This window comes from Mucilaginibacter sp. L3T2-6, from assembly GCF_030519355.1.
Classification (GTDB): domain Bacteria; phylum Bacteroidota; class Bacteroidia; order Sphingobacteriales; family Sphingobacteriaceae; genus Mucilaginibacter.
The window spans coordinates 55,467-113,137 of sequence record NZ_JAUMKC010000001.1 but is presented as its reverse complement, the minus strand read 5'-3'; the positions used below and the strand labels follow the sequence as shown (position 1 = coordinate 113,137).

The window sequence follows — 57,671 nt, the reverse complement described above, 5'->3', positions numbered from 1 at the left end:
CGAATGTATAAGAGAATGCCCCGACTGCAAACTGCCAGCTCTTAACTGCCAACTACAATTTCCCTTTCGCTGCCTGCATGAATTTGCTGGCGAACACGAATTCATTCAGTTCCTTATTATCAGTTTTAGCGATTTCCTTATTCGATCCCTCCCACCATTTCCGTCCATTGTGAAGGAATACAATATGGTCGCCTATGCCCATAACCGAATTCATATCGTGTGTTACAACAACCGTAGTAATATCATACTCTTCGGTAAGCTCGCTGATCAGTTCGTCTATAAGGATCGATGTTTTAGGGTCGAGGCCCGAGTTGGGCTCATCCACGAACAGGTATTTAGGCTGCATGGAAATCGCCCTGGCAATGCCCACACGCTTTTTCATGCCGCCGGACAGTTCAGAAGGATAAAGCTTGTTCTTCCCTTTCAGGTTAACCCTTTCAAGGCAGAAATTTGCACGGTCAAGCTTCTCGGCTTTTGATTGCGTGGTAAAAAGGTTGAGCGGAAACATTACGTTCTCTTCAACTGTCATTGAATCAAACAGCGCCGAGTTTTGAAATAGCATGCCAATTTGGGTACGTATAGGCACGCGCTGCTCAAAATTCATCTCGGTGAAGTTCTCGTCATTAAAAAAAACCTCGCCCTTAGTAGGCTCATGCAAACCCACTATACATTTTAGCAATGTAGTTTTACCGGAACCTGAGCCGCCGATAATTAAGTTATTTTTACCGGCTGCAAACTTTGCGCTGATACCTTTCAGTACTTCGTTTTCCCCGAAAGTCTTGTTGATTTCCTTAACCTCAATCATAGCATCAAACGTGTTATAACAAGGTCGGCAAATAATATCATTACACAGCTGTAAACTACGCCCTTCGTGGCCGATTGGCCCACCTCAAGTGCGCCGCCCGAAGTGTAAAAGCCCTGGTAAGCGCAAATAGAAGCAATTAAGAATCCGAAAACTATCGCTTTAACCATGGCCACCCTTACTGTCAAACCGTTAAAACCGCCCTGTACGCCAGCTATATAATCAGATGGGCTTATATCCCCCGAAAGGCCGCAGGCGATCCAGCCGCCGGTTATACCGAGAGCGATAGAAGTAATAACTAGCAAGGGCACCATGCTCATACCGGCAATAATTTTCGGTGCAATGAGGTAACCAGGTGCATTAACCCCCATAATTTCAAGGGCATCTATCTGTTCTGTAACGCGCATTGTTCCAATTTGCGATGCAATACTTGACCCTACGCGGCCGGCAAGTACCAGCGAAGATATGGTTGGGCTGAATTCAAGAATTGTTGAGTCGCGGGCGATACTGCCAGCGATACTGTTTGGCACCAGGGGACTTGAAAGCTGGAAAGCAACCTGTATGGTAGTTGCAGCCCCGATAAATATCGATATGATACTGATAATACCGAGAGAGCCAATGCCCACCGATACCATTTCGCGCATCACTTCGGCCCAATAAACCGAGAATTTTTCCGGCTTTCTAAAACTTAAACGAAGTAAGAGTATATATTTTCCGAAGCTGTAAATCATTTGGTAAATAAAATCCGGTTAAAAATACAGTTTTAAGCGATAATTGTGTTAAGTACTGTGTTGTTAATTAATATTATACGCCTTAGGGCGCATAAACCGCTCAATTGTATAATTGTTATTACAACTAAATTACAAACAGTTAGTTTTTGTTATTATTACATTTGTGCCGCTTTTAAAAACGCGTCTTTTAAATGAGAACCATCCATAATACGTTGCGCCACGCCATCTTAACGGTTATTGATTATTTTTACGCCCCCTTTAAAAGGTTTCTTCCATTGCAAACCTTCCGCTATGCGGCTGCGGGAGGGGCGAACACTGTGTTTGATATTACTTTATTTTCTTTCGCGTATAACTTTGTTTTTAAAAAGCATAACCTCGACCTTGGCATCACCACTTTAAGCCCCCATATAGCCTCGCTGGCATTTGCATTCTGTTTCAGTTTGCCTTCAGGGTTTTATCTAAACCGGTATGTGGTGTTCCAGGATGCAGGCCTTAAGAGGCGTACGCAGGCATCCCGGTATCTGCTGGTGGTATTTATCTGCATCATCTTTAATTATTTATTGATGAAGCTATTCGTTGATTACTGGGGATGGTACCCTACTCCATCAAAGGTTCTGACTACCGCGCTGGTAATTATTTTCAGCTATAGCAGTCAAACGTATTATTTCTTTAAGACAAAAGAACCGAAGAAGAGCTAAGATTAGACCAGGATTTACCGGATTGTAAGGTTACAGAAGCACTCCTGCATAAGGCGCGGTAGTTTTGCCGGTACACGCCCTTTATTCTCTAATTTTTCACCGCCCTTTTTGCCCCGTTTACCGAAAATCTGCCATGCTTTGCCAAATGCCTGTAAGCGACAGCTTATTAATGAAGTAGATTTGGTATATCAATTAAAACATTAAGATTTTTAATATTATTGTTTGACAGTATATATAGCAAACACTAAAAATAAAAAATCATGAAAAACGCACTCATTACAGCATCAACAAAAGGCATGGGCCGGGCAACAGCAATAGCTTTAGCAAAAGAGGGGATCAGCCTCGCCCTCTGCTCACGCAACGGCAACGATCTTGATGCTTTTAAAAATGAGTTGTTAAGCATCAACCCCGGTATAAAAGTATTTACCTCCGTTAGCGACGTAAGCGATAAACAGCAATTAATCGCCTTTGCAAAAGGAGCCGAAAATGCGCTTGGCCCAATCAGCATAATCGTTAACAATGCCGGCATGTACGAGCACCAAAGCATTTTTGACGATAACGATGGCACATTACAAAAACAAATTAATACCAACCTGGCCCCGGCTTACGAATTGTACCGCTACTTCGGTAAAAAAATGAAAGACGCACGTGAGGGCCATATTTTTACCATCTGCTCCGTGGCCTCGTTAAACCCTATTGCTGAGGCCGGTACCTATAGCGTAACAAAATATGCGCTGTTAGGTCTTAACAAAGTAATGCGTACCGAAATGCAGCCTTACGGCGTAAAGGTAACCGCTATTATTCCGGGTTCCACCTTAACCGATTCATGGAAGGGAATGGAAGTTGATAAAGACAAAATGGTGCTGCCAGAAGATATTTCATCGGCTATCGTAAACATTTATAAAATGAGCGCGGGCGCCAATGTGGACGAAATAATCATAAAACCGGCTTACGGCCAAATATAAAATCAACTCAAAAACAATAATACAATGAACAAAAAACTATATCGCAACGAATATCACAAAGTGTTAGGTGGTGTTTGTTCGGGCCTGGCAGAGTACTTCGATATGGACGTAACCATCGTGCGCCTGCTGTTTGCCTTTACGTTCTTCGTGATGGGTGTAGGCCTCGGCACTTATATTATCCTATGGATAGTACTGCCCCGCAAAGGGTATCCTTATAACTATAACAACCAAACGGTTGATTATACCGTGCCTCCGCAACAGCCGGACAACCGCTATGCCACTCCTCCGCCACCTGCGGGTAACCCATTTGCCGGAAACACATACGGCGATAACCCTTTTGCAGGCACACCGGGCAGTAACCCGTTCGAGGGCAATTCTGTAAACACTATTCCGCCTAAACAAAAATCCCATGCGGGTGTAATCGTGGGTTTTGTGCTGATCATGATCGGCGCCGCAATTTTAGTAGATGAGTACGATCTGATCCCCGATTTTGATTTTGAAACATACTGGCCGCTTATCCTGGTGGTTATTGGCGGGGCGCTTATAGTGTCGGGCCAAATTACTAAGCAACCATGGGAGAAAAAAGACTGGCAGGCCGATAATAAAACGGAAACTACAGCAACAGAAGAACCATCATCAACCACAGACAGCGAACCAACAGTATAAACATAAACCGGCCCCGTAACCCGGGCCAACTAAATAGAATCAAGATGAAAAACGATAAAATAGTTCCGGGCATTATTTTAGTGCTTATTGGCGCGGCCATTTTGCTGGCCAACTTCGGATACCTGCATTTTCAATGGTATAATATCTTTCACCTGTGGCCAATATTTTTAGTGATTGGCGGTGTAAACCTGGTTTTAGCCAACAATAAAACCCTGTGGGCAAGTGCTGTTAAAATATCTGTACTGGTTATTGGTTTAGGCCTTTTATTTTTTGGCGATTTTGGCGACAGGTACAGCTTTTGGCCGCGCCACTTCAGCTTTCACAATAATCATCGTTATTATAACAACGATGACAATGATGGCAACGATGACGAAGGAGATAATTACGACAATGGACAAGCGGGCAGCCATGTATTTAACCAGCCATATACAAATAATGTAAAATTCGCCAAGCTCAATATCAATGGCGGGGCAACAGCTTTCTATCTTTCAGATACCACTAACCAGTTGTTCAGCGCCAATACCAATGACAATAAGGACAGGTACGACTTTTCCGGCAGCATGGTTGACTCAGCTTATGTGGTGAATTTTAAAATGAAGGATCACCGCGGTTTTCACTGGGATTCGCATGACGACAACAGGGTAAACCTGTTGCTGAATCCGAACCCTATATGGTCGGTGGACCTTGATGCAGGTGCAGCAAAAGTTGATTTTGACTTCTCTAAATTTAAGGTCAAAGCCCTTAACGTACGGGGGGGCGCAGCTGCATTCGATATAAAGATGGGTGAACCATTAGCATCTACAACTGTTGAAGTGAATACCGGCGTTTCCGGGGTTAATATCAAAATACCTGAAAACGCAGCATGCAGCATCGAATCGAACTCAGGCTTATCTGGCAATGATTTTGATGGTTTTACCAAAACCAGCGACAATCACTACGAAACTCCGAATTTTGCAGCAGCCAAAAATAAAATGTACATCCACATTAGCGGCGGCTTATCGGGCTTTGATGTAAGCAGATATTAGCGGCTGTTAAAAAGTTATATAGTTGAAAGGTTGTAATGTTGTTTAGCGTTACAACCTTTTAATTTTTATGGTCTTTATAATTTACCTTTGTTTTTCAACTTTCAATCCTCCGGCATTGCAACCTTCTAACAATTTATATTTCCTCGTAATCAACGGCAAGCCGGAGGGCCCATTCAGCATTGAGCAGTTGAAAGGGCATAAAATAAAGCCGGGCGATTTTTTAAAAACGCCGGACATGATTGATTACAAGGAAGCTCACGAAATAGCGGAAATACGCGAGCTGCTGGGATTTACTAAACAAGCCCTCATTCCCCAATATTTCGGCAGTTTCGACCAGCGCCTTCTGGCCGCCGCGCTCGATTGGTTCTTCACGGCAGGCGCATGTATCATCGTCGTATTTATAATTTCGCTGTTCATCGGCGATAAGGTGGCCCGGATAACTTTGTCGCTTAGCCTGTTGGTATTAATTCCGGTCATAAATTTTGTTTACCATGTTATCATGGAACGATCTGCTAAGCAAGGCACTTATGGAAAACAAATCCTTAAAATAAAAGTATGCGACATGCAGGGTGAGCGTATCGGTCCGGGACGTGCTATCGGCAGAAACGCCGCTAAACTATTTTCGGTAATGACTTTTTTTGTTGGATACCTGTTCGCTTTCTTTACCAAACAACAGCAATGCCTTCATGATATGATGGCCGGCACCCTTGTGATCAAAGATCGATTGATATAAGTTGTAAGAAGCGACGGACATCGGCAGCCATTTTGCCGGCTAATATTTTGTATACAGGCTGCCTGCTGCTGCAACTAACCCCTGCTGCTATTTTTCCGCCTTCGCACTACATATACCTTCACAAACTCGTCGTGCCAGGCCTGACGGTGTTCGTCCCACAGTACACGCAGAAAACCCAGGTAGAAAAACAAACGCGACAATATTTTATAAAGATTTCTTTTGAATGCCCTAAAAAAGCCAATGCCCGAACCATCAATATCGACAACTACCAGCCGGCATATCCTTTTACCAATACTTCCCTTCATCGGCGTTATCTCGCAAATAGTATTATAAAGGATAATTACACCCTGAAAAATTACCAGCGCCAACAATAGGCCCTTGGGCGAATTGGGGTCAATTACCCCGCTCCTTGCCAACTGGTCGAGCACAAAATAGGTACTTACCTCTATTATAAAAAAATCAATGATGTAAGCAAGCAGCCGCCACCAGAATGAAGCCAGGTTGCTTTTTGTCGGAAAATATATACCCAGCGATTCAAAATACGACGAAAGTTCGGGCACATCGCAGGCATCTTCCCAGTTGGCGGCCATAGGCGACCGTACCCTGGTATTAATTTCAAGGTGAAGGCGTATCAGTTCGTTAAAGGTATAGGGCCCTTTTTCCTGCCCGTCTTTTATAATGTAATACGCATAACTCATCCCGGTAAGTGAATTACTGCTACAATTTCACCACGTACGTTTTGGCGAAAATATCGTGCCAGGCTTGCTTATGTTCGTTCCAGATTATATTAAGGAAACCGATGCCAAAAATAGTGCTTGATACTATTTTGCCTAAGTTGCGCAGGAATGCATTCACAAAGCTGAGGCGCTGCCCATCGATATCCACCACCACGAGCTTGCACAGTTTTTTTCCGAGGCTGCCCTGTAACGGCGACGATTCCCAGGCAGCATGGTAAAGTATCATTATCAAATTGATGATCAGCATCAGTGTAAATATGTCATGCATCGACATAAGATCCGTTATGGGCGCTTTGGCCAGCTGATCCATAGTGGGTAATTTAAAAGTGAAGCCGGCCGCAGCTAAAGCAGTAAATACAAAGTTATTAACGAACGAGAGAATGATATAATCAATAACCCAGGCCATCAGGCGCCATCCAAACGAAGCAAGGTTGTCGCCGGTAGGTAAATAAATCCCCCGCGACTCAAAATAAGGATAGAATTCAGGAAGATCGCAGGCATCCTGCAAGGTATTTTCCAGGGGCGAAAGTATCCTGGTATGAATATCCAGGTCCATCTGTGTTAACTCGTTAAAAGTAAACGGGCCGCGTTGTTCGCTGCCATCTAAAATATAATATTCGTGAGCCATTAATGCTAAAGTAGCGTTTGAAGATTAAAATAAGGGCCAGATTCTGCTTTTTTATTGCCAGGCAACAATAAACACAACCAGCGGTTGTAAAGTTACCCGAATAAAAACAAACCTGTAAATTTTAATATTTTTTATGATGGTTTATCTACTACAACGATAGTTTCGATTAGATAAAATGTTTATTTTTATCAGCATGAATAACTTACCCCAATTGTGTTAACTCACAATTTGAGTTATCAAGCCCTCTATGAAAACACTTTTGCCTGTCCCTGAAAACGAGCAGGAGCGCCTTAGGGCCCTGCGAAATTATGAGATTTTAGATTCGCTTGAAGAAACCGAATTTGACCGTCTTACCAAATTAGCATCCATTATATGCGAAACTCCCATATCAGCAGTTTCGCTGATTGATATCGACAGACAGTGGTTTAAATCGTCCGTCGGCCTTAGCAGCAAACAAACGCCCAGGGAGCAGGCTTTTTGTGCACACACGATAATAGATGAAAGCATCCTGGAGGTGAAAGACGCAACCGCTGATAACCGTTTTAAAAACAATCCGCTGGTTACCGGCAGCCCGGATATCCGTTTTTATGCCGGCGCGCCGCTGATCGATCCGCAGGGTTATGCACTTGGCTCGCTATGTGTAATCGATACCAAGCCTAAGGCATTAACAGACAAACAAAAGCAGGTGCTATCCCTTTTGGCAGATGAAGCCATTGCGCTGATTGTGGAGCGCAGGCAGCGGGAAGAGCTGCGCAATTTTGAAAAAGTATTTAACCTGTCGAACGACCTTGTTTTTATCGGAGGTATCGATGGCTACTTTAAAAAAATAAACCCGGCTTTTACCAGGCTCTTCGGCTGGAGTGAAGATGAAATCTTAAACACTTCAAGCTTCGAATTCTATCATCCTGATGATATACACAAAACTGCAGAGGAATTGCAAAAGCTGGCTGACGGGAAAAATACCATTAACTTTTTACAGCGATTTAAAACCAAAAGCGGCGACTATAAAACTATTGAATGGACCTCATCGCCAGAGCCGGGAACAGGCAATATCTTCGGTATAGGCCGCGATGTTTCGGAACTGGTGCTTAAAGACCAGCAACTGGCAGCCAGCGAGGAACGCCTGCGTGTATTTTTCCAAAATTCACTGGGAATGATGTTCACCCACGATCTGGAAGGGGGCATACTCTCTATAAACAATGCCGGGGCAGCTGTTCTGGGCTATTCCCGCGAAGAGCTGCTTGGAATGACGCTTTATGACATAAGTATAACCGAGCGCCGCAGCGCTGTAGATGAATATCTGCAAAAAATAAAAGAAGAAGGACATATGCAGGGGCAGACCTCTACCCGGCATAAAGACGGCTCCGTGCGCATCTGGATGTATAACAATGTGCTGGAAAACAGCACCACCGGCGAACCCTATGTGATTGTTAACGGCATGGATATTACTAACCGTTATAATTTGGAAAGAGACCTTAAGCGTACCACCCGTATGCTGGAGCAAACCAATAAAGTTGCACGGGTAGGCGGATGGGAATATGATATTGAGAAACAAACCATTTATTGGTCGTCGGTAACTAAAGAAATACATGGCGTGCCGCCGGATTATAAGCCTGACCTGGAAAGCGGGTTAAAATTTTATGACAGAGAACAAGACCGGCGCCGGATAAAAGAGGCGCTTGCGGCGGCTATGACGAACGGAACCCCGTGGGACCAGGAGCGGCAGTTAACAACTGTTAGCGGCGAAAAGATATGGGTAAGGTCAATTGGGAATGCTGAGTTTGAAAACGGGATATGTAAGCGGCTTTTCGGTACATTCCAGGATATCAACGATTTTAAATCGGCCGAGTTTGCATTACAGCGGTCATTAGAAGCCCAGGAAAAGCTGAATGCCGTTATGCTTGAACACATAGAGCTGATTGAGCAACAGGATAAAACCATCGAAAAAATACAGGAGTTTAAATTCCTTGCGGATTCTATCCCGCAAATGATCTGGACAGCCGGGCCCGACGGCACTTTTGATTATTATAACCAGCATTGGTTTAATTATACCGGGATGTCGTTTAATGAAACTCTCGCAAAAGGCTGGCAACCCGTATTAAATGCAGAAGGCTTTGCAAAGTACGAAAAAGCCTGGGCTGAATCATTAAGTACAGGCAAGCCTTTACAAATGGAGTTACGCTTCCGGCGGGCAACAGACGGCGCCTATAAGTGGCACCTTTGCCGCGCCTTGCCCATGAAGGACGACCGCGGCAAAATTACTAAGTGGTTTGGGTCCTGTACCGATATTGATGAATACAAACGTGCATTAGACCTGGAGAACCGCATCAGCCAGTTTGAGGATTTTAACCGCATTGTAGCACATAACCTGCGCGGTCCCGCTGGCAGTATAGATATGATATTGGGCATGATGGCGGAAGCTGATTCGGAAGAGGAGAAATCCGACTACCTGACCATGCTGAAACAATCAAGCACAAAGCTGATCGATACACTGAATGAATTGATGAAAGTATTAGAGGTTCGCAATAACCAAAACCTCCCGTATGACGATTGCGACTTCGGCGAACTGACTACCAGCATTGAACAGATGCTGAAAGGACAGATACTTTCAAAAAATGCTGTCATCAACACCAACTTTGAAGTCAAAAGTATGAAGTTCCCGAAAATGTACCTGGAAAGTATATTTTACAATATGATAAGCAACGCCCTTAAATACAGCAAAGCTGATGTTGCGCCGGTAATAGATATACATTCAAAGGCAATTGACGATAAGATCATACTAACCTTTAGCGACAATGGTCTTGGCATTGATATGAAGCGGCACGCCAACAATATTTTCAAGTTGAACCACACTTTTCATACTGGTTTTGATAGTAAAGGGATAGGCTTATTTATGACAAAAACGCAAATAGAAACTTTCGGCGGAAAAATAAGTGTAGAAAGTGAGCCCAACGTTGGCACGACCTTCACTATTGTATTTTAAGCTGATGCGACGCAAAGCCCTGCGCCGAAACTTTGACTTATTAGCCGCCTAGGAAACAAAGATTTAAATCAATTTTATACCAGAATACATCTTTCCTCCGTTAAACTGATTTAAACTTAAATCGTCATGAAAAAATTCATCCTCCCTGGCATCATCATAGCCTGTGCTGGTCAGCTTAAAGCACAGCAACAGCTCAAGGCTTTATACGATAGCGCAAAAACCTTGCAAAATATCGGTAAATTTCATTCGGATGCATTGGACGCCATTTATGCAAAGCCGAAAACATCGGAATTGCTTGCATTTAACAGCAAGCCCGGCCTGGCTGTAAAAACCGGCGTATTTAAAGCTTTCCCGGACAACATGCCGGTTGCCGTGTTACCCGGAAATTCAAAAATGCCCGTCGCAAAACTAAAGGGTAACGATAACATGCCAATAGCAAAGCTCGAAGATAAGGATGACGCAATCACCAGCATCAAACCATCAACTAAGCTTCCGGCAACACTTTTTCCCGGGCCTCAAAAGTAACAGGCTCCCCGGCTTCTGTTTTTAAGGATTGGCGGATAAGTTTGCCTTGCTCCCGCTGACCGACCACTTTATCGTAGCTGTCTTCATACGTGGCATGGTTGGTATGCATTACCCTGTCCCAAAAATTAAAGTACAAGCCATAGTTGCAGCGCGTAAGCCTATGATGCATATTGTGGTGAGTGGAAGTATTATGCCATTTAAAAAAACGATGACTGGCAAAACCTTTAGGAAACAATTCATACCCCAAATGCCCCATTACATTCATCAGGAGTGAGTATAAACCGAAAATTACAATTGTTGTGGCATGATGCGGAATGATGAATGCTATGAGCGGGATAATCCCCACTTCTATCACCGCCTCAACAGGATGAAATGCATAAGCCGCAAATGGCGTAGGATTTACTGATAAGTGATGTACCCTGTGCACCCATTTAAACAAGGGTTTCCAGTGCATCAGGCGGTGTGTCCAGTAAAAATAGGTATCGTGCATTAAGATCATCAGTAAGATACTGAAGAAATAATAAAACCATCCATATTTATCGGCCGGGGCATATACGGGAGTCAGCCCTTTCATACCGGCAATCACCGTAAGCATAATTATCACCCCGAATATCAATACGGTGAAGAACGAGTAGGTAACTTCGCGGATAATATGCTTCTTGTCCGGGTATCGCTGCTGAATCTTGGCGTACCAATAACGCTTTTTACGCCATACGTAAAAAAGAAGGTAGAACGAACCTGTAAATACAAGGTAACGGCTGCTGATATTCAGCAATAACTTTAAAGTATCGTATGAAAGAAGGTTTTCCATCCTGTTCTTTGTCAGTTAACCCGGGCTTTCCCTGTGGCAAAGCACATTATCGTATTATAACGCCCGAAATCAAAAATCCTTATTCAGCAATTTTTCCAGTTCGGCAAAGCTGATGTTCATTTTTACGCGCCCCTGCTTGGCGTAGGATATTTCCCCCGTTTCTTCAGATACGATGATGGCGGTGGCATCATTAGTTTCCGTAACACCTATACCGGCCCTGTGCCTTAAACCGAATTGCGTAGGCAAATCCGTTTTCTCCGTGAGCGGTAAAATACAACTGGCAGACTTGATCTTATTCTCAGAAATAACCACTGCTCCATCATGCAGCGGGCTGTTTTTTTGAAATATACTTTCGATAAGCCTTTTTGATATTTTAGCTTCTATTATTTCGCAGCTGTTCTGGTAAAACTGTTCATCGTAATATTTAGCAAAAACTATGAGGGCGCCTGTACGGGTTTGTTTTAAGCTTTTGCAGGCATCGATAATAGGTTTGATGCGTGCATAATTATCTTTTTCGCGTTCAGCCTTACCAAAGAAATATTGCCACCAGGCTTTGTTGCGCTGCAGGGAGGCGTTCTTACCTACCAGCAGCAAAAATCGCCGTATTTCCTGCTGAAAAAGTACAATAACCGCAATAATGCCTACGTCCGCAACCTTCTTCAATATCCCTGCCAGCAAGGGCATCTTCGATTCGGGAACTATGAAGTAAAGCACATAAATGAGCGCCAGCCCAAGGAAAATATTGGCCGCAATTGTACCCCTGATCAGATTATACAACTGGTAAATGATAATAGCCAGCAGCACGATATCCAATATGGAAAACGGCGTTATTCTGAAAAGCTTAAAATCAATCCATTGCATAAAAGCGAAGGTAAGTATTTAGTCGGGAAGTCCGATACGTCAGTAAAGTCCGGAAGAGAATTAGCTGATATTTTCATCCGCACATCAGCAATCTGCATGTCACCCTAAAAACGGCCCTCCTGGTACGCCCCAGCCCCATTCGGGCATTGGTACATTAGGGTCTTCGGATATATCGCCGGCGTTGGAGTTGATGACGGCAATGCGCGTGCCCCATTCCAGGTAAGCCACAAAAGCAGAGCGAAACTCAGGGTCATCAGGCAGGGATAGTTCATCAGCGGTTTCGAGGAGCAGTTCTATCCAGCGTTTGCGGTGTGCTTCGGTTAGATGCCGCTCCAAATGCTTTTGGATCATTTTAAAATGACTGCCCTCGTTTTCACTGTAAGTTTTTGGTCCGCCTAAAACTTCCGCAACAAAATGAGCAACGTGTAACCTATGCCGGAGCGACATGTGCCTGAAAACAGGCTCCAGCGTATCATCATTCAAAACCTTGTCGTAAAACTTATCGAACAGTTCTATAAAGACGGGCATTCCTCCCGCCCATTCATATAAGGAGGGTATTGGGGTATTTTTGTTTCCCATGGGAATAGATGTTTGAATGATGTAAAGTTGAAAAGTTGCAATGTTATTTGCAATACCCGCCGGGTCAATTTCTCAGCTAATCTCTGATCTCGGCCTTTTCCTTTCTCGGGAATACCAGGGATGCAGCAATGCTTACCGCTAAAATTCCGAGTATTATCAACAATGACACACTGGTCGTCAGTCCAATTTCCTCTGCATAGTTAGCGCCGAGCATTTTTAGCCCGATAAACGCCAGCAGTATAGCCAAACCCACTTTAAGGTAATGGAATTTGTCGATGATGTTCACCAGTAAAAAGAACATCGATCTTAAACCTAAAATGGCAAATATATTAGAGAAAAAAACGATGTAAGGGTCTTTGGTGATGGAAAATATTGCCGGGATGGAATCGACCGCGAAAACCAGATCGGTCACCTCGATAACCAGCAGAACAAGAAAAAGCGGCGTGATCAGTTTTTTCCCATCAATTTTTATAAAAAACTTCCCCCCCTCAAATCGTGGGTGCACCGCAAAGTACCTGGAAGCAAACCTCACTATTCTATGGTTTTCGGTATCGATCTTCTCTTCCTGGTTACGATTAATGAACATGCTTACGCCGGTATATACCAAGAAAGCGCCGAAAATATAGAGTATCCAGTGGAAATGCGTAATCAACGTAGCACCCACAAAAATAAACGTAAAGCGCATCAGCACTGCCCCGATTATACCCCAGAATAGCACCTTGTGATACAGGCGTGAGCTAACGCCGAAGGCTGTAAATATCAGTACAATAACAAAGATATTGTCGACAGATAAAGCATATTCAACCACGTAACCGGTCAGGAATTCAAGCCCCAGGTTTTTGCGGTAAAGCTCAAGGCCGCCGGCAAAATCGTTAGGGTTTAGTTTGAGGTGGTGAAGATGCTTTGCGTTTACCTCCTGCAACGTGGCAAAATTGTCCACATGGTGCAGCAGGTGGCCGTAATTCAGGATCAGTACATAAAAGCCAAGCGCCATTGATACCCAAACGGCGCTCATTATGGCTGCCTGCTTTAGAGTGACGGCCCGTTCATGTTTGGCAAAAAGACCGAGATCGAGCGACAGCATTATCAAAATGAAAACGATAAACCCGGATATAAAAATCGATTCGCTGCTCATTACTTGTTGCGCTCAGTAGTAAAACGTACCAGTTGTTCTAGCCCTGTACGAGCCTCGCCTTCGGGAAAAGTATTCAATATTTCAAACGCTTCGTCCTGGTATTTCTTCATTTGTGTTTCGGCATACTGCAATCCGCCGGTGTCTTGCACAAACCTGATGATCCGCGCTATCTTCTCAGGGTCGTCGTTATGATTTTTTACCAGGTTTATCATCTCCTTCTTAATGGCCGGTTTGCTGTTGTTCAGTGCAAATATCAGCGGGAGGGTAACCTTTTTCTCTTTAATGTCTATGCCCAGCGGCTTGCCTACGTCATCGGTACCGAAATCAAACATATCATCCTTAATCTGGAAAGCTATACCGGTTTTCTCACCAAATACGCGCATCTTTTCTATGGTTTCGTCATCAGCCCCGGCCGAAGCAGCTCCGCATTCGCAGCAGCTGGCTATCAGGCTGGCCGTCTTCTGGCGTATCACTTCATAATAAACCTTCTCTTCAATATCCATCCGGCGCACTTTCTCCACCTGCAGCAACTCGCCCTCTATCATTTGTTCCATGGCAGTTGACACGATTTTTAAGAAGCGATAATCATCGTTCTTCATCGAGAGCAGCAGCCCTTTCGACAGCAGGAAATCGCCTACTAAAACGGCAATTTTATTTTTCCATAAAGCGTTTATCGAAAAAAAGCTGCGGCGCTGGTAGGAGTTGTCTACCACATCGTCGTGTATCAGCGTGGCGGTATGCAACAGCTCTACCAAGGCTGCGCCACGATGGGTGCTTTCGTTAATCCCCCCGCAGATGGCAGCCGAAAAGAAAACAAACATCGGCCTGATCTGCTTTCCTTTACGCTTAACAATATAATGGGTAATACGGTCGAGCAGCGGCACTGAACTTTGCATCGAAGCCTTGAATTTGCCTTCAAAAACATCGATATCGGCCGCAATGGGTCTTTTAATCTCGTTGATGCTCAACATTAAGTTACGCGCTTTTTACTCGCGGCACAGCGTGTCCGCTCAAGGCACAAACATAATGAAAAAGTTGATGGTTCGTAGGTCGCGGCGCATAGTTCGTGGCAGAAATGTCAATTGCATGGCGATCCATGTTTCCAGGCCGGTATGTACCGTTCCTTTATCAGGTTAATGTGGTGCTGTTCATGCCCTGCTATATGGTAAGCCAGTGCGCGTACGCTGGCATTATTGGCCGTGCCTGTCCCTCTCCCGATCCGCATAAATGAATCTTCGGGTAAACCATTAAATAAGGCGATAGTTGACATACGAACAAAGTAATACTCTTCGAAGATATTATCCAGGTTACGTCCATCCGCCTCCGAATAGGTAACATAGCTATCCTGGTCAAAGCCGATCAGATTATTCTGCTCGTTTCGTGCAAAACGGAGCGCGCGGTAAGCAAAAATACGTTCGTCATCAATGATATGCACCAGCGTTTCTTTTATACTCCACTTGCCTTCGGCATAACGATGGTAAAGCATTTGTGCCGGCAGATTATAAATCAACTCCTTTACATCGTAAAAATTTTGCATCAGGTGTTCCAGCACGCGCCCGTCATCCGGGATCAGCTTCATATACATGATAGCATAAGGCGGGAATTCGCCTTCCAATGGCTTTGGGATGGTTCTTAGATTCAGCATCATGCTTGTTATAACGTCCCTTTATTATGTTCCCTGCCCCATTTTATCATTTCGTCAACAACCGGGGTGAGTGTAAAGCTATGGCTGGTAAGCTTATATTCCACCGAAACAGGCCGCCCCTCCTGAACAATGCGGATAATAAGCTTGCTGGCTTCCAGGTCTTTCAGTTCCTTCGAAAGTACCCGGGTTGTTATGTTCGGAATATTACGTTGCAAATCCCTGAACCGGGATATACCGGAATACATCGACAATAAAATCGGCAGCTTCCATTTACCATTTATTACCGACAGCGTGTATTGCACATTATTTATTCTGTCAGAAAGCTTACTATTTACCTGTCTCATAATGATATCCATTGATAAATTAGGTATCAAATGTATATCATAAAATTTGTAATACTGAAACTAATTTACTTTTATCGATGCAAAAAGCTCATCTCTGTTTTTCGTGTCCTGACCGTCCTTTAACAGCGCCGTAAATGAATACATGTATTGACCGATAATAACCATATACGTGTATGATTTAAGTTTTTGGCCTTCATTTATACCATCGAAGCTAAAGGTATGCCATCCGTGAAATGTGCCGGTTTTAACGTCGCTGAGCGTAAATCCCTTCATCTGCCCCTCCATGCCGTTACGCAAACCATCTGGAAACTCTTTTTGATCAAGCATGGGTGCAAGAGCAGCCGAATCAAGACCGGCGGCAGCTTTAAAATCTACTTTTGTAACTATACAAACAGTGCTGTCTGTGGTGAGCGACATTACAGTGCCTGGCAAAAGCTCCTTTGGCACAGTTGGCATCTTTGCCGATACCCTGCTATCTATTTTGTAATCAACCCAGCTGGTTTGAGCGAAAGAAAAATTGCTGAAGAACAAAATTGCGGTTAGGAGAAGGTAAATTTTTTTCATGATTATTTGTTGTTATTTTGATTTAAAGATGAACATAAAAAGGCAATTGACAAGCGATTATCTTAATCCTTTGATGTACTATTTATTGCCTATCCATATTGCGGTAATATCATTACTGCTTATCAAAAACAATATTCCGCACCCGCCCGCCTGACAGTTTAAACCCTGCTATTTTAGCTTTGTTGTCTTTAAAGAATTTGATGTTGCCATTGCTGCTGGTGAAACTGTCGGCAGTTATGATGTCGGGATTAAGCCCGAAATCTCCAAGCCGCATATGGTGAACCATCAATTTCCCGTCTTGAACTGTTACCCGGTAAGTAGTTTCCAGTTCTTTACTGTAATAATTTCCCGCATATTGCCCGAATTTTTGAAGATCAATTTTAACGGGCGTGATACGTGGGCTGACGTTACCCTTATACCTGATAGCTTTTGCGTTATCAGTAATTTGCAGGAATGTAATACTCGAATGATAGGCCGGTACCCAAAGCACGGTATCCGATTTCATTTCCGTTGGAAACTTATCCTCGCCGTTTGCCTGTGTCATCAACTTTCCATCCTCCAGTGTAAGCGTTACAAACCAGGTTGGGCCAAGTCTGTAAATACCGGTATATTTTTTAAGGATGGCGGTATCAATATTCACCGTGGGCCCGTCACTTAAATCTTCGCGTTGTGGTCCGCTTTTAGGCTGCTCTTTCAAAAATAACTTGGCCACTGTGTTTGCACCGCCAAAAGAGTCGAAGCCGCCGGCATTGCTCAACAATATGATGGAAAGCTTTTCATCCGGGTAGTTGGAAATAATGGTAGCGTAGCTGGCCCAGCTCCCGGTATGCAATATGTTTTTCACGCCATCAGCACTTGAAACGCCTAAACCATACGCATACCCAATGCTGCTCCCATTATTCAGCCTGCCAGTCTCTGTCATGCGCAAAAAACAGGATCTTTCTCATCCAGTCCTTTTTGAAAGCGAATTACCCATTTACCCAAATCTTCAACCGACGTAAACATCGAACTGGAGCCAAAGGCAGTCAGTTCGTCATTGCTCCTGTGGTAAATACCGCCATCAGAGTAATAAGAACTTGCCAGGTTTTTAACGACTTTTGAGTAATCAACCAGCACCTGTGTCGACTTCATGTCCAGCGGTTTAAACAGATTATCATCAAGCCATTGCGCCAGGGTTTTGCCGGTTACTTTCTCTACTATCGTCGCCAGCAGGTTATAGCCGGTGTTTGAATATTGATATTGCGAACCTGGCACAAAATCAAGGTCGTGCTGCTTTTTAACCATGCGCATGATGTCTTCCCAGCCAAAGGCTTCGTCCCAGCGCCAGCCGGCCGCGTGCAGAGCCTCGGGCCAATCGCGCAGGCCGCTGGTATGGTGAATTAGGTTGCCCACTGTTACGGGTTTCTCAAACTGCGGTACATCAGGCAGGTATTTATGAATATCGTCATCGGGCGAAAGTTTACCTTGCTGTATCAGCGTCGAAATCGCAAACCCGGTAAATTGCTTGGAAACAGAAGCTATATCGAAAACACTGACAGGTGTGATGGGAATATCATATTCCAGATTGGCCAGTCCATAGCCTTTTTTGAATATCACATTCCCGTCTTTTACTATCAAGACTGCAACGCCGGGGCTGCCGGGTTGCGTGTAGCCCTTAAAAATAGAATCGATGTTTGCCTGTAAGGGTATGTGATGGCTTTGTGCTTGGGCAAAAAGGCCTGCAACAAGCAGCAACAGCGTAAAACGTTGTCTCATGATTTAGCGGTTAACAGTAATGTAAATATGACTATTAAAATCCGCAAATGTTGCACGGCGGCGCCCCGTTGTTCAGCCGTCATTTATGTACGCAGAACCGGAACTAATACCGTTCCCCAAAACTTTTAACGCCGCGAACAGCCGGGTTACAGGGTTTACAGAAGGTTTACAGTTTTCATGTGAAACTCTTTTATAAATATTTGAATATCAATTATTTAATGGTTTCATCGTGGGTTACACCTGTAACCTTGGAATGAATTACAACTAACTGAATATCAATTAATTATCAAATAACTATCTTTTTTTGTCCCCGGGGTGAACCGGCTGCTCTTCCTTTTCATGCTTTTTGGCAATGTCGCCGCCGTGAGGCTTGTTGGCTTTATATTCTTTATCCTCCTTCCGTACCACACTTTTGTGGCCATTATCGTTTGGCCTGTCTGTAGGGGTATCTGCCGGTGACGGTTTATCTTTTGAGTTTGCTGGCTTTGTCATAATGGGATAACAAAGGACAAATGCGAATTGTTTATTTGTCTGAACTCGATTCTATAGAATTAACAAATTCGTCGAACTGGCTGGGTAAATGAGCCTTTGAAATTAAGGTAATCCTTAAATTCTGGTTCAGACAAAAAAGGCCCACCGTTTCCGGAAGGCCTTTTATGTTTTTTAAGTCTCCCCTTTAGGGGAAATTCAGAGGGGCAATTTTATTCTGCCGACAACGCTGCCGCACCGCTCACAATTTCCGTTAACTCGGTAGTGATGGCTGCCTGGCGTGCCTGGTTGTATGATAATTTCAGCTGTTTCAATAACTCACCTGCGTTATCAGTTGCCTTGTCCATTGCGGTCATACGGGCGCCATGCTCTGATGCGTTTGAGTCAAGCACTGCCTTGTATACCTGTATCTTAATATTTTTAGGGATAAGCTGCTCAACAATGGCCTCCTGCGACGGTTCCAGGATGTAGTCAACCTGTGCCTTGTCTTCTTTCCTGGCATCTTTAACCGGCTCTTTCTTTTCAGCTTTTGGAACCGGCAGCAGCTGCTCAACAGTTAATATCTGCATGGCTGCGTTCTTAAACTGGTTGTATACCAGCTCAACGCGGTCGTAATCGCCTTTTAAAAAGCCTTCCATAATACTTTCGGTAATTACCGAAGTATTTTCGAAGTTAAGGTCCAGGTAAAGGTCGTTATTGTTACCGATAACGTTGTATTTACGGCGCTGGTAAAACTCCTGGCTCTTTTTACCTATAGAAACTATAGATACATTGCCGGCTTTAAACTGCTCGCTGTATTTTTCGGATATCAGGTTATTGGCTGTCTTAATAACATTGGTGTTAAAAGCGCCCGCCAAACCACGGTTTGAGGATACCACAATAATCAGCACTTTTTTAGGCTCGCGCTGCGCTAAGAACGGTGAAGAACCATCTTCAAGGCTTGCCGACAGATTTGCAAGCAAATCCTTCAGCTTATTAGCATACGGGCGCAATTGTATGATAGCGTTGGTAGCTCGCTTCAACTTGGCAGCCGAAACCATTTTCATGGCTTTGGTGATCTGCTGTGTCGATGTTACCGACTTAATCCTGTTTCTTACTTCTTTTAAATTAGCCATTCTTTAAATGTGCGAACTTTTGATGTGCAGATGTGCGGATGAACCCCACATCCAAATTATATGATTAATTAATGAAGCATAATGCCAATCCGCATATCCGCACATTGGCACATTCGCACATTAATATTTTCCGCTCAATTCCTTAGCTACTGTTTCCAGTATGCCGGTTATAGAGTCATCCAGTTTACCTGCTTTCAATGCAGCAAGTACTTCAGGGTGGCGAACTTCCAGCTGGCCGGTAAATTCCGCTTCGAACTCTCTAACTTTATTGACAGGAACATTACGCATTAGGTTCTTGGTACCCAGGTAAATAATAGCTACCTGTTTTTCAACTGTTACCGGCGCATACTGGCCTTGTTTCAGCATTTCCACGTTGCGTGCGCCTTTGTCCAGTACGTTTTTGGTTGATGCGTCAAGGTCTGAACCGAATTTCGAGAAGGCCTCAAGCTCACGGTATTGTGCCTGGTCAAGCTTTAAAGTACCGGCAACTTTCTTCATCGATTTGATCTGCGCGTTACCGCCTACACGTGATACCGAGATACCTACGTTGATGGCCGGGCGAACACCGGCGTTAAACAAGTTCGACTCCAGGAATATCTGGCCGTCAGTAATTGAAATTACGTTGGTTGGGATATAGGCAGATACGTCACCCGCCTGTGTTTCGATAATTGGCAATGCAGTTAATGAACCGCCGCCTTTTACGATACCTTTGATCGACTCCGGTAAATCATTCATCTGGCTGGCGATAGAGTCATTCTGGTTGATTTTAGCGGCACGCTCCAATAAACGGCTGTGCAGGTAAAATACGTCCCCAGGGTAAGCCTCGCGGCCCGGCGGGCGGCGCAGCAGCAATGATACTTCTCGGTAAGCAACGGCCTGTTTCGACAAATCGTCATAGATGATCAAAGCAGGGCGTCCGGTATCGCGGAAGTACTCACCAATAGCAGCACCGGCAAACGGTGCGAAGAACTGCATGGTTGCAGAGTCCGACGCGTTTGCTGCCACAATGATAGAATAAGGCATAGCGCCCTTTTCTTCCAGCGTGCGAACAATGTTTGCTACGGTTGAAGCTTTCTGGCCGCAGGCAACATATATACAGATAACCGGTTTGCCGGCATCATAAAATTCCTTTTGATTGATGATGGTATCGATACAAACCGCAGTTTTACCGGTCTGGCGGTCACCGATAACCAACTCACGCTGGCCACGGCCGATTGGGATCATCGCATCGATAGCTTTGATACCGGTCTGCAAAGGCTCGGTTACCGGCTGACGGTAGATAACACCCGGCGCTTTACGCTCCAGGGGCATTTCGTAAGTCTGACCTGCGATTGGGCCTTTTCCGTCGATAGGGTTACCCAGGGTATCCACAACACGGCCAAGCATGCCTTCACCTACATTGATAGAGGCAATCCTGTTGGTACGTTTCACGGTGTCACCTTCTTTAATGTCGTCGGATTTACCAAGCAATACCACACCTACGTTATCTTCTTCAAGGTTAAGTACGATACCCTGTAAGCCGGTACCAAACTCAACCAGCTCGCCTGATTGTACTTTTGTTAATCCGTAAACGCGTGCGATACCGTCGCCCACCTGGAGCACCGTACCCACTTCTTCTAATTCAGATTCTGACTTGAAGCCCGCTAATTGCTGACGCAAAATTGCCGATACTTCGTCTGGTCTTACCTCTACCATTTTTAAATTTTATTTAGAGTTTTAGTGTTTAATTTTTTACCGGAACTACCCTGCGGGCAAATTCCTTTTTCAATTTATGTAAATCGCTTGCAATACTGGTATCAACCTGCCGGTCGCCTACTGTTAAAACAAAACCGCCTATCAGCGACTTGTCAACTTTAGCATCCAGCTTTACAGTTCCGCCTACAGCCGCCTGTATATCAGCTATCATCGTATTCCTGTTAGCATCTGACAATGGGGTTGCCGATACCACTGATGCGTGGATGATATTGTTTTTGATATCATACAGGTTAATAAACTCGTTTGCGGTCGCATATAAAACATCCCCGCGGCCTTTATTAACCATCAGCGTAAAGAAACCGATGCTGGCCTTATTCATTTTCGATGAAAACAGCTCGGTCAGGATCTTCGTCTTTTTTTGCTGCGGAACAATAGGGTTAGCAATAAGCGCCTTCAGTTCCGGGCTGGTTTTCAGGGTATGCAGAAACAGGTCCATATCATTCTTCACCGGCTCCACAATATTTTGTTCCCCGGCAAGGTCAATTAACGACTTGGCGTACCTGGCTGCTACTGTTAATTCTGACATTCTTTTTTTATTTCGGAGTTCGGAATTTAGATTTCGGAATTATTTAGTTGGTAATATATTATCAGGATTGGATGCAAATTTCAAATTTCTCAAATCCGAAATCGAACATCCGAAACCCGCAATCATTAACTCAACTTCACGTCTTTTAATAAATCACGAACCAATTCGTCCTGTTTCTTCTGGTCCTCAAACTGTTTGCGCAATACTTTCTCAGCAATATCCAGCGATAATGCAGCAACCTGGTTCTTTACGTCGGCCATTGCAATGGCTTTCTGGTTATTGATCTCGATGCGGGCAATCTCCAGCTGGCGTGCACCTTCTTTTTGTGCAGCCTCCTTAGCATCAGCAATAATCTGGTTTTTCACCTTGGTTGCTTCAGCTAAAATGGTATCGCGCTCTGCACGGGCCTGCTTTAATAAAGACTCGTTTTCGCTGGTCAAACGCGACATTTCCTCACGAACAGCTTCTGCTCTTAGCAGCGCAGATTCGATAGAATTCTCCCGGTCATTAACCGCCTTTAGGATAGGTTTCCACGCATATTTCTTTAAAATAAACAGGAGGATCAGAAACGTTATTGCGGTCCAAAAAATTAAACCTGGATTGGGGCTTACTAAGTCCATTATTACTACTTATTATATTTCTTATACTTTATAAACATGTTTTTAAAACAAGCCCGGAGCCAACCGCTCCGGGCCGTTTTTTCTCGAACCCGCTGTTACAGCAGGGCAACTACCACGGCAAACAAAGCAACACCTTCTACAAGGGCCGCAGCGATGATCATGTTAGTTTGAATTTTTGAGATTGCTTCGGGCTGGCGAGCGATAGCTTCAACAGCTTTGCCACCAATCTGGCCGATGCCGATACCAGCACCAATTGCAGCAAAACCTGCACCGATAGGACCGTAAGTAGTCATTGTTTATTAATTTAAAGTGTATATAGATAATTAATTTTAAATTACTTCCTGGTGAGCCTCGTCATGGTGTTCCTGAACTGCCATACCTATAAACAGAGCCGACAATATAGTGAACACATACGCCTGAAGGAATACCACCAGTACTTCAATTACATCGATGAATAACGCAAACCCGACTGATACAGGCGCTATCCATATAGTATTGAATATAAATATAAGCGAAATAAGGCTGATGATCACGATGTGACCGGCCAGCATATTTGCAAACAAACGGATCATCAAAGCGATTGGCTTCGAGAATATACCCACAATTTCCACCGGTATCATAATTGGAAACAACCACCATGGATTAGGCGAAAAAATATGCTTCCAGTAATACTTATTACCGTTAAGATTGATCACCAGGAATATGATAAATGCGAGTGTGAAAGTTACCGCGATATTACCGGTTAGGTTATATCCGCCCGGGAAGAAAGGAATCATCCCGAAAAAGTTATTGATCAGGATAAAAAAGAAAACGGTAAGAAGCAGCGGCATAAAGCGCTCATATTTCACACCGATATTAGGCAGGGCCACATCATCCCTGATAAAAAGAATAACCGGTTCAACAAATGACTGCAATCCTTTTGGAGCCTTACCCGCACGTTTCTTATAAGCCGCAGATGCGCTTAAAAATACAAACAGCAAAACCAGCCCCGAAAGCCACATACCCGCAACGTTTTGGGTGATCGAAAAATCCCATACTTTCTTTGTAGCAGCTTCGTCAACCTTACCTTCCGCATCAACTACCTTAACCTTATCATGCTCCAGGCTATAGTTATAATATTTACCTTTATAAATATTTCCTTCAGGATTAAATTTCTCAGATGAAAAAAATTCCAAACCTTTATCGGTATACAGAATAATTGGAAGCGGAACAACAACTTTTTCGCCCAGGAAATGCCACTCGTGCTTATCAGTGATGTGCTCCATCGCTGTTTTGCCGGCATCAAACTTTTCAGCCTTTTTTTCCGGCTCCGATGCCTTGGCTGTAAATGCGCCAAACGCTAAAAAAAACGCACAAATTAACGATATGTTAAGAATTTTTGATTTCAAAATCGAGCCGTTTATCATCTAAATCAAGTTTTCTGCCTTAAAATTTTGTGCCGCAAGGTACGCAACAAAATATAAACTTCAAAGGCTGTATTTAAGAAATATATGTAAAAAAAATCGCCCACAAAAACATACTTGTTTACCTTGTTTTTTGCCAGTAAAACCAGTACGAAAACAAGGCATGCAAGTATCTTAACAACGGTTGCGCCCAGAAACGCCTCAGAAAACATATTGGGGAACATTTGGCGCACAATCAGCACCCCGGTTACCACCAAAAGTGTTAGCCCTGCAAGGAAAAAAAAGACAAGCCAGAACTGAGGTGTTATTATTTTGGCAGTGGTATAATGCTCAAAATAATATGGTGGTATGGCTATAATAAAGGTAAACCATACAAAAAAAAATATTGCGTAATAAATTTTCATGAATTGCGTTTTTGTGCCTGTTCAGAAGGAATTAAGGATAAATTCGTATAAGCCTCGGCCTGGTAATTCTGCCTCTATTCTTTTATCGATCTGATCACAAGGTACAAAGATACAAAAACGCCGGTAAGTGAAAGGATGGCTGTCACCCATTTAGTATGATGGCTGGCCGATTCATCGATTTTATAGCCCGCGAATGAGAACAATCCAATAATGCCGATCATCTGAAAGCCCATCCCCGTAAATTTTAAATAATTATTTACAGGCCGCTTATTTTTATTTTGTTCATTTTCATCCATATGCAAATTTATTAATCCCGTTGGGTTATTTTAGTAAATTAGCGAGGCTTTTATAACCATCTGATAAATTGAACAGGACTTTTAAATTCTATACACTTAAGCAACTTAACCTACTGCTTTTGATAGCCTTACTGATTACTGCCGGTTGTTCGCTTGAAAAAAAAAGCGGTTTTAACCGGGCAATGCAGAACCTCACCGCACACTATAACGTCCTCTTTAATGCAAAAGAATTACTGCGCCTGAAGCTGGTTGCCTATGAATCCGCGTTTTTGGATAATTACAATGAGGTTTTAGCGGTGTATCCTGATACTACAGCGCAAAGCAGCACGCCCGACAAGGACCTGGAAGAGGCCATAGCTAAAGGCAACAAAATAATCAATATTAAGGAGCAAAGCCATTACCTGGGCGATGCGTATTTGGTTATAGGCAAGGCCAATTACCTGGAGGGGAATTATTTTAACGCAAACGAGTTCTTCAGCTACGTTATCCGTTCGTTTCCCGACAGGAAGGACCTGGTGCAGGACGCACTTACCTGGAAGGCGCGCTCGCTGATGTACCAGGGGTTACTGCCGCAAGCCAAACTGACCATTGATACAGCTATTCAGAATATCGACCCTAAAAAGAATAAAAACCTTATAGCCGATATATATGCTACAAAATTGCAGTATGATATTTATGCCCAGGAATATGCAGACGGTGAAGCGATGGCTAAACTTGCTATTGAGCATTGTGGCGACCGGGTAAAACGCCTGCGGTGGACTTTTATACTAAGTCAGTTGGAAGAGCTTAACCAAAAACCCGCGGATGCAGTTGCCCATTACAGTAAGATTGCCCGCAGCAATGTCTCGTTCGAGATGGCCTTTAACGCCAGCCTGAACAAGATCAGGATTGAGGATGCCCGTAACGGGATAAAGACCAGCCGTACTGAGCGCCTGCGTGCATTGCTGAAGGACCCTGACAACCGGGATTTTAAAGACCAGATATATTACCAGGTGGGCGAATTGCAGATGGCTGACAAAAATATTGATGACGCCATTAAAGATTACAAGTTATCGGTCAGCAACAGTACAATTAATCAAAGTCAGAAAGGCTTGTCCTATTTGCGCCTTGCCACCATTTACTTTAAAAACAAAGCCGATTACCTGAGCGCTAAGAAATATTACGACAGTACGCTGATGGCGCTGCCCCCGAATTATCCGGGCTATGCATCTATACGGAAAATGAATGCAAATCTGAAATTACTGGCGGATGCTTACCAGTTGATTGCCCGTGAAGACACCCTGCAATCCTTAGCCCGGATGGATCAGAAAAAGCGTGATTCGGTTATAGATAAAATGGTGAACGACAAGATACTGCAGCAACAGGCCGGCGTGTCCGCTACAACGGCGGCTAACGGCGCGTATAATGCAGTTAATAATGGCAATGCCGATGTGGCCGGCGGCTTACCGGGTACCCCGGGGCGACGGGGTCAGGGCCGGCAATCCGGACAAAACAATGCCGGCAGCACATTTTATTTTTATAACACCGCTGCGGTAAGCCAGGGTTACAGCGATTTTAAACGCCGCTGGGGCGACCGTAAACTGGAGGACAACTGGCGGCGCAGCAATCGGGTGAACAGCGATATCACCGGCAACCAGGCTACTGCCACGGTTATTGACCCCGATGCACCTGCAGGAATACAAACCGCCATGACCGCGAAGGCGGGCTCAGCGGGAGTGAGCGGCTATCGTAACGAACTGGTAAAGGGACTTCCGCTTACGCCCGAATTGCTTGCACAGTCGAACCTGAGGGTTTACCATGCTTACGTGGATATTGCCAATTTTTACCGCGACATACTTGCGGATAAAAAGGAGGCCATAATAGCCTACGAAAATATATTAGCCCGCTTTTCATCAGATCCTAACAAAGCTGTAGTCTATTATAACCTGTACCGGCTTTATAGCGATGTTGACGCCGCAAAAAGCGATAAATACAAGAATCTGCTGTTAAAAGACTATGCAGATACGCCGTTTGCCAAAATAATTTCCGATCCTGACTATGCAAAAAAGCTGGATGATGCTAATGCCGGATTTACAGCCGCCTACAACAAAGTGTTTGATCTTTATGCCAGCCGGAAATACAGTGAGGTGATTGCCGGCGTGCCGCCGATATTCAAACAATATCCGAACAACAAGCTGGCGGCGCAGCTGTTCTATTTGAAAACTATCGCCGAGGGCCATAGCGAAAAAATAGGGCCGTTTACCGACAGCCTGAAGCAAATAGCCGCCAGATACCCTGACGATAAACTGGTTACGCCATTAGTTAACGAGCAGTTGGCATTTATCAGCGCTAATATTGCTGAAATGCAGGCCAGGCCGGTTGTATTAGCAGATGATAATCCGCAGGATATCCCGTTTACCCTCGACCCTGCTTATAAAAAGGAAACCGCCTACAGGCCGGCGGTAGACCCGCGTGCAGTATACGCGCTGCAAAAACCGCAGCAACGGATTGAAAAACTGCAGCCAAAACCGGCGCCCCCGGCCGGGGTAACGCCTCCGCCGGTTGTTCGCCCTCCCGTTAAAAAGCCGGATACAGTAGGACAAGAACAAGCCGTCATTAAAAAGCCTGTCACTGTTGCCACACAACAGGCTGCGGTGAAAAGGCCGGATACCGTTGCCCAACCACCAATGGCTGAAAGAAAACCGGATACCGTTCCTAATCAAGCCCGGATTATACCACCAGTGGTTAAGCAGCAACCGGTTCAACATGCCGATACCGTAGCCGCCATTGCGCAGCAGCAAACGCCCGCCATAACGCAGCAGGCACAACAGGATTTAAAAAAGGTTGATCTTGTGCCGTCAATTTTTTCAGAAAAAGACAGTACCAACTATTATGTTGCAGTAAATGTATATAGCGGTACAACTAATCTGGCATCTACGCGTTTTGGTTTCGGGCAGTTCATCAGGGCAAATTATGCCGGCAAAGGGATAAAGCATCAGTTGCTGCCTGTTGGCGCCGACAACCAGGTGATATATATCGGCCGTTTCTATTCTCTTGACGATGCCAGGAAATTTGCCCGCGAGGTGAGGCCTTTGTTACCGGATATTATGAAGGTGGCCAAAGAGAAATACACGTTTTTTATAATAACGCAGGAAAATCTGAATAAATTAGCCGATGCAAAATTGCTGGATAGCTATTTAGATTATTACCAGCGAAATTTTTAACTATCATGATTATTAAACTCCGACCGGAAGACATACGCCGGTATAACTGGTACATTTGGAAAACGCTTATTGCTTTTGTGGCGCTTTTTATATTGCTGCTGGTTGTTACCTATTTCGGTTTGTTTGGCCCGCTGCCCTCATTCCGCGCTATAGAGAACCCTAAAAGCAACCAGGCTTCCGAAGTTCTGGCTGCTGATAAGTCAGTATTAGGCACCTATTATGTACAAAACAGATCAAGCGTAAATTACTCGCAGTTATCGCCAAACGTGGTAAATGCTTTAATAGCTACCGAAGATGTGCGTTTTAAAGAGCACTCAGGTATAGACTTTCAGCGTTTACCCGGGATTGTTTTTTTTACGATGATCGGCAAAAAGCAGGGCGCGAGTACCATCACCCAGCAGTTAGCCAAAAATCTTTTTACCGACGTGCCTTCGCGAAATCCTTTCGTGCGCTTTACACAGAAACTAAAAGAATGGATTATAGCCATCCGCCTCGAAAGACGCTATACCAAGGAAGAGATCGTGACGATGTATCTCAACACTGTTAGTTTTGGCGCATATAATACGTTTGGTATTAAATCGGCAGCACGTACTTACTTTAACGTTACGCCCGATAAACTCACACCTGATCAGGCGGCTCTTCTTGTAGGTATGTTAAAAGGAACGGTGTACTATTCGCCGATTCGCCATCCCGACCGCGCACTGGCCCGCCGTAATACCATTCTCGACCTGATGGATAAGCAGGGCTTTTTAAGCGGCGGTCAGGCCGCGGAATTAAAAGCAAAGCCGATCGGGCTTAACTTTAGTCTCACAACCCATAATGACGGGCCCGCACCCTACTTCAGGGCGGTACTGAAACAGGAAATTCAAAAAATATTTAAGGACCAGAATATCACTAAAAGTGATGGCACGCCTTACGATCTCGACCGCGATGGCCTTAAAATATACACCACTATTGATGCCACCATGCAGCAATATGCCGAGGAAGCACAGCAGGAATATATGAAAAAGCTGCAGGTTGAGTTTGATAACCAATGGAAAGGGGTTAACCGTGCCAGAAGTATAAAAAACTATAAATTATTGCTCGATCAGGGAATGTTTCGCTCTGACAGGTATAAACAACTACAACTACAGGGCAAATCAGAAGAGGAAATACGCGAGAATTTCAATACGCCGGATACCGTTAACCTGTTTACCTGGCACGGGGACATTGATACCCTGATGAAGCCTATCGACTCCATTGTTTATACAAAAATGACTTTGCGTAACGCGCTGATGAGCATGGATCCTACAACCGGCTATGTAAAGGCTTGGGTGGGCGGTACAAACTTCGAGCATTTTAAATACGACCAGGTTAAATTAGGCACACGGCAGGTCGGCTCTACCGCCAAGCCATTCACCTACGCTGTAGCGATTGAAAATGGTTTTTCGCCCTGCCAGGAAGTAGACAACGTACCTGTAACCATCACAGGCTACGGATCGGAGCCCTGGACACCCAAACAGTCGATGAGCGACTACCTGCCCGGCGCTATTACCTTGCGTAAGGCCTTAGGCTATTCGCAAAACTATGTCGCCGCTTATGTAATGAACGAGGTTAAACCAGTGCCCGTAATGGAACTGATCAAGAAAATGGGCATTACCAGCGATGTACCGCCATATCCGTCAATATGCCTGGGCACTTTCAATGCCTCAGTTTATGATATGACCGGCGCGTACTCCGTATTTGCAAATCATGGCACATGGACAGAACCCACTTATATTTTACGCATAGAAGATAAAAACGGCAACGTGATTTACACCCATACGCCAAAGGTGGTCCAGGCGATGGACGCACAAACGGCTTATGTAATGACATCAATGCTTAAAGGTGTGATAGAGGATGGCACCGGCTCGCGCCTGCGTTACCGCTATGGCTTTAACAATCCTGTCGGCGGCAAGACCGGTACTACCCAGGACAATTCTGATGGCTGGTTTATGGGTATTACACCGCAGCTGGTTACCGGTGTATGGACAGCCTGCGAAGACCGCGATATTCACTTCCGCTCAACACGCCTTGGGGAGGGCGCCAACTCCGCCCTGCCGATATTTGCCGGCTTTATGAAGCGCGTATATAATAACCCCGCGCTCGGCATTAAACGAAATGTCGATTTTGATGCTCCTAAAGGCGGTGTGAGTATCGTGCTGGATTGCAGCCAGTACCAGCAACAGCAGCAGGGTACAACGGAGGTAGATAAAAGATTGGGATTCTGATATTCCGCATCGTCATTTTGAGGCACGAAGCAACCTCTGCAAAGTACAGTCATGAACCAGATGCTCGTTTTAACCCGTAAGCGTCAGCTGGTGACCGTATGAATTTTGAACCTTTTATTAGCATGCGCAGGGATTGCTTCCTTCCTCAAAATGACGCATGACTATTACCTGGGTTATTGTGAAAATGACTATGACTAGTGTATTTGATTATCGTTCCATATTAAAAAACATACCTCATAAACCCGGTGTTTATCAATACTGGGACGAGGAAAAGGAACTTATATATATAGGTAAGGCAAAAGACCTGCGCAACCGTGTCAGCAGCTATTTTAATAAGGATAACCATGTCAATGCAAAGACCAAAGTACTGGTTTCCAAAATACGAAATATCACATTTACGATAGTTGATACAGAAGTTGATGCCTGGCTGCTGGAGAACAGCTTGATTAAAAAGCACCAGCCACGTTATAACGTGATGCTCAAGGATGATAAAACCTACCCCTGGATCATCATCAAGAATGAAAACTATCCCCGCATTTTCTGGACCAGGCGCATCATACGCGACGGATCAAAATACCTCGGCCCGTATGCCTCGGTGAGCATGATGCACAACATACTGGAACTGATAAAAGAAACGTTTCCGCTGCGCACCTGCAACCTTGCGCTCACCCGCGAGAATATCGAGAAAGGAAAATTTAAGGTTTGCCTTGAATACCAGTTAGGCAATTGCAAAGGCCCTTGCCAGGATTACCAGACCGAGGAAGACTATAACCATAACATTGAGGAGATAATGGATATCCTGAATGGCAAAATTGGCTCTGTGCTGCGCGAGTTGAAAGCCGATATGGAAAAGGCCGTGTCTGAAATGAACTTTGAATATGCCCACCGGCTGAAACGGAAGTTTGAGTTGCTGGAAAACTATCAAAGTAAGTCGACCGTTGTAAATTCATCCATTACCGATGTGGATGTGTTCAGCATCGCCTCCGAAGAAAAATATGCGTTTGTTAATTACTTAAAGGTGATGAATGGTACCATTATCCAAACGCAAACTATTGAGTTAAAAAAACGGCTGGATGAAAGCGATGAAGAATTGCTCACTCTCGCCATTTCCGAATTCAGAACCCGCTATAACAGTCACTCACGGGAAATCATCGTGCCTTTCAATATCGATTTGGAAGATGAAAAAATAAAGTTCACGGTACCCAAGCTTGGCGAGAAAAAGAAATTGCTCGACCTGTCACAAAAGAATGTGCATTTCTTTAAGCGGGATAAGCTGGACCAGTACGAAAAGCTTAACCCCGAAGTGCGTACCGAACGGCTGCTCACCCAAATGATGAAAGATTTGAGGATGAACCAATTGCCACGCCATATTGAATGCTTTGACAATTCCAACTTCCAGGGTAAATACCCCGTATCAGCAATCGTAGTTTTTAAGGACGGTAAGCCCTCAAAAAAAGACTACCGCCACTTTAACGTAAAGACCGTTGAAGGACCGAACGACTTTGCCACCATGGAAGAGGCCGTTCACCGCCGCTACCGCCGCATGCTGGATGAAGGCACAGAGCTTCCGCAACTGATAGTTATAGACGGTGGCAAGGGGCAGCTTTCCGCGGCCATGAAAAGCCTGAAACTGTTAGGCATAGAAAAGCAGGTAACCGTCATCGGCATTGCGAAACGTTTGGAAGAACTTTATTACCCCAACGACCAATATCCATTATATCTTGATAAAAAGTCGGAAACCCTGAAAGTAATCCAGCACCTGCGTGACGAGGCGCACCGCTTTGGGATCACTTTCCATCGTAAAAAGCGCGACAAGGGAACGTTGGTAACCGAATTGGAACTGATTGAAGGCATAGGTAAAACCACAGCTGAAAAACTGCTCAAATACTTTAAATCAGTAAAGAAGGTGAAAGCTGCTACCGAAGCGGAATTGCAGGAGGTTGTGAACTTAAAGCAGGCAAAAGCGATTGTAAGTTACTTCGGACAGGAATCATAGCCAGGGGGTAAATTAAAAAAGCCCCTGTATCACAGAGGCTCCATATATCTTTCTGACTACCGGGCTTTTCCAAACTATTCCTGCCACAACGTCAGCTCCCAGTCGGCAAGATTCTTCTTTATTCTTTCTGCCTCATAGAGCCTGTCGATACCGTTCATATAGTCCTTGATGCGTTCATCTTTATCGTTAGATTCCTTAACAATATAGCTCGTAAACAATCTCTTAACAAGTGCATCGTCAAAGCTCAACCCCGTCGCATCATTACTACGGTTAACTACTTCCTTGGTAGCCAGCACATGCCTTGCTTCAGGGAAGTAAATCCAGAATGCCGGCTGGTAATCTTCGGTAGCGCCAACTTTCACTTTCACCATAGGTGCGATGCCTATAATGCGTGGTTCAAAAATAGAACGCTGCCTGTCGAATATCCAGTCTTCCTTGATTCTATACTTTACCACACTGTCAGGATTAAATTCGCCGGCCTGCACAGTAGATCCTATCTTGTTACCGTTCGCATCAAACTTATCAACCACAGCGCTGTCAGCCATTCTGCTCCTTGCTTTCCCCTGTGCCAACGGAACTAAGAACCTGTCGCCTCCCGGGTCATCCTTAGTGGGTGTTGGGTCATACGCGGTCATCTCACCAGCGTCAACAGCGGCTAATATCACATTAATTAAAGGCTGTTTAGGAGAAGCCAGGTATTGGTTCATTTTTTCGCGTACATCAATCTCCCGCCAGATACGTTTAACAAACGCAGCATCCGACTCCCTCAGGTTAGGATATGGCGTTACCCTGGCGCTTAAGATATTGCTTTTCTTAAAATAACCATCCAACGGGGCTTCAAAAGGTTTTTTCTTTGAAGTATCGGCCGGCGCCGCGCTAACGCCGCCATTAGGGCTTCCTAAGTTTACGGGATTGTTAGGATTAGCCGTCGAAGGCTGCTGCGACTGCTGTGTGGCAGCGGGGGTTGCAGCAGGCTTTTTATTCCTGCGCCTTTGTGCATAGCCCGAAACGCAGGCAAGGCAAAGTATGGCAATTAAAATCTTTTTCATAATCATTCTAATTAGCGCTAAACGCTATCGGGTCAAGTCCCTGTTGTACTCCATCCGGACCGACAGCTATAATATCCTTAAACACTACGGTTGAACCGGGGGTAACCGAGCTCATAGCCGTACGCATCTGGCTGGTAAGTTCGCCGCCGTTCGCTGTATATATAATCACGTCCTGGCGTGGCTTTGCAACCAGCAGTGTGAACCGTGTAATATTAAATTTAGCGTCGAATTCAAAATTTTCAAGCTTGGCAAATAACCTGTCCTGCGCCCTTAAATTAGCAGCACTGGTTACACCACCGCTTCTGCCCGCAAAAGCTGCCTTTGGTGGAGGAATGCGCTTCACACGAAATACAGTGCTGCCCAGGAATGATACCTTACCAGGTGTTAGCTCGCCAGAAACAGAAACAGTAGCCTCCCCTATGCTGCTGACAGTGGCCGTATATTTACCATTTGAACCGCTCAGGCTGCCGCTGCTTATCGATACTTTTAATTTTTCTTTAGGAACGCCCGGCGCTGAAACCGAAACAGGGTTTGGTACGCCGATGTACAGCACATTCATTTTATCAGGCGATACTACGGCCGACGGGCGCGCAACCATATAAGTTTGCGGCGGTGTTGTATAAGTTTTTATCGTTCCGTCAGTTTGCTTTACGTTGATCGTAGCCTGCCATGTGTGAGGTCCTTCACTGCTGGTGCTGCCGTTGTATTTACCCTTTCCTGCCTCGACAGCTAACGGAGAGCCACCGACTGTAATATTCGGAGACAGCTTTGAGTCATACGCAGTAAGAAATACATCAGCAGTATAGGGCTGCCCAACCAATACATAGCTTGTTGGAGCTACTGCGACCGCAGCAAACTGGTCCAGATTTACCTGCGCCTGGTCAACTTCGCCCAAAATACGTTTTACAACTTCATTTTCAGCACTTTTGGCATCGGTCTGAATTTTTGCCAGGGTTGTCATAGCAGCACCCAGCGGAATACCGTCACCAAAATATGCTTCCTCCCATGATTTTCTGGGACCCTGACCTGCAGTGGTCTTAGGTTCAGTGGCATCAAGGGAGAAATTAATTCCCTGGCGCTCCCTGTCATTCAACTGTGCCAGCAAAGCTTCTTTTGTCTGCTCGATCTTTTCACGCAGTTCTTTTCCCTTTCCTTCGGTTACCATTACACGTGGCGAAATATCGAGGTTATCACGGGCGTCTACGTCATTTGTTGTAGGGTTTATACCACCGCCTTCCTGCAATAACTGGTCTCTCAGGGTTTGAACATACGAAACAAGGGAATTTGCAATCTCACTGGCCTTTTTTGCCTTTGCGTATATTGGCTTTGCTCTTTCAGCCTGTTCTTTAAGTTTGGTTTTTTCGAAAGCCGAATAGGTGTCGTCAATGCCTTTACCAACATTTTTGGTAGATGTATCGAGACTGTTTGTTACGTTACGAAGTGCGTCCAAAAAACTATCGGGGATACTTAATGCTACCAGGCCCAAAAGCACCAGGTACAGAATGCCCATCATTCGTTGTCTTGGGGTTTGTTTACCTCCAGCCATTTGTTAAATGTTTTTTCTGATTAAAAATGTACCCTATAATTACTGAACACGCGGCTGATTCATAGCAGAAAGCATATTGCCATATATCGAGTTTAATGTCGACAGGTTTTTAGCCAGGCGGCTCACTTCTTCCTTAAACTGCTTCGAGTCGTTTGCCGAATCGTTAAAGTTGCTAAGGGTAACAGCCATATCAGCATAAAACTTGTTCATTGATTTCAGGTGGTTGCTTGAATCCTGCAACTCCAATTCATAAACCGCATTCAGCGACGTTAAATTTTTGGCCATCTTCTGCACCTGCTCATGGTATGATTTAGAATCGATGTTTGAAGCCGCCATTTCCGCCAGGTTAGCTGAAGCCTTTTCGAACTGTGCACCCAGTGCATCGTAGCTTGCGGTAGCCTGTTTTATTTTGTTGGTGAACGCAATTGTAGCATCGCCGGCATCGGTTACGCGTGAAATTGAATTTACTTTATCGCCAAACGTGCGTAATCCATTGGCAAGGCTGTTGATCAGTTCAGGACCAATTTTTGCCTCAGCAAGCATGGCATCAAGAGCGGCGGTATTCGAAAAGCTATCACCCACAGGCATGGCTTTTCGCGAAGCAGCTTTTGGCAACTCGCCATCATAGTCTTCATCAAGTTCAGGATAGGCGCGTCTCCAGTCAATTTCCTTTTCTTCACGCTGGAAACCCAACAAAAAGAACAGAATTGCTTCTGCCGATAACCCGCCTGCAATAAACCAGGTGGCGCCCGGCCAGTGCAATATCTTAAACATCAATCCCACAATAACCACCGTTGCACCCCATGATACGATATTATTAATTCCGTAAGGTTGTTTCTTTCCAGCCATAATAATTTGAAGAAAAATTTATAAGTTGTCTTTTAAAATTGGTTTTAAAGTATTAGCGCTTATCTCTTATATCGCGACCGAGATAGTGGGTAACACAACGGAAACCGATATATGATTTTGCGGTATCCTGGTACTCATACGTACGTTTTGAATTTTGAAGGAAAAAGCCAATATCTTTCCACGAACCGCCGCGTACAACTTTACGCTTTAATACTTCGGGGTCAGTTGCCTTAGCCTCATAATTAAAGGTCGGAGCAAGGTCATGCACAAAAGTAGAGGCGGACTCATCAAACGCTGAAAGAGTCCATTCGGCAACATTCCCGGCCATATTATATAAGCCGTAATCATTAGGGAAATACGATTTTACATTTACAGTATAAGCGCCGCCATCGTCGGTGTAGTTACCGCGGCCCGGCTTAAAGTTAGCCAATAAACATCCCTTTGCGTTTTTAGCGTAAGGGCCGCCCCATGGATAATCGGTACCGATCCGGCCGCCGCGTGCTGCATATTCAAATTCAGCTTCGGTAGGCAGGCTGTAAGGCGAGCGGTGCGGCAATTTACGCGAATCTTTGTAAGCGTCGTTATAGCGCGACCGCCACATGGTAAATGCACGCGCCTGGCGCCAGGTAACACCTACTACAGGGTAGTTACGGAACGCAGGATGTGAAAAGTATGCTTCGGTCATCGGCTCGTTGGCGGCGTATGAAAAATCGCTCAGCCAAACCAAGGTATCCGGGTAAACCGGTACAGTATCGCGGATGATGAAATCAGAACGTTTTTTGGTTTTGTCGTTGTGGTAATCGGCTGCATCGCGAAGACTCATCAATGCGTAATTGTATTTTAACAGGCGCACATCCAGCTCATCACGGTCGAATACCCTGTCGTCACCCTGGTAATACATACCCTGCAGCTTTGCAGCATTGCCGGCATTTGCTTTACCTTTTCTTGAACTCATTACAGGGTATTTTTTTACATAAGCCCAGTTAATATACTTTTTGCCGCTTGGATTGGGCGAGGCATTTTTACCCGATTTAAGGTAATATTTATCGTCATTAAGGTAATTGGTAATAGCTATTGAGTCGCGCACCCAGTTTACAAACTGCCTGTACTGGCTGTTGGTTATTTCCGTTTGATCCATAAAGAACGGTGGCTGGGTAACCTGCTTGGTCTGCTCGATCTGGCCGAAGGTGATATCCTGGTCGGTTTGCCCCATCAGGAATGAGCCGCCCGGTATGTAAACCATGCCGTAAGGCACTTCCGCCCTGAATGAGCGTTGCGGGACGCCCGTCAGTTCCCCCCTGTCGCCACCCTTGCCGCAGCCGCTAAGAATTCCTACTGCCAAAACGGCGACTAAAAAGTATAATTGTTTCATCTTAAAAATCAAAGTTTGCTATATAAATATAACACAAAGCGACCCCCGAATATATTAATTTTGACGGACTAAAATACAAAAAACATTTTTTATCAGTCAAACTACGCTATTTATAGTTAAAAACACTTTAAACCTACAGCTAATAAACACGTAATCTTAATTAATAAACCATTACGGTTTGCAATAGTTTTACACACTTTTACGAATTCCTTATTTGAATGGTTGCAACAAGATCAAATAATTTTGCCACGCCATGCAAATGGCTTATCGCCCCTATAAGTAATTGATTAAGTGAGTTATACATAATTATTAACTTATAAGCTATTTAACCGGTGAACCAGAACTTAAAAATTCAGCAGAGGTTTATACGTAACTGATGCGATTATATATGAACGACTGAGCTCAATAACATATAAAATCAAAAAAGCTCCTGGTAAAACCAAGAGCTCCTGTATGCATGCCGCATGCGGCCTATTTGTATAAAGTATTACTTATTAACCTGCTTTACGTACTGCTCAATAGCCATCGTCATAGAGGGAGCGGCAGGTGTCGGGGCCGGAATATCCATAATCAGCCCTGCTTCCAAAACAGCTTTGTGCGTTGTTGCACCAAACGCCGCAATACGGGTATTGTTCTGTTTAAAATCGGGAAAGTTTTTATAGAGCGACTGTATGCTCGATGGGCTGAAGAAAGCGATTATATCGTAAAACACATCAGCCAGATCCGACAAATCACTGCATACTGTCCGGAAAAGCACTGCGGGAGTAAAGTTGTAGCCATTTTCGAGCAGGAACTTTTGCGTCTCTTCTGCCGCTACATCCGAACAAGGGTAAAGAAACTTTTCGCCCGAATGTTTTTTCAGCACCTCCGCAAGATCCGAAGCGGTTTGCTTGCCAAAAAATATTTTACGCTTACGGTATTGAATATACTTTTGCAGGTATAATGCAATGGTTTCAGACAAGCAGAAGTATTTCATTTCTACGGGTACTTCAAACCTCATTTCTTCGCATATCCGGAAAAAATGATCGGCCGAATTACGGCTCGTAAAAATTACCGCGGTAAAGTCCGCCAGGTTAATTTTCTCCTTGCGGAAATCCTTAGCCGGAACGCCCTCTACATGAATAAATGACCTGAAATCAATTTTCAGATTAAGCTTTTTAGCAAGCTCGGCGTATGGATTCTTGTCATTTTCAGGCTTAGGCAAAGTAACTAAGATGCTTTTAACCTTTTTCTTTCTCTCTTCCAAATTCAATGTTTAACTGCCAAAAAAATTATATATTAAGTGCCTTAATCAAAATTAAAATTGGGCAAATTTCGAGGGCACAAAGATAGACAAATAAATAAAATTTAGGAAATCGAATGTTAGAAATGATACTCACGCTGTTGCGCAGGTATTGCCATGCGAAAATTACCGCTATTGCGACAAGAGTAAAAATCAGCAGATCCTGAACATAAATGCCAGAAAGCAGGCTGAAGCATACCGAAACCGCCAGGAACAAAAATGCAAAATTAAAATAGGTAAGGTTTAGTATGCCTACATAAGTACTTACCACCTTGCCTGCGTTGAAAACAAATCCAAGAAATTTCAATACCAGGAACTTGAGCGCAAAGAGTAAGCTTATAATGATGGAAAGGTTAATGAATAACCAGAACTCTTTGCCGATGCCAATATCGCCCACATTATTGTAGGCCATCAATTGATATAAAAACAGCCCCGAGCACAGGCTGAACAATACGAACAAACCCATAAACGCCCAGAAGCTAATCAGCCCGCCCTCCTTGTCGGCTTGCCCCACCACCTGCTTGCTATAAAATGACCGGAGCACAGATTTTAAATCATTGCCGAGGAAAATGTTAAGCAGGGCAGTATAAATTAATAATCCTATCGCGGTTATCAGTACCCAATGACTTCTGAAAGTGCGCAATGTCCCTCTGTTCATATCCTTGTGCACAAGGGGCCGGCCCTTGCCGGTAAACAATGAATCGATACCGCCAAAAGGGTTTTTGAACAAGGCTTTCAAAAATTGATTCTCGCGCAATGAATCCGGTCTGAAAAGCGCCATACCTATAGAGTCGGCGATCAATTGCTCGCGGGCTTCCCTGGCGATAGCCGCAGAATCCTGGCGAACGTAAGCAGGCCGGGCCTGTGCGGACAATGGAATGCTGTCTTTCTTTTTCGCTGTCGAATCTTGTTGCGCATACATAGCTGTGCACCAAAACAAAACCATAAAAAAACAGCAAATAGTTAAACGCATTGTATACCCTGCAATTATGCCGCAAAATTACCCAATTAGTTAGTTGTTTTATAGCATGCAGATGATTTTTGTGTTAAATTTAGTTATGACTGTATTGGTTTACTGTATTTGATGTTTCCCAGGGCAAAGAATCGCTTTGTTGCCGTACCTTTGCCTCATGGCAGGCATCTACATCCATATTCCTTTCTGCAAACAGGCGTGTTATTATTGCGATTTTCACTTCAGCACTTCCTTAAAATATAAGGATGAATTGTTGCAGGCGCTCATAAAGGAAATCAACCTGCAAAAAACTTACCTGGCTGGTGAAACTATAGAAACTATTTATTTTGGAGGAGGCACTCCATCTATTTTGAGCGCCGGAGAACTTAACCAGCTAACAGAAACAATAACAAGCCTTCATACCGTTGGCTCGAATGCCGAAATTACTATTGAAGCCAACCCTGATGATTTAGATAAAGCGAAATTGCAGGCTTTACGGCAAACAGATATTAACAGGTTTAGCATTGGCATACAATCTTTTTTTGATGATGATTTAACCTGGATGAACCGCGTACACCGGGCAGCAGAAGCAGAAGCATCGGTAAAACGGGCGCAGGATGCCGGTTTTGAAAACATTACCGTTGATTTGATCTACGGTTATCCCCTGCTCACTGAGGCCAAATGGAAGCATAACCTCGATAAGGTATTTGAACTGGATATCCCGCACGTGTCGTCGTATTCCATGACCGTTGAGCCGCAAACCGCGCTGGCATCTTTTATAAAAAAGAAAAAACAGCCGGCGATGGACGAACAACAAAGCGCTGAACAGTTTACGATTTTGATGGACGCTATGCAGAACCACGGCTTTGAGCATTACGAAATATCGAATTTCGCAAAACCGGGCCATTATTCAAGGCATAACTCCAATTACTGGAAAGGTGTAAAATATCTGGGAATAGGGCCTTCGGCGCACTCTTTTAACGGAGAAACACGGCAATGGAATATCGCAAATAATTCAAAATATACGCAGGCGCTTGAAAAAAGTGAGGTGCCCGCAGAGATTGAAGTACTTACTGAAAACGACCGGCTAAACGAATACATAATGACCTCGTTGCGCACTATGTGGGGACTTGATTTAAACAACCTAAATGCTATTGCTAAAGGCGCCTCCGATGATTTAATAAAAGACGCACAACCATTTTTCGAAAAAGGATGGGTACAACAAAGTGAAAATAAAATAACGCTCAGCCGTGAAGGAAAACTTTACGCCGACCATATAGCATCAGAGTTGTTTTTCTAATCCTTTACGGGTGTTTTGCTCTTCTTCCTGTCGCGCGACTCCAGCAAATCAGCTATACTAACGCCTGAACAGGCCGAAATTATAGCAGCCATGGTGCTTACCGGCATCTCATCATCACCGGTAAAGTTTATACATCCCTTCTGAAATTTGGCATGAGGCAAAAGAGCCAAAAATTTTGCATGCAAAACCGGCGAACCATACATGGGAAGGCAGTGTAACGACATATAGTTTTTTACGCTTGAAAGTGCGTACTTCATGTACTTTCTCTCCTTGTACAATATCATTTCCTTTCCCATCATGGATTCGACGACCGGGATAACTGTTTTGTCATTAGCGATGATCGCTTCATGCAGCGCTGTTATGTATCGTTTCCGGTCTTCCGGCAGCGTGTGTAGATATTCTGTTATGTTCATAACTGTACATGCCTTATACTTATAAAGTTAATTCATTTATTGGTAAAATATCAATAAAAAAGGGAGCAAAACCGCATGTTTATACGACCCTGCAGTACGTAATTCAAACCAATTCAGATTAAAAAAACACACAACCCATAGCTATGCGAAATGCCGCTGGCTGCAAAATCCGCCGGTTAACTCACAACGTAATTCCCCTCAAACAACCAAAATCATACAGATGAAAAAATTAATTATTGCGGCCTTTGCATTAGCAGCTATTGCAGTGGCCCCAAACGTAAATGCGCAAACAAAAATGGTTGGCGGCGCAGCCATGTACCCAACAAAAAACATTATTGAAAATGCCGTAAATTCAAACGACCACAAAACCCTGGTTGCCGCCGTTAAAGCAGCGGGACTTGTGGAAACGCTTGAAGGCAAAGGCCCATTCACCGTATTTGCACCAACCGACGAAGCATTCGGAAAATTACCTGCCGGCACGGTAGATAATTTGGTAAAACCGGAAAATAAAGCAACACTGACTAAAATATTAACCTACCATGTAGTGGCAGGCCGCATGAGCAGTAAAGACATTTGGATGGCCATAAAGGCAGGGAAAGGTAAAGCTGAATTAAAAACGGTAGAGGGTGGCACGCTCACAGCTATGGCCGACGGCAAAAAGATTTACTTGGTTGACGAAAAAGGAGGCAAATCATGGGTAACAATAGCCGATGTATTTCAAAGCAACGGTGTGATACACGTAGTGAATACGGTATTGATGCCCAATTAATATGCCGGCTCTTGCAGCTATAAATTTATTAAGTAAAGCCGTTTCGAAAGGAGCGGCTTTTTTACTGGAAACTGCTCACCGGGAACTGCAAACTAAGGACTCATTGTCAGGTTACCATCAAAAACAAGTCACACTATTTTTGCTTTTTTGTGGTTTATATACTTTTGCCCGTTAATTTTGTGTGAGCATGAGTTTGATTCTTTCGCCGATTGATACGGTCGACAATATTACAAGGGACGATTTTATTACTAATTACTTAAACCCGCGTAAGCCGCTTATTATACGCAAGGCCACCGAAAGCTGGCCGGCGCTGCAGAAGTGGACTTTCGATTATCTGAAGCAAGTTGTGGGCGATAAGGTGATACCGTTGTATGACAGTTCAAAGGCCGACCCTGCCAAACCGATAAATGCCGCAGCGGCAGAAATGAAATTTGGCGATTATATCGACCTGATACAAAAAGAACCAACTGATCTGCGTATCTTTCTTTTCGACCCGATAAAGCATGCCCCAGCCCTGCTTGACGACTACCGCTCACCCTCGGATTTAATGGGCGGTTTTTTAGATAAATATCCCAATATGTTCTTCGGCGGGGCCGGCTCGGTTACCTTTCTGCATTATGATATCGACCTGGCGCATATTTTTCATACTCATTTTAACGGCCGCAAGCATGTCATTTTATTCGACCAGAAGTGGAGTGACCGGCTTTACTGCATCCCGTTTGCCACCTATGCTTTAGAGGATTATGATATAGAACACCCGGATTTTAAAAAATTTCCGGCGTTGGACGGCATCGAAGGCCAGGAAGCTTTTTTGGAGCACGGCGACACGCTGTTCATGCCAACCGGCTACTGGCACTGGATGAAATACCTCGACGGCTCATTCTCCATCTCGCTTCGTGCCTGGGACAGATCCTGGGCTATCAAGGCAAAAAGCTTGTATAATCTCACCATACAACGCAAGTTCGACGACCTGATGAAAAAGAATTTTAAAAACCGTTATATGAACTGGAAGGAAGAACTGGCAATAAAAAGAGCAAATAAGGCGATTCAAAATCAGTCTTAAGTCCTGATCTCTGGCATTAGGGTCTGAAGCATTTATCTGGATTGATGATAGCGTAATATTACAGACCTGCCTCATCATTGGGATCATGACCGCATGGGCAATTCTTAACAGTACCTTAATACGCAGTGCCGTATAATTTCGTTAATTTGTTAACTTTCCGGTAATAGGCGCTATTAAAAGCTTATATTGAGACGGAAAATTAAGAACCATGTGCTTCACCCTTAGCCCTATTGATACGGTAGAAAGTATTACCCCCGCCGATTTTACCGCTAACTATTTAAAACCACGCCGTCCGCTTCTGATAAAAGGACTGACCAACAGCTGGCCCGCACGTGAAAAATGGACGCCGGAATATCTGAAAAACGTTGTTGGGAGCAAAGTGGTACCCTTGTATGATAATTCCAAAGCCGACCCTTCAAAGCCGATCAATTCGTCAGCAGCCGAAATGCCTTTTGATAAGTATATCGATTTGATCATGTCGGAGCCTACAGAGCTGCGCATATTTTTCTTTAATATTTTTAAGCAGGCGCCGCAACTTTTGGCTGATATTGCCTTTCCGAAGGAATTAATGGGCGGTTTTATTGAAAGCATGCCGTCCATGTTTTTCGGCGGCTCCAATTCTGTCACTTTTTTGCATTACGATATCGACTTGCCGCATATCTTTCATACCCATTTCGGCGGCAAAAAGCATATCATCCTGTTCGAAAATAAATGGAAGCGCCGTTTATATTGTATACCTAACGCTACCTACGCGCTGGAGGACTATGACGTGTTAAAGCCCGACAGCAAAAAGTTTCCGGCGCTGGAAGGTGTTGAGGGCATTGAATTATTTTTAGAGCACGGCGATACCCTTTTTATGCCGACGGGCTACTGGCACTGGATGAAATATATTGAAGGAGGCTACTCCCTCAGCCTGCGCGCATGGGATGCCTCGATAAGCCGCAAAGCCGCCAGCGTTTATAACCTGGCCGTAAAAGGCGGCTTAGACAGCGTTTTAAAAATGACGTTTAAAGCCAACTATGCCCAATACCGTGAAAAATTGGCTGTAAAATGGGCTAACCGCGAGTTAGCCGCAGGACGCCCATACTAAAAAGCAGGTGAGCAACTGTTTTTTTACAATAATTTAGTCATCCACCATCGGGAATGCGTAAATTTGCAGCATGAAAAGAAGCTTAAAGACAGCGTTTTTCCTGATTGCTTTTGTGCTGATGGTGATCAGTGTTGTTCCGGCTAAAGCGCAGTGTGCCGCATGTGCCGCACAGGTTGAAACCAATACCAGCAACGGCGGTAAAGCTGCAAAAGGCCTTAACGCCGGTATATTGTTCCTGATGTTTGCCCCTTATGCAGCTGTGGGGATAGTAGGCTTTATCTGGTATAAAAAATATCGCCGCAAAAACGTTGACATGGATATCCGCAGCGAGAAGCTGAATCTGAATTAAGTTCATGGTGGCTGGTTCATAGTTCATAGCCGAAAAGGACTTTGTAATCACCGGCTACTCTTTATGATGAACCACGGAACATGAACCACACCCCTACCCCTAAAAGATGGGCTATGCTGCATACCAGGTGTCCGCGTTGCCGCAGGGGCGCTATGTTTAGCGGCGGAATATATAATTTCGGCTCCAATAAGATCTACAAACATTGCCCGCACTGTAACCTCCATTTCGAAATAGAGCCCGGCTACTTTTATGCAGCTATGTATATCAGCTATGCCATGAATGTGTTTGAAGGGTTTGTAATTGCCGCGCTTACTTATCTGGTCAGCAGGAATACCGATTCGCCAGGGTTGTATGTGGGAACGATTATTGGCGGCCTGTTTGTGCTTTCTCCCATAAACTTCAGGTATTCGCGCGTTTTGCTTTTATATTTGATGTCTCCGAAGATAAATTATCAGCCGCATTTAGATACCGATGATTCAACACCATACCTATGATTTTTTAAAAGAGCTTATTGAAAACAACAACCGTGAGTGGTTTCAGGCCAACAAACAACGCTATGACGCCGCCCGTGAAAATGTGCTGGATTTTACAGCATCCCTGCTTAAGCTAATGCATAAAGTTGACCCGGGTATCGACGACGCCCTGGATCCAAAAAAATGCGTAATGCGCATCTACCGCGACATTCGTTTCAGTAAAGATAAGACCCCCTACAAAAACAACTTTGGCATAAGTATTCCCACCAAAGGGCTGAAACCCGGCCGCACAGAATATTATTTACAGGTTGCCCCCGGAAACTCTTTTATAGCCGGAGGCTACTGGATGCCTGAGGCTGCCCATTTAAAAGCCATTCGCCAGGAGATCGACTATAATGCGGACGAATTGAAAAATATAATCGACGACCCTGCGTTTAAAAAGCTATTCGGCGAGTTCAGAAACCAGGAAGCTTTAAAGAGCGTTCCCAGGGATTACAGTGCGGATAACGAAAACATCGACCTGCTGAAGCTTAAAAGTTTTGTCGCATTTCACCCGTTTAAGGATGATGAGCTAATGAAACAGAACGCAGCTGAAACTATTGCCGGTATTTGCAGCAAGATACAACCGCTGAATGTATTTTTAAATAATGCCCTTACATAACGTACTATTTATATTATCATGAAAAACAAACTTGTTTTATTTGCCGCACTATTTTGTTTTGTACTCCACTCCTGTGTGATAATGTCCCCTAAAAAGTATAAGGCTTTGGTAGCTGAGCGCGATTCGTTATCCATGCGGGCCAACGCGCTTGTTGATACTGTAGCTATGCTGCGCGCCGACACAGCACGCCTGCACCGCGAAATACGTGAAGCGCAGGGCAATTACCAGGCCCTTAAAGGCGACTACAGCAGCCTGAATGATAAATATGGCGCGCTGAACAATAACCTGAGCGCAAGCTCATCAAAAGTTAACCAACTGTCCGCCGACCTTAAAAAACGCGAAGCCCGGCTGAAAGAAGTTGAAGATGCGTTGCGTAAACGCGATGAAGCTACCAATGCATTGAAAGAAAAATTGCAAAAGGCGTTGTTAGGCTTTCAGCAAAATGGCCTGACGGTGGATATCAGGAATGGAAAAGTGTATGTATCATTAACAGATAAATTACTGTTTCCGTCAGGAAGTATTGTTATTGATGCGAGAGGAAAACAGGCCTTAAGCCAGCTGGCAGCGGTATTAAATAAAGAAACCGACATCAACATTGCCGTTGAAGGCCACACCGACGACAAAAAAGTAATCAATCTTGGCCAGATAAAAGACAATTGGGACTTGAGCGTACTGCGTTCAACATCAGTTTGCCGCTACCTGACCGAGGTGGAAAAGGTAGATCCGCATAGATTGACTGCCACCGGTAAGAGCGAATATCAGCCAATCGATCCGGCAAATACAACAGAGGCCCGCACGAGGAACCGCAGGATTGAAATTATCCTCAGCCCGAAACTGGATGAATTGTACAATTTGATAAAGCAGTAACAGGGATAACATAAATTCAGGGATTTAGCAGATTCGGCTTTGAAATCTGATAAATCCCTGAAATTAATTCCACACAATCCCAAAGTCCGTAGGACCCTCTTAATCTGGTCCTGTGTTCAGAAAGGACTTACAAACGATTTAAAATCCGCCAATAGCTCATCTTTAGGAGAGAGCAGTGCTTCTTCCGGCGAAATGCCCCAATCGATATTTAAAGTTGGATCATTCCATTTTACGCCGATCTCAGAAGCTTTATCGAAGTAGTTATTTACTTTATAATTAAAGATGGTATCATCTTCAAGCGCTACAAAACCATGTAAAAATCCGGCCGGTATCCAGAACATAGTTTTATTGTCGCTGCTCAGTTCAATCGAAAAATATTTACCATACGTTGGCGATTCTTTCCGGATATCGACAGCAACATCCAGCACCCTGCCCGCAACAACACGCACCAGTTTCCCCTGCGCATAAGGATTAGCCTGGCCATGTAAGGCTCTTACTGATCCTTTGCGCGAAAATGACTGATTATCCTGCACAAAATCAGCATCTATACCATTGGCTGCAAAAACAGCTTTATTATAGCTTTCGTAAAAATAGCCCCGGTCATCAGTAAATATGCGCGGCTCAATTATCAACAGCCCTTTTATAAATGTTTCGGTAACTTTCATTTAGCTTACGGTTTTCATTAAGGTATTAAATACCACAAACTGATTTTCAAATTCCCGGTTATGCATATCCTGCAAGCGGTGCAGGTGCCTGCTGTAAAACTCGTTAAAGTCGTCCATGCTTTCAGCGCTGTACTGAATACAGTAGGTAACACCCTCGTTCGGCGAATCGATAACGGTTAGTATTTGATATGACTTAAAGTAGCCGGTTTCCATAACCGCAGGTATATAAACCTGCTTCATCCAGTTAAGCCACTGGTCATGAATGGCTTCATCTATTATTACGGTATCGTTAAATATGATCATCGGGGCAAAGGTAGTGTTTTGAGCGGAGATGTAGTAGTTGTTGCGAAGGTTGTAACAGCGGGAGCACCTCGGGGAAGTATAACTAACGCAACTTAATCAACTTGCACCCTCGTTCTTATCCCCTCTCAGTAACCTGAAGCGTTTGCGGGCTTCATTGATATAAAGGCTGCCGCCATAATCAGTGATAATTTTCTGGTAATACATTTTTGCTTTCTCCTTGTCCTGCAACTGATTTTCGTAAATATCACCCAACATAAAAACCGCATCATCGGCCCAAAGATCGAAAGCGTGCTCATCAGCTATTTTTTTCAAAAGCGGCACGGCATCTGCATAACTTTTCTGCTGGATCAATATCCTTGCTTTGGACATCAGTATGTCATCATTAAGCGAATTACCAGGATATTTTACGTCGATACTATCGAGGATAGCGATGGCTTTTTCCGGTTGCTCCGCAAATATCGCCAAATCGGCATGTGCGTACATTTTAAGCGCCGCGCCACTGGTATCGGCCTGCATACTATCAGATATCAAAAGAGAAAGGTTGAGCGCATCGTTGGCAATCAGCTGAGACGTAGCAGCTTTCAGGACGTCCAACTGACCTTTAGCCCAGGTAAAATCGCCGGTATAATACGCCAGTTTTGCATTCCGGTATTTGGCATCCTGTCCAATTGCCGTGTTTTTAAAGTCTATCTCAACCTGGCTGTACAGCAAAGTAGCATCCCAGGGCTGGTTGCTTAAAAGCGTAACATCTCCCAAATCAAGTTTACATTCCGCTAAAAGCGACGGCCTTATCCCCGGAATTTTCACGATCTCTTCTAACAGGTTTTTAGCTTCGGCTATTTTATGCAGCTTAAACGCCTGCAGATTAGCCAGTTTTTGCATGGCAAATGCTGTATTGGCGTTTTTACCGAACTCCGCGAGTAAATCCGTATAATCCTTTTCGAGGCTCAGCAAATCTTCACCCGTATATTTTCCGGAGGTTACCCTCAAATTTTTTGTATTGATAAGCTCTATTTTCGATGGAATGTACAGTGGCTGCTCTTTACCTTTGCTTGCAAGATATTCGTATCCCCGTATGGCTGCATCATAGGCCTCGTTGCTTACCAGCGTGCGGCATAGTTCAAAAATGTTACTCCCGTCATCATTTTGCCGGCGGCTTAAGGCAAGGGCTTGGTTCAGTGCCATATCAAACTGGCGCTGCTGCAAAAATTGCCAGGTAAGCAACTCCGGATAAATAGTTTGCTGCGGATCCTTTTGTATCCTTTTAAGCAGCGCAGCTTTCAGGATATCATAGTCGGCCGAACCTTCAAACAGGGTCGAAATGGTATTTTCAGCTTGCGCAAGGTAGGGCGGGTTAAATGGCAAAAAGTTAAGGTATTCTTCTACCAGCGCCGGCTTATCCCGTTTGTAGCGATAAAGGTTGATTAGCTCGTACGAAAACAGGTTGTCATTTTGCAACAGTTTACGGCCCTGCAGGAATATCTTGATTGCGTAATCGATATTGGCATTTTGATAAAACAATGACGCGAGTAAGGCTATCTGACTTTGATCAGCCGGAAGATTTTTGATCAGGTCGTCATATATAGCGTTAGCCTTATCAACCGAACCCTGTTGGGTGTACGCTGTCGCCAGGATAATATTATATTGCCGGTCTTCAGGATGTTTGCGCACCATCTTTTTTGCAGCGCCAATGGCGTCGTCAAACTTCTTAAGCTCGAGCAAGCTATTAACATATACTGTAAAATATTGCTCGTTATTTTGCTTGTATAACTTTTGATAGATATCAAGTGCTTTTTCCGGTGCACCGTTTGCAGCATATTGACGGGCGAGCAATAAATCGTTCTCCTGCGCGACTAGCGTACTACAAGCTGCAAACATCAATAAAAAACAAACGCACAGTTTCTTCATTAAATCAAAAATAGCTTTTTAATTGATTGAGCGCTTGGCGATTTGATAAATAAGAAAACATGAAGATTTCAGGGATATAAACAACAACGGTTTTTTTATGCCGGAAGTATCTGATCCATATCCGTTCGCTCCTTAAACTTTCAAATCATTTCCGCGGAAACCAGCGAAACAACTAATTATTAAGTTAATTACCTGTAGTAAAATTATGGTGACAGTTTGAAATGCTTAACTTAATTATATAATTTGACCTGATTAAACAACGAAGTATAAACTGATGTTAAAGCATCTAAGACTGATTTTTGCAGTATATTTAGTTGCCGCACTGTCCGCCTGCAAACCGGATAACAGGCAAATACCTGTTATCGACTTTTTTAAGACGCCCGAAAAAGTCGCCTACAGGCTGTCGCCGGATGGTAAATATATTTCTTACTTAAAACCATATAAAGACAAGCAAAACCTGTTTATCCAGTCGCTCGATGGTGGAAAAGAACAAATGGCTACCTCATTCAGCGACTATTCAGTACGCGGAGATTATAACTGGACCTACAATAACGACATTGTGTTTTTCCAGGATGACATTGCGCAGGACGAGATAAAAATGTTCACACTTGACATTGCGACACTTAAAGTAACGCCTGTCTTATCGCAAAAAAAAGTGCGCATCTCTATCCTGGGCCGTGATAAAAATACGCCTGATGTAATAACCATACGCATGAACAAGCGCGACCCGGCAAACTTTGACATTTACAGGCTGAACATTAAAACGGGAGCACTAACTCCTTACCTGGTCAACCCGGGGAATATCACTCAATGGTTTCCGGATGCCGACGGCAAGATACGCCTTGTTAAAGCCTCAGACGGGGTTGACGAAACGATTTTGTACCGCCCTAATGACAACACGCCATTTAAAGGGATAATCGCTAATAATTTTAAAACTTCAGTTAAACCGATAGCTTTCACCGGCCAAAAAAATTATTTCTATGCCCTGTCCAATGTTAACCGCGACAAATCAGCATTAGTTGAAATCAATGCGGAGGATGGAAAGGAGCACAGGGTTATTTTTGCATCGGACAGTGCAGATATACTTGACTACTCCTATTCTAAAAACACTCATAAAGTAGAAATGGTCTCATGGGACGCAGGGAAGCCACAGAAACATTACTTTGACCCGGTAATGAAAAACATCTATGACAAATTATCCGGTGAATTAAAGGACAACCAGATCGCCATTACTGACAGGGATAGCGCAGAGAACAAATTTATTGTTTTTACATACACCGATCGTTGCCCGGGCACCTATTATCTTTTTGAACGAAGCGCCGGTAAACTAACTAAATTAAGTGATATTAACCCCGACTTAAAGCATGAGGAGCTTTGCCCGATGCGGCCGATAAGCTTTAAAGCCAGCGACGGCTTAAAAATAACCGGCTATCTGACTTTACCCAACGGCCTCAAAACGACTAACTTACCAACGGTAGTAATACCGCATGACGGGCCGTTTTCCCGTACCGGTTGGGGCTTTAATCCCGAGGTGCAGTTTTTGGCGAACCGGGGTTATGCGGTTTTCCAGGTTAACTACCGGGGTTCTACCGGTTTTGGAAAAGCATTTCACAGTGCCGGTTTCAAACAGATGGGCGGTAAAATTCAACAGGATATTACCGATGGTGTAAAGTGGCTGATAGCTAACAAGACAGCTAACCCAAAAAAGATAGCCATTTTCGGCGGAGGTTTTGGCGGCTTTTCCGCGTTATACGGTGTATCGTTCCATCCTGAACTATACAACTGCGCCATAGTACAGCATGGGCTTATTAACTTCTTCACCTATATTAAAGATGCACCGCCATTTTTGAAGCCAATGGTGCAAATGACCTATGAGAGGGTAGGCAATCCCGCGACCGATGCCGGCCAGTTCAGGGCTATTTCGCCTGTGTTTAATACTGATAAAATACACGCGCCTGTGCTTATTTTCCAGGGTGCGAGAGATGACCGCGCAAACATACCCGAATTAAATCAGTTTGTGCGTGAACTGCAAAAACAGAATGGCAGCGACAAAGTAAAATACTTTTTAAAGCCAATGGAGCGTACAAGCTTCAGGAGCCAGGCAAACCGGATGGAAATGTATGCTGAGATTGAAAAGTTCCTGGACGAAAATATGCGGAAAAAAAATTAAACCTGGCTTTATGAAAAAGCAGGACAACAGCTACCGTAAAAATTTTTCGTTGGCCATCATTTTCCTGGTCCTCACATCAGTAATGTTTATTATCGCCCTTTTTGTTTCATACAATCTGAACGCCAAATACGTAGAAAACGAATTTGACTCGAAAAAAATATACGTACAGGAACAAACCACACGGCCTTACAACAACCTGTTTCAGAATAAAATCACAGAGATTACTTCTTACCAGGGCTTTCTCGACTCGGCGTCTGCGGCCAGGTATGCCGATTCTGTTTTTCAGAGCTATCATTTCGTGCGGCAGATGGTTTTTTATGATGTACAGATAGGTAACCAAAATCAGGGTATCATTATTAAAAACCATTTGGGCATATCTATAAAGTCGATGTACCTTTTCCGGCCTAAAAATAATAAGGTAGAAGGGATCAGGATATGGAACACTAAGAACGAAATTGATTTTGAGCAAATGGCCACCAAACTGGCGCGTTTTATCGCCCTATCAGATACTACGCGCGGTTCCACCCAGGACGAAATTTATAAGACGTTTTATGACGTAAAGCCAGGTAAGATCAGTTATTCGAACATTCTGCGCCGGGAGGACGTGAAAATATTGCGCGAACTGCAAATGCACCCCAATTCGCCGTATTATTCCAAGCAGACCATGATGACCTTTTTTCTTGACCCCTACAGGCTCAAGATTAAAAACCCCTATAAGCAACTCTATCAAAAGGTAACTATTCAACCGGTGGTTTTCGACCCGCCTGATAATCCGATCGGTACCCTCGTGACCGAAGCACCACTGCCGGGCGCTTTTTCTGATTACAAACTTTATTTTTTGTCGCCCCCGGGATATTTAAATGCCGAGATTAATCGTCGTTTTATGCCTGTTGCCGGACTGGTATTACTGATTTATTGTGTACTCGTGCTCATAGGCTGGCTCATCTACCGCAACCTCGGTATTAACATCAAACTATTTAAACTGCAGTATGATTTCATTAATAACTTCACCCATGAGTTTAAAACACCCGTGAGTGTTATAAAAATTGCAGGCTCAAACCTTAGCGGAGATAGCGAGCTAAGCGAACGGCAGCGAAAACAATATGGACGGATATTAAACGAGGAAGCCGATAAGCTTAATGAACTGATGAGCAAACTGCTCTCGTTCACCCAACTCGAAAATAAATCGATTGAGTTGAAAAGAGAGCCGGTTGATGTACAGCAATTTGTAAACAGCTATATCGAGACCTTCAGGTTAAAACATCCCGACTTTAAAATCACATCGCACTTTGATGGTACACCTACCCTTCTAACTGACCCTGTTATGCTTGGGAGCGTTTTGCAGAACCTGATGGAAAATGCCTATAAATACTCTCATCCCGAAAAAAGGGAACTGCATATTAACGTGAGCGGCTTTAAACGAAACATTGTATTTTCATTCAAAGACAAAGGTATTGGGATACAAAAGAGTGAATTGGGGAATGTATTTAAAAAATTCTACCGGATAGAGAACCAGTACAACCAAAACGGCAGTGTTGGCCTGGGCTTGGCTTTTTGCAAAGAACTGGTTAATTTTATGGACGGAGAGATAACAGTTAACAGTAAAGTAAATGAAGGTTCGGAGTTTATAGTTACCTTACCTTACGAAAATTAAAATATGAATAAAGAAATAAAAATTGCGCTGGTTGAGGACGATGAAAACCTGCGTTTCCTGGTGGCCGAACGCCTGCAGTCAGAAGGCTATAAAGTACTGGAAGCTGCCAATGGCGACACTGCAGAAAAAGTGATCTTAAATGAACACCCAGACATCGTACTGCTCGACTGGATGTTGCCCGGCAAACAAGGTTCTGAAGTTTGCACCAATATAAGGGCCAAAGGCTTCGATAACCTGGTAATTATGATGACTGCCAAAGGGCAGGACGTTGACAAGATTGCTGCTTATAACTTCGGCGTATCAGACTACATTATTAAACCATTTAATATGGATGTGCTCGTGGCAATGATTGAAAACAAGATCAAGTTTTCGCTCAATAACGAGAAAACCGAATCATACAAATTTGCCGGTATGGAGCATTTGCCAAATACACACCTGCTGATAAAGGAAGGACGCAAAATAGAGCTAACTATTTTAGAGAATCGTATCCTGCTATACTTCCTTAAAAATAAAAACAAGGTGATTAACCGCGAAGAATTAATGATGGAAGTTTGGGGTTATAATGCCGATGTAAATACCCGTACGCTTGATATGCATATTGTAAGGCTGCGTAAGAAAATCGAGTCGAATCCTGACTCTCCGCAATACCTGCAAACTGTAAGAGGTATCGGTTATAAATTTGTTTATAACGGATAATTAAAATAACGGTCTTTCGGTGGCTGTACCTCCACAGCCACCTTTCTTCCCCGGTAAATACAACTTTCAAAGTCAGTTGTAACCTATCTTTGCCGGCCATCGTCCAATCTGCAAATCTTTAAACCATGCAGACCGGCACAAACCTATTACATATAAAGTTATCAGGACTTGCCTTAATTGTGGCGCCGTTATTATTTGGCGCGTCAACATTCTTCTGGCAAAATGGCGAATACGGCCCAACGGCCGCTGTGCTGCTAACACTTTCCAATGCTTTTTGGATTCCCGCACTTATTGCATTGTTTGGCTTTATCAAAAATAAAATGCCGGTTTACTATCCAATAGGCCTGTTTGTTGCTATCTGCGGCAGCTGCATAGGGGGTAACAGTTTTAGCTATCTCGGATATTTTACCACTGTTTTCGGTATTTCCCATCAAACATATATTTCTACGCTGGCGCATTACCCTATAAGCTCCGGTATACTCATCTTTTGGGCCGGACCGCTTTTCCCATTGAGTCTCCTTGTATTGGGAATTAATCTTATACGAAAAAGAACTATCGAAACCTGGCTGGGCATTTTAATATGTCTCGGCGCAATCGTATTTCCTTTGGGTCGTATTTTACGCATTGAAGTTGTTGCTCACCTCACCGACCTGCTTTTTGCTGTACCTTTCTTTGTTATAGGCTGGAGGTTTATAAACAGCCGTGGCAGCGTAAGTCAATTTGCACAAGCCTGACATCGTCAAATACTTAAAACGTTATCCCCTCCTGGTCGTTACCTTATAAAGGCTAAATTGTAAGGACACGGCATGGATTTAGAAATATTAGGCAAAGCTGAAAGCATAAAAAAAACAAAGCACGGCCTTGTTATACAAACCAAAGAAGCTACTGCCCGCATTTGGGTTTACAGCAATAATATCATCCGGGTAAACGTAAGCAAGGCATTTAATGCCAACGATCATTCGTTTGCAGTTATACAGCAACCCGCCGGTGATTTTGAATTTTCAGAATCTAATGACGAGGTGACTATCATCACCACCGGCATGCGCTTGGGAATTGCCAAAAACCCGTTACGGTTTAATTTTTATACGGTAAATGGTCATGCTTTGAGCGAGGATGACGAGCGATTCGGCATTAACTGGCAGGGCAACAGGGTGATTAACTATCGCAAGCTTTACCCGGATGAAAAGTTTATCGGCCTGGGCGAAAAGACGGGTAACCTGAACAAGCGCGGAGCCAGCTTTGTAAACTGGAACACCGATGCCGCCATGCACGATACTAAAACCGACCCGCTGTATAAAACAATACCATTTTTTGTTGGGATACACGATAGGCTGACTTACGGTCTTTTTTTCGATAATACGCATAAAAGCTATTTCGACTTCGGCGCTACTACTGATGACCAGATGACGTGGTTCGGCGCGGACGGCGGCGATATGAATTATTATTTTTTCGGCACGCAGGGCATAGCCAAAATAATTGAAGATTATACCTGGCTGACCGGCCGCATGGAAATGCCGCCGCTGTGGAGCCTCGGGTACCAGCAATGCCGCTGGAGCTATATGAACGCCAAAGAAGTATTGAAAGTCGCTGAAAATTTCAGGAAATATAATATTCCCGCCGATGTAATTTACTGTGATATAGATTACATGGACGGGTTCAAAATTTTTACCTGGAATAGCCAAACTTTTCCCGATCCGAAGGCGCTTATCGATAAACTGAAAGAAATGAACTTCAGATTGATAACGATCGTCGATCCGGGTATTAAGATCGAAAAGGGCTACCCACAATATGATGAGGGTGTTAAAAAAGGCTACTTTGCTACTTATCCTAACGGAGAAAACTATACTGGCGAGGTTTGGCCCGGCCGGTGCCACTTTCCGGATTTCTTTAGGGAAGATGTACGCGAATGGTGGGGTAAATCGTTTGCCGCATTAACACAACCTGGAGTAGAAGGTTTTTGGAATGATATGAACGAACCGGCCGCCTGGGGGCAAAACATCCCCTGGCTGGTTAAATTCGGCGAGAAGTTCATGCCCGAAGTGCGCAATGCCTATGGAATGCAAATGGCGCGCGCCACGTATGATGGTGTCCGAAAGATAATGGGTAATAAGCGGCCGTTCGTATTAACCCGGGCTGCCTATGCCGGCACCCAGCGGTATTCTGCAGTGTGGACAGGTGATAACTCCGCATTTGATGAGCACATGTTGATGGGCCAGCGTATGGTAAGCAGCCTCGGCATTTGCGGGATGAGCTTTGCCGGCGTGGATATTGGTGGTTTTAGTTATAATCCTTCCCCTGAGTTGATAGTGCGCTGGAACTCGCTCGGGGTTTATACCCCCATGTTCCGTAATCATGCCCAACAAGGCACCATCATGCGCGAGCCATGGCGCTGGGGCAAAAAGAATATGGCGATCATCAAAAAAGATATTGAGCTGCGCTACCGCTTGCTGCCTTATATCTACTCTGCATTTTACCATTCCTGCCTTACAGGCTTGCCCGTAAGCCGTGCGCTGGCTATTGATTACACCAATGATAAAAAGGTGTACGATGAGAGTTACCACAACCAGTTTTTATTCGGTGATAGTATACTGGTTGCACCTGTGGAAAGTACAAAGCTAAAAGCGAAGGTTTATTTACCGAAAGGCGCCTGGTACCGGTTTAGCACAGGCGAGAAGTTTAATGGTGGCAAAACGATAACAGTTGATGCGCCACTGACAGACCTTCCGGTATTTATAAAAGCCGGCGCAATCATTCCAATGCAAAACGTTGTGCAAAGCACAAATGACAAAGGCGATGGTATTTTGGCATTGCATACATGGAATGGCGTCGAACCATCAATATTTAATTACTATGAGGATGATGGGACTACTTATGACTATCAAAATAAGGTTTACTATAAGCGGCAAATAATTTTCGACCCTGTTCGCCGCTCGATAAGCTTTTCTGATGTGGAGGGCTCGTTTACATCAAGATTCAGCCAGGTAAAATTGATGCTGCATGGGTTTAGTGATTCCTCCAAGAACGGTGAAACGGAGAGGCGGCAAGTCCTCTATAAGTTTGGCAATGCCGCATTTAAACTAACGTTTTAAATAGCGGCATACTGCCCGGCGCGCCAAAACCACTCAACAAAAAACCCCGGCTAAATGCATAACCGGGGTTAATAGTTTATATCTCTTAGGGAGATAGGGAACTTTTTATTTCACTTCTTCAAAGTCGACATCCGTTACAGTGTCCCCTTCGTTCTGTCCGCCCGCAGAGGCGCCGCCGTTTGCATCAGCACCTGGCTGTGCGCCCTGGCCTGCATCAGCAGTGGCTTTATACATCTCTTCAGAGGCTGCGTTCCAGGCATTGTTTAACTCAGCCTGGGCTGCGTCAATATCGCTGAAGTTTTTAGCTGCATAGGCCTCTTTCAGTTTTTTCAGGCCTTCTTCGATAGGCGCTTTCTTGTCAGCCGAAATCTTGTCGCCGTATTCTTTCAATTGTTTTTCGGTCGAGAATATCAGCGCGTCAGCAGCATTAAGTTTTTCAACTTCTTCTTTTGCCTTTTTGTCAGCATCGGCATTCGCTTCAGCCTCGTCTTTCATTTTCTTGATCTCAGCTTCAGTTAAGCCAGAAGAAGCTTCAATACGGATCTTCTGCTCTTTACCGGTAGCTTTATCCTTTGCAGATACATTCAATATACCGTTAGCATCAATATCGAAAGTCACTTCAATTTGTGGCACACCACGAGGTGCTGGTGGAATGCCATCCAGGTGGAAACGGCCGATCGTACGATTAGCCGATGCCATTGGGCGTTCACCTTGCAGAATGTGTATCTCTACTGATGGCTGACTGTCAGACGCGGTTGAGAATACTTCCGATTTCTTGGTTGGTATTGTAGTATTAGCTTCAATCAGCTTGGTCATTACGCCACCCATAGTTTCAATACCTAATGAAAGCGGGGTAACGTCAAGCAATAAAACGTCTTTTACTTCGCCGGTTAATACACCTCCCTGTA

57 protein-coding genes (1 of these 57 only partly in view) are annotated in these 57,671 nt (G+C 44.2%); 23 read left to right on the top strand and 34 right to left on the bottom strand.

Annotation, left to right across the window (positions count from 1 at the left end):
• Positions 1-52: 52 nt before the first annotated feature.
• The gene (locus Q3W13_RS00630) at positions 53-805 is read right to left on the bottom strand and encodes an ABC transporter ATP-binding protein (protein WP_302860509.1); all 753 of its coding nucleotides are present in this window, start codon (positions 803-805) and stop codon (positions 53-55) included.
• Complete coding sequence (locus Q3W13_RS00625) at positions 802-1,533, bottom strand: ABC transporter permease (protein WP_302860508.1); 732 nt, start codon at positions 1,531-1,533, stop codon at positions 802-804. The genes Q3W13_RS00630 and Q3W13_RS00625 overlap by 4 nt, the downstream gene beginning before the upstream one ends.
• 191 nt (positions 1,534-1,724) lie before the next feature.
• Here Q3W13_RS00625 and Q3W13_RS00620 point away from each other — a divergent pair, with 191 nt between their 5' ends.
• From Q3W13_RS00620 to Q3W13_RS00600, 5 genes are all read left to right on the top strand, one after another.
• On the top strand, positions 1,725-2,231 hold the full coding sequence (locus Q3W13_RS00620) for a GtrA family protein (RefSeq protein ID WP_302860506.1): 507 nt from the start codon (positions 1,725-1,727) through the stop codon (positions 2,229-2,231).
• A 260-nt stretch (positions 2,232-2,491) separates the two neighbouring features.
• Positions 2,492-3,196, top strand: coding sequence for an SDR family oxidoreductase (locus tag Q3W13_RS00615; RefSeq protein WP_302860504.1), 705 nt, complete (start codon positions 2,492-2,494; stop codon positions 3,194-3,196).
• Positions 3,197-3,220: 24 nt separating this feature from the next.
• Positions 3,221-3,862, top strand: a complete 642-nt coding sequence (locus tag Q3W13_RS00610; RefSeq protein ID WP_302860503.1) for a PspC domain-containing protein — start codon at positions 3,221-3,223, stop codon at positions 3,860-3,862.
• 44 nt (positions 3,863-3,906) lie between these two features.
• Entirely contained in the window at positions 3,907-4,887 is a 981-nt protein-coding gene (locus tag Q3W13_RS00605) for a DUF5668 domain-containing protein (protein ID WP_302860501.1), read from the top strand.
• A gap of 67 nt (positions 4,888-4,954) precedes the next feature.
• The gene (locus Q3W13_RS00600; protein WP_302860500.1) at positions 4,955-5,620 is read left to right on the top strand and encodes an RDD family protein; all 666 of its coding nucleotides are present in this window, start codon (positions 4,955-4,957) and stop codon (positions 5,618-5,620) included.
• A gap of 74 nt (positions 5,621-5,694) precedes the next feature.
• Here Q3W13_RS00600 and Q3W13_RS00595 read toward each other — a convergent pair whose 3' ends face one another.
• Positions 5,695-6,318 (bottom strand): RDD family protein, encoded by a 624-nt coding sequence (locus tag Q3W13_RS00595; RefSeq protein ID WP_302860498.1) that lies wholly within the window; start codon positions 6,316-6,318, stop codon positions 5,695-5,697.
• Between the two features lie 19 nt (positions 6,319-6,337).
• Positions 6,338-6,985 carry an RDD family protein gene (locus Q3W13_RS00590; RefSeq protein ID WP_302860496.1) on the bottom strand — a complete coding sequence of 216 codons (648 nt, stop codon included), beginning with the start codon at positions 6,983-6,985 and terminating at the stop codon, positions 6,338-6,340.
• Between the two features lie 247 nt (positions 6,986-7,232).
• Between Q3W13_RS00590 and Q3W13_RS00585 the strand changes: the two genes are divergently transcribed.
• Positions 7,233-9,968, top strand: coding sequence for a PAS domain S-box protein (locus Q3W13_RS00585; RefSeq protein WP_302860495.1), 2,736 nt, complete (start codon positions 7,233-7,235; stop codon positions 9,966-9,968).
• Positions 9,969-10,094: 126 nt separating this feature from the next.
• Positions 10,095-10,493 (top strand): hypothetical protein, encoded by a 399-nt coding sequence (locus tag Q3W13_RS00580; protein ID WP_302860493.1) that lies wholly within the window; start codon positions 10,095-10,097, stop codon positions 10,491-10,493.
• Here the strand turns inward: Q3W13_RS00580 and Q3W13_RS00575 are convergent.
• The 19 genes from Q3W13_RS00575 to Q3W13_RS00485 all read right to left on the bottom strand — a co-directional run bounded on the left by Q3W13_RS00575 (position 10,453) and on the right by Q3W13_RS00485 (position 24,795).
• The gene (locus Q3W13_RS00575) at positions 10,453-11,304 is read right to left on the bottom strand and encodes a sterol desaturase family protein (protein WP_302860492.1); all 852 of its coding nucleotides are present in this window, start codon (positions 11,302-11,304) and stop codon (positions 10,453-10,455) included. The two genes, Q3W13_RS00580 and Q3W13_RS00575, sit on opposite strands and share 41 nt — an antisense overlap.
• A gap of 69 nt (positions 11,305-11,373) precedes the next feature.
• Positions 11,374-12,165 (bottom strand): diadenylate cyclase CdaA, encoded by a 792-nt coding sequence (gene cdaA / locus Q3W13_RS00570; RefSeq protein WP_302860489.1) that lies wholly within the window; start codon positions 12,163-12,165, stop codon positions 11,374-11,376.
• Between the two features lie 99 nt (positions 12,166-12,264).
• Positions 12,265-12,744 carry a group II truncated hemoglobin gene (locus Q3W13_RS00565; protein ID WP_302860488.1) on the bottom strand — a complete coding sequence of 160 codons (480 nt, stop codon included), beginning with the start codon at positions 12,742-12,744 and terminating at the stop codon, positions 12,265-12,267.
• A 76-nt stretch (positions 12,745-12,820) separates the two neighbouring features.
• The gene (locus Q3W13_RS00560; RefSeq protein ID WP_302860486.1) at positions 12,821-13,879 is read right to left on the bottom strand and encodes a TerC family protein; all 1,059 of its coding nucleotides are present in this window, start codon (positions 13,877-13,879) and stop codon (positions 12,821-12,823) included.
• Positions 13,879-14,850, bottom strand: a complete 972-nt coding sequence (locus tag Q3W13_RS00555; RefSeq protein ID WP_302860484.1) for a polyprenyl synthetase family protein — start codon at positions 14,848-14,850, stop codon at positions 13,879-13,881. Before Q3W13_RS00555 ends, Q3W13_RS00560 begins: the two co-directional genes overlap by 1 nt.
• A 107-nt stretch (positions 14,851-14,957) precedes the next feature.
• Positions 14,958-15,527 carry a DinB family protein gene (locus Q3W13_RS00550; protein ID WP_302860483.1) on the bottom strand — a complete coding sequence of 190 codons (570 nt, stop codon included), beginning with the start codon at positions 15,525-15,527 and terminating at the stop codon, positions 14,958-14,960.
• Positions 15,528-15,532: 5 nt separating this feature from the next.
• On the bottom strand, positions 15,533-15,868 hold the full coding sequence (locus tag Q3W13_RS00545; protein ID WP_302860482.1) for a helix-turn-helix domain-containing protein: 336 nt from the start codon (positions 15,866-15,868) through the stop codon (positions 15,533-15,535).
• Positions 15,869-15,928: 60 nt separating this feature from the next.
• Entirely contained in the window at positions 15,929-16,432 is a 504-nt protein-coding gene (locus tag Q3W13_RS00540) for a hypothetical protein (protein WP_302860481.1), read from the bottom strand.
• A 112-nt stretch (positions 16,433-16,544) separates the two neighbouring features.
• Positions 16,545-17,354, bottom strand: coding sequence for a hypothetical protein (locus Q3W13_RS00535; protein ID WP_302860480.1), 810 nt, complete (start codon positions 17,352-17,354; stop codon positions 16,545-16,547).
• On the bottom strand, positions 17,351-18,187 hold the full coding sequence (locus tag Q3W13_RS00530) for a serine hydrolase (RefSeq protein ID WP_302860479.1): 837 nt from the start codon (positions 18,185-18,187) through the stop codon (positions 17,351-17,353). The genes Q3W13_RS00535 and Q3W13_RS00530 overlap by 4 nt, the downstream gene beginning before the upstream one ends.
• 294 nt (positions 18,188-18,481) lie before the next feature.
• On the bottom strand, positions 18,482-18,679 hold the full coding sequence (locus Q3W13_RS00525; RefSeq protein ID WP_302860478.1) for a hypothetical protein: 198 nt from the start codon (positions 18,677-18,679) through the stop codon (positions 18,482-18,484).
• Between the two features lie 209 nt (positions 18,680-18,888).
• A complete protein-coding gene (gene atpG, locus Q3W13_RS00520) occupies positions 18,889-19,791 on the bottom strand; it encodes an ATP synthase F1 subunit gamma (protein WP_302860477.1) in 903 nt (300 codons plus the stop codon).
• Between the two features lie 120 nt (positions 19,792-19,911).
• Complete coding sequence (atpA, locus tag Q3W13_RS00515) at positions 19,912-21,486, bottom strand: F0F1 ATP synthase subunit alpha (RefSeq protein ID WP_302860476.1); 1,575 nt, start codon at positions 21,484-21,486, stop codon at positions 19,912-19,914.
• A 28-nt stretch (positions 21,487-21,514) separates the two neighbouring features.
• Entirely contained in the window at positions 21,515-22,072 is a 558-nt protein-coding gene (gene atpH, locus Q3W13_RS00510; protein ID WP_302860475.1) for an ATP synthase F1 subunit delta, read from the bottom strand.
• Between the two features lie 125 nt (positions 22,073-22,197).
• Entirely contained in the window at positions 22,198-22,692 is a 495-nt protein-coding gene (gene atpF / locus Q3W13_RS00505; protein ID WP_302860473.1) for a F0F1 ATP synthase subunit B, read from the bottom strand.
• 95 nt (positions 22,693-22,787) lie between these two features.
• A complete protein-coding gene (gene atpE, locus Q3W13_RS00500; protein ID WP_302860472.1) occupies positions 22,788-22,985 on the bottom strand; it encodes an ATP synthase F0 subunit C in 198 nt (65 codons plus the stop codon).
• 36 nt (positions 22,986-23,021) lie between these two features.
• On the bottom strand, positions 23,022-24,080 hold the full coding sequence (atpB, locus tag Q3W13_RS00495; RefSeq protein ID WP_302860471.1) for a F0F1 ATP synthase subunit A: 1,059 nt from the start codon (positions 24,078-24,080) through the stop codon (positions 23,022-23,024).
• Between the two features lie 23 nt (positions 24,081-24,103).
• Positions 24,104-24,499, bottom strand: coding sequence for a hypothetical protein (locus Q3W13_RS00490; protein WP_302860469.1), 396 nt, complete (start codon positions 24,497-24,499; stop codon positions 24,104-24,106).
• Positions 24,500-24,573: 74 nt separating this feature from the next.
• Complete coding sequence (locus tag Q3W13_RS00485) at positions 24,574-24,795, bottom strand: AtpZ/AtpI family protein (RefSeq protein WP_302860468.1); 222 nt, start codon at positions 24,793-24,795, stop codon at positions 24,574-24,576.
• Between the two features lie 182 nt (positions 24,796-24,977).
• Between Q3W13_RS00485 and Q3W13_RS00480 the strand changes: the two genes are divergently transcribed.
• From Q3W13_RS00480 to uvrC, 3 genes are all read left to right on the top strand, one after another.
• Entirely contained in the window at positions 24,978-27,998 is a 3,021-nt protein-coding gene (locus Q3W13_RS00480; RefSeq protein WP_302860466.1) for a tol-pal system YbgF family protein, read from the top strand.
• Positions 27,999-28,003: 5 nt separating this feature from the next.
• Positions 28,004-30,247, top strand: coding sequence for a transglycosylase domain-containing protein (locus Q3W13_RS00475; RefSeq protein WP_302860464.1), 2,244 nt, complete (start codon positions 28,004-28,006; stop codon positions 30,245-30,247).
• A 190-nt stretch (positions 30,248-30,437) separates the two neighbouring features.
• Positions 30,438-32,243 carry an excinuclease ABC subunit UvrC gene (gene uvrC, locus Q3W13_RS00470; RefSeq protein WP_302860462.1) on the top strand — a complete coding sequence of 602 codons (1,806 nt, stop codon included), beginning with the start codon at positions 30,438-30,440 and terminating at the stop codon, positions 32,241-32,243.
• A gap of 74 nt (positions 32,244-32,317) precedes the next feature.
• Here the strand turns inward: uvrC and gldN are convergent, their stop codons facing one another.
• The 6 genes from gldN to Q3W13_RS00440 form a co-directional block, all read right to left on the bottom strand.
• Positions 32,318-33,292, bottom strand: coding sequence for a gliding motility protein GldN (gldN, locus tag Q3W13_RS00465; RefSeq protein WP_302860460.1), 975 nt, complete (start codon positions 33,290-33,292; stop codon positions 32,318-32,320).
• Positions 33,293-33,299: 7 nt separating this feature from the next.
• Positions 33,300-34,838 carry a gliding motility protein GldM gene (gene gldM, locus Q3W13_RS00460; RefSeq protein ID WP_302860459.1) on the bottom strand — a complete coding sequence of 513 codons (1,539 nt, stop codon included), beginning with the start codon at positions 34,836-34,838 and terminating at the stop codon, positions 33,300-33,302.
• A gap of 39 nt (positions 34,839-34,877) precedes the next feature.
• Positions 34,878-35,687 (bottom strand): gliding motility protein GldL, encoded by an 810-nt coding sequence (gene gldL, locus Q3W13_RS00455; protein WP_302860458.1) that lies wholly within the window; start codon positions 35,685-35,687, stop codon positions 34,878-34,880.
• Positions 35,688-35,739: 52 nt separating this feature from the next.
• Entirely contained in the window at positions 35,740-37,059 is a 1,320-nt protein-coding gene (locus Q3W13_RS00450; protein ID WP_302860457.1) for an SUMF1/EgtB/PvdO family nonheme iron enzyme, read from the bottom strand.
• A gap of 487 nt (positions 37,060-37,546) precedes the next feature.
• Entirely contained in the window at positions 37,547-38,311 is a 765-nt protein-coding gene (locus tag Q3W13_RS00445) for a uroporphyrinogen-III synthase (protein ID WP_302860455.1), read from the bottom strand.
• Between the two features lie 19 nt (positions 38,312-38,330).
• Positions 38,331-39,263 (bottom strand): DUF4271 domain-containing protein, encoded by a 933-nt coding sequence (locus tag Q3W13_RS00440; RefSeq protein ID WP_302860454.1) that lies wholly within the window; start codon positions 39,261-39,263, stop codon positions 38,331-38,333.
• A 208-nt stretch (positions 39,264-39,471) separates the two neighbouring features.
• On the opposite strand from Q3W13_RS00440, the gene hemW reads away from it, so the two are divergent.
• A complete protein-coding gene (gene hemW, locus Q3W13_RS00435) occupies positions 39,472-40,593 on the top strand; it encodes a radical SAM family heme chaperone HemW (protein ID WP_302860452.1) in 1,122 nt (373 codons plus the stop codon).
• On the opposite strand, the gene Q3W13_RS00430 is transcribed toward hemW, so the two are convergent.
• Positions 40,590-41,006, bottom strand: coding sequence for a hypothetical protein (locus tag Q3W13_RS00430; RefSeq protein WP_302860451.1), 417 nt, complete (start codon positions 41,004-41,006; stop codon positions 40,590-40,592). The genes hemW and Q3W13_RS00430 overlap by 4 nt on opposite strands.
• Before the next feature lie 220 nt (positions 41,007-41,226).
• Here Q3W13_RS00430 and Q3W13_RS00425 point away from each other — a divergent pair, with 220 nt between their 5' ends.
• The 7 genes from Q3W13_RS00425 (at position 41,227) to Q3W13_RS00395 (ending at position 46,278) form a co-directional block, all read left to right on the top strand.
• The gene (locus Q3W13_RS00425) at positions 41,227-41,775 is read left to right on the top strand and encodes a fasciclin domain-containing protein (RefSeq protein WP_302860449.1); all 549 of its coding nucleotides are present in this window, start codon (positions 41,227-41,229) and stop codon (positions 41,773-41,775) included.
• Between the two features lie 187 nt (positions 41,776-41,962).
• Entirely contained in the window at positions 41,963-42,838 is an 876-nt protein-coding gene (locus tag Q3W13_RS00420; RefSeq protein WP_302860448.1) for a cupin-like domain-containing protein, read from the top strand.
• Between the two features lie 208 nt (positions 42,839-43,046).
• Entirely contained in the window at positions 43,047-43,928 is an 882-nt protein-coding gene (locus tag Q3W13_RS00415) for a cupin-like domain-containing protein (RefSeq protein WP_302860446.1), read from the top strand.
• A 70-nt stretch (positions 43,929-43,998) separates the two neighbouring features.
• Complete coding sequence (locus Q3W13_RS00410; protein WP_302860445.1) at positions 43,999-44,277, top strand: hypothetical protein; 279 nt, start codon at positions 43,999-44,001, stop codon at positions 44,275-44,277.
• 80 nt (positions 44,278-44,357) lie between these two features.
• Entirely contained in the window at positions 44,358-44,771 is a 414-nt protein-coding gene (locus Q3W13_RS00405; RefSeq protein WP_302860444.1) for a DUF983 domain-containing protein, read from the top strand.
• The gene (locus Q3W13_RS00400) at positions 44,749-45,411 is read left to right on the top strand and encodes a DUF2461 domain-containing protein (protein ID WP_302860443.1); all 663 of its coding nucleotides are present in this window, start codon (positions 44,749-44,751) and stop codon (positions 45,409-45,411) included. Before Q3W13_RS00405 ends, Q3W13_RS00400 begins: the two co-directional genes overlap by 23 nt.
• An 18-nt stretch (positions 45,412-45,429) precedes the next feature.
• Complete coding sequence (locus Q3W13_RS00395; protein WP_302860442.1) at positions 45,430-46,278, top strand: OmpA family protein; 849 nt, start codon at positions 45,430-45,432, stop codon at positions 46,276-46,278.
• A 116-nt stretch (positions 46,279-46,394) separates the two neighbouring features.
• Here the strand turns inward: Q3W13_RS00395 and rfbC are convergent, their stop codons facing one another.
• From rfbC to Q3W13_RS00380, 3 genes are all read right to left on the bottom strand, one after another.
• Positions 46,395-46,943 carry a dTDP-4-dehydrorhamnose 3,5-epimerase gene (gene rfbC, locus Q3W13_RS00390; protein ID WP_302860440.1) on the bottom strand — a complete coding sequence of 183 codons (549 nt, stop codon included), beginning with the start codon at positions 46,941-46,943 and terminating at the stop codon, positions 46,395-46,397.
• Positions 46,944-47,246, bottom strand: a complete 303-nt coding sequence (locus Q3W13_RS00385; RefSeq protein WP_302860439.1) for a DUF4286 family protein — start codon at positions 47,244-47,246, stop codon at positions 46,944-46,946.
• Between the two features lie 96 nt (positions 47,247-47,342).
• Positions 47,343-49,154 (bottom strand): tetratricopeptide repeat protein, encoded by a 1,812-nt coding sequence (locus tag Q3W13_RS00380; RefSeq protein WP_302860438.1) that lies wholly within the window; start codon positions 49,152-49,154, stop codon positions 47,343-47,345.
• Between the two features lie 274 nt (positions 49,155-49,428).
• Between Q3W13_RS00380 and Q3W13_RS00375 the strand changes: the two genes are divergently transcribed.
• The 5 genes from Q3W13_RS00375 to Q3W13_RS00355 all read left to right on the top strand — a co-directional run bounded on the left by Q3W13_RS00375 (position 49,429) and on the right by Q3W13_RS00355 (position 56,763).
• Positions 49,429-51,324 (top strand): prolyl oligopeptidase family serine peptidase, encoded by a 1,896-nt coding sequence (locus tag Q3W13_RS00375; RefSeq protein ID WP_302860437.1) that lies wholly within the window; start codon positions 49,429-49,431, stop codon positions 51,322-51,324.
• A gap of 10 nt (positions 51,325-51,334) precedes the next feature.
• Positions 51,335-52,978, top strand: coding sequence for a sensor histidine kinase KdpD (locus Q3W13_RS00370; RefSeq protein ID WP_302860436.1), 1,644 nt, complete (start codon positions 51,335-51,337; stop codon positions 52,976-52,978).
• A gap of 3 nt (positions 52,979-52,981) precedes the next feature.
• Positions 52,982-53,674 (top strand): response regulator transcription factor, encoded by a 693-nt coding sequence (locus Q3W13_RS00365; RefSeq protein ID WP_302860435.1) that lies wholly within the window; start codon positions 52,982-52,984, stop codon positions 53,672-53,674.
• A 125-nt stretch (positions 53,675-53,799) separates the two neighbouring features.
• Complete coding sequence (locus Q3W13_RS00360) at positions 53,800-54,408, top strand: hypothetical protein (protein WP_302860434.1); 609 nt, start codon at positions 53,800-53,802, stop codon at positions 54,406-54,408.
• Between the two features lie 72 nt (positions 54,409-54,480).
• Positions 54,481-56,763, top strand: coding sequence for a glycoside hydrolase family 31 protein (locus tag Q3W13_RS00355; RefSeq protein WP_302860433.1), 2,283 nt, complete (start codon positions 54,481-54,483; stop codon positions 56,761-56,763).
• A 105-nt stretch (positions 56,764-56,868) separates the two neighbouring features.
• Here the strand turns inward: Q3W13_RS00355 and dnaK are convergent, their stop codons facing one another.
• Positions 56,869-57,671, bottom strand: the end of a protein-coding gene (gene dnaK / locus Q3W13_RS00350; RefSeq protein ID WP_302860432.1) for a molecular chaperone DnaK. The gene runs 1,111 nt beyond the window's last position; 803 of the gene's 1,914 nt are visible here — the last part of the coding sequence; its start codon lies off the right edge, out of view — the gene reads right to left on this strand; its stop codon occupies positions 56,869-56,871.

Excerpts from the sequence above, each read along its gene's own strand:
- gldM (WP_302860459.1), bottom strand. The coding sequence starts at position 34,838 with ATGGCTGGAGGTAAACAAACCCCAAGACAACGAATGATGGGCATTCTG.
- Q3W13_RS00540 (WP_302860481.1), bottom strand. The coding sequence starts at position 16,432 with ATGAAAAAAATTTACCTTCTCCTAACCGCAATTTTGTTCTTCAGCAAT.
- Q3W13_RS00535 (WP_302860480.1), bottom strand. The coding sequence starts at position 17,354 with ATGACAGAGACTGGCAGGCTGAATAATGGGAGCAGCATTGGGTATGCG.
- Q3W13_RS00560 (WP_302860486.1), bottom strand. The coding sequence starts at position 13,879 with ATGAGCAGCGAATCGATTTTTATATCCGGGTTTATCGTTTTCATTTTG.
- atpH (WP_302860475.1), bottom strand. The coding sequence starts at position 22,072 with ATGTCAGAATTAACAGTAGCAGCCAGGTACGCCAAGTCGTTAATTGAC.
- Q3W13_RS00395 (WP_302860442.1), top strand. The coding sequence starts at position 45,430 with ATGAAAAACAAACTTGTTTTATTTGCCGCACTATTTTGTTTTGTACTC.
- Q3W13_RS00410 (WP_302860445.1), top strand. The coding sequence starts at position 43,999 with ATGAAAAGAAGCTTAAAGACAGCGTTTTTCCTGATTGCTTTTGTGCTG.
- gldN (WP_302860460.1), bottom strand. The coding sequence starts at position 33,292 with ATGAAAAAGATTTTAATTGCCATACTTTGCCTTGCCTGCGTTTCGGGC.
- cdaA (WP_302860489.1), bottom strand. The coding sequence starts at position 12,165 with ATGCAATGGATTGATTTTAAGCTTTTCAGAATAACGCCGTTTTCCATA.
- atpE (WP_302860472.1), bottom strand. The coding sequence starts at position 22,985 with ATGACTACTTACGGTCCTATCGGTGCAGGTTTTGCTGCAATTGGTGCT.
- Q3W13_RS00625 (WP_302860508.1), bottom strand. The coding sequence starts at position 1,533 with ATGATTTACAGCTTCGGAAAATATATACTCTTACTTCGTTTAAGTTTT.
- Q3W13_RS00380 (WP_302860438.1), bottom strand. The coding sequence starts at position 49,154 with ATGAAGAAACTGTGCGTTTGTTTTTTATTGATGTTTGCAGCTTGTAGT.
- Q3W13_RS00595 (WP_302860498.1), bottom strand. The coding sequence starts at position 6,318 with ATGAGTTATGCGTATTACATTATAAAAGACGGGCAGGAAAAAGGGCCC.
- Q3W13_RS00630 (WP_302860509.1), bottom strand. The coding sequence starts at position 805 with ATGATTGAGGTTAAGGAAATCAACAAGACTTTCGGGGAAAACGAAGTA.
- uvrC (WP_302860462.1), top strand. The coding sequence starts at position 30,438 with ATGACTAGTGTATTTGATTATCGTTCCATATTAAAAAACATACCTCAT.
- Q3W13_RS00620 (WP_302860506.1), top strand. The coding sequence starts at position 1,725 with ATGAGAACCATCCATAATACGTTGCGCCACGCCATCTTAACGGTTATT.
- hemW (WP_302860452.1), top strand. The coding sequence starts at position 39,472 with ATGGCAGGCATCTACATCCATATTCCTTTCTGCAAACAGGCGTGTTAT.
- atpG (WP_302860477.1), bottom strand. The coding sequence starts at position 19,791 with ATGGCTAATTTAAAAGAAGTAAGAAACAGGATTAAGTCGGTAACATCG.
- Q3W13_RS00565 (WP_302860488.1), bottom strand. The coding sequence starts at position 12,744 with ATGGGAAACAAAAATACCCCAATACCCTCCTTATATGAATGGGCGGGA.
- Q3W13_RS00370 (WP_302860436.1), top strand. The coding sequence starts at position 51,335 with ATGAAAAAGCAGGACAACAGCTACCGTAAAAATTTTTCGTTGGCCATC.
- Q3W13_RS00365 (WP_302860435.1), top strand. The coding sequence starts at position 52,982 with ATGAATAAAGAAATAAAAATTGCGCTGGTTGAGGACGATGAAAACCTG.
- Q3W13_RS00545 (WP_302860482.1), bottom strand. The coding sequence starts at position 15,868 with ATGAGACAGGTAAATAGTAAGCTTTCTGACAGAATAAATAATGTGCAA.
- Q3W13_RS00475 (WP_302860464.1), top strand. The coding sequence starts at position 28,004 with ATGATTATTAAACTCCGACCGGAAGACATACGCCGGTATAACTGGTAC.
- Q3W13_RS00375 (WP_302860437.1), top strand. The coding sequence starts at position 49,429 with ATGTTAAAGCATCTAAGACTGATTTTTGCAGTATATTTAGTTGCCGCA.
- Q3W13_RS00385 (WP_302860439.1), bottom strand. The coding sequence starts at position 47,246 with ATGATCATATTTAACGATACCGTAATAATAGATGAAGCCATTCATGAC.
- Q3W13_RS00615 (WP_302860504.1), top strand. The coding sequence starts at position 2,492 with ATGAAAAACGCACTCATTACAGCATCAACAAAAGGCATGGGCCGGGCA.
- Q3W13_RS00400 (WP_302860443.1), top strand. The coding sequence starts at position 44,749 with ATGATTCAACACCATACCTATGATTTTTTAAAAGAGCTTATTGAAAAC.
- Q3W13_RS00550 (WP_302860483.1), bottom strand. The coding sequence starts at position 15,527 with ATGATGCTGAATCTAAGAACCATCCCAAAGCCATTGGAAGGCGAATTC.
- Q3W13_RS00485 (WP_302860468.1), bottom strand. The coding sequence starts at position 24,795 with ATGGATGAAAATGAACAAAATAAAAATAAGCGGCCTGTAAATAATTAT.
- Q3W13_RS00600 (WP_302860500.1), top strand. The coding sequence starts at position 4,955 with ATGGTCTTTATAATTTACCTTTGTTTTTCAACTTTCAATCCTCCGGCA.
- Q3W13_RS00440 (WP_302860454.1), bottom strand. The coding sequence starts at position 39,263 with ATGTATGCGCAACAAGATTCGACAGCGAAAAAGAAAGACAGCATTCCA.
- Q3W13_RS00585 (WP_302860495.1), top strand. The coding sequence starts at position 7,233 with ATGAAAACACTTTTGCCTGTCCCTGAAAACGAGCAGGAGCGCCTTAGG.
- Q3W13_RS00355 (WP_302860433.1), top strand. The coding sequence starts at position 54,481 with ATGGATTTAGAAATATTAGGCAAAGCTGAAAGCATAAAAAAAACAAAG.
- Q3W13_RS00490 (WP_302860469.1), bottom strand. The coding sequence starts at position 24,499 with ATGAAAATTTATTACGCAATATTTTTTTTTGTATGGTTTACCTTTATT.
- gldL (WP_302860458.1), bottom strand. The coding sequence starts at position 35,687 with ATGGCTGGAAAGAAACAACCTTACGGAATTAATAATATCGTATCATGG.
- Q3W13_RS00590 (WP_302860496.1), bottom strand. The coding sequence starts at position 6,985 with ATGGCTCACGAATATTATATTTTAGATGGCAGCGAACAACGCGGCCCG.
- Q3W13_RS00525 (WP_302860478.1), bottom strand. The coding sequence starts at position 18,679 with ATGACAAAGCCAGCAAACTCAAAAGATAAACCGTCACCGGCAGATACC.
- Q3W13_RS00555 (WP_302860484.1), bottom strand. The coding sequence starts at position 14,850 with ATGTTGAGCATCAACGAGATTAAAAGACCCATTGCGGCCGATATCGAT.
- Q3W13_RS00580 (WP_302860493.1), top strand. The coding sequence starts at position 10,095 with ATGAAAAAATTCATCCTCCCTGGCATCATCATAGCCTGTGCTGGTCAG.
- Q3W13_RS00605 (WP_302860501.1), top strand. The coding sequence starts at position 3,907 with ATGAAAAACGATAAAATAGTTCCGGGCATTATTTTAGTGCTTATTGGC.
- Q3W13_RS00360 (WP_302860434.1), top strand. The coding sequence starts at position 53,800 with ATGCAGACCGGCACAAACCTATTACATATAAAGTTATCAGGACTTGCC.
- Q3W13_RS00610 (WP_302860503.1), top strand. The coding sequence starts at position 3,221 with ATGAACAAAAAACTATATCGCAACGAATATCACAAAGTGTTAGGTGGT.
- Q3W13_RS00420 (WP_302860448.1), top strand. The coding sequence starts at position 41,963 with ATGAGTTTGATTCTTTCGCCGATTGATACGGTCGACAATATTACAAGG.
- Q3W13_RS00415 (WP_302860446.1), top strand. The coding sequence starts at position 43,047 with ATGTGCTTCACCCTTAGCCCTATTGATACGGTAGAAAGTATTACCCCC.
- atpA (WP_302860476.1), bottom strand. The coding sequence starts at position 21,486 with ATGGTAGAGGTAAGACCAGACGAAGTATCGGCAATTTTGCGTCAGCAA.
- Q3W13_RS00405 (WP_302860444.1), top strand. The coding sequence starts at position 44,358 with ATGAACCACACCCCTACCCCTAAAAGATGGGCTATGCTGCATACCAGG.
- Q3W13_RS00530 (WP_302860479.1), bottom strand. The coding sequence starts at position 18,187 with ATGAGACAACGTTTTACGCTGTTGCTGCTTGTTGCAGGCCTTTTTGCC.
- Q3W13_RS00430 (WP_302860451.1), bottom strand. The coding sequence starts at position 41,006 with ATGAACATAACAGAATATCTACACACGCTGCCGGAAGACCGGAAACGA.
- atpF (WP_302860473.1), bottom strand. The coding sequence starts at position 22,692 with ATGGACTTAGTAAGCCCCAATCCAGGTTTAATTTTTTGGACCGCAATA.
- rfbC (WP_302860440.1), bottom strand. The coding sequence starts at position 46,943 with ATGAAAGTTACCGAAACATTTATAAAAGGGCTGTTGATAATTGAGCCG.
- Q3W13_RS00450 (WP_302860457.1), bottom strand. The coding sequence starts at position 37,059 with ATGAAACAATTATACTTTTTAGTCGCCGTTTTGGCAGTAGGAATTCTT.
- Q3W13_RS00480 (WP_302860466.1), top strand. The coding sequence starts at position 24,978 with ATGCAGAACCTCACCGCACACTATAACGTCCTCTTTAATGCAAAAGAA.
- Q3W13_RS00575 (WP_302860492.1), bottom strand. The coding sequence starts at position 11,304 with ATGGAAAACCTTCTTTCATACGATACTTTAAAGTTATTGCTGAATATC.
- Q3W13_RS00425 (WP_302860449.1), top strand. The coding sequence starts at position 41,227 with ATGAAAAAATTAATTATTGCGGCCTTTGCATTAGCAGCTATTGCAGTG.